The sequence below is a fragment of the Faecalibacterium sp. DFI.5.82 genome (genome assembly GCF_029076575.1).
Taxonomy (GTDB): Bacteria; Bacillota; Clostridia; order Oscillospirales; family Ruminococcaceae; genus Faecalibacterium; species Faecalibacterium duncaniae.
The window spans coordinates 401,309-444,177 of sequence record NZ_JARFIS010000002.1; the positions used below are offsets into that span (position 1 = coordinate 401,309).

General features: G+C 56.4%; 42 protein-coding genes and 1 pseudogene (1 of these 43 cut by a window edge). 22 read left to right on the top strand and 21 right to left on the bottom strand.

The annotated features are described in order from the left end of the window. The 8 genes from P0G09_RS05435 to P0G09_RS05470 all read right to left on the bottom strand — a co-directional run. Window positions 1-557 carry the start of a YgiQ family radical SAM protein gene (locus P0G09_RS05435; RefSeq protein WP_275252149.1) on the bottom strand. 1,507 nt of this gene lie to the left of the window's left edge, so only the first 557 of its 2,064 coding nucleotides appear in the window; it begins with the start codon at window positions 555-557; its stop codon lies off the left edge, out of view. 72 nt (window positions 558-629) lie between these two features. Further along, complete coding sequence (locus tag P0G09_RS05440; protein ID WP_275252150.1) at window positions 630-3,545, bottom strand: DNA translocase FtsK; 2,916 nt, start codon at window positions 3,543-3,545, stop codon at window positions 630-632. A gap of 207 nt (window positions 3,546-3,752) precedes the next feature. Further along, window positions 3,753-5,093: a TRAP transporter large permease gene (locus P0G09_RS05445; protein ID WP_275252151.1), complete on the bottom strand. Its 1,341-nt coding sequence runs from the start codon at window positions 5,091-5,093 to the stop codon at window positions 3,753-3,755. Between the two features lies 1 nt (window position 5,094). After that, on the bottom strand, window positions 5,095-5,616 hold the full coding sequence (locus P0G09_RS05450) for a TRAP transporter small permease (protein ID WP_275252152.1): 522 nt from the start codon (window positions 5,614-5,616) through the stop codon (window positions 5,095-5,097). Window positions 5,617-5,717: 101 nt separating this feature from the next. Beyond that, entirely contained in the window at window positions 5,718-6,800 is a 1,083-nt protein-coding gene (locus P0G09_RS05455) for a TRAP transporter substrate-binding protein (RefSeq protein WP_275252153.1), read from the bottom strand. 240 nt (window positions 6,801-7,040) lie between these two features. Further along, complete coding sequence (locus P0G09_RS05460; protein WP_275252154.1) at window positions 7,041-8,051, bottom strand: TRAP transporter substrate-binding protein; 1,011 nt, start codon at window positions 8,049-8,051, stop codon at window positions 7,041-7,043. Beyond that, window positions 8,048-8,872, bottom strand: a complete 825-nt coding sequence (locus tag P0G09_RS05465) for a helix-turn-helix domain-containing protein (RefSeq protein ID WP_275252155.1) — start codon at window positions 8,870-8,872, stop codon at window positions 8,048-8,050. The genes P0G09_RS05460 and P0G09_RS05465 overlap by 4 nt, the downstream gene beginning before the upstream one ends. After that, window positions 8,869-10,380 carry a sensor histidine kinase gene (locus tag P0G09_RS05470; RefSeq protein ID WP_275252156.1) on the bottom strand — a complete coding sequence of 504 codons (1,512 nt, stop codon included), beginning with the start codon at window positions 10,378-10,380 and terminating at the stop codon, window positions 8,869-8,871. The genes P0G09_RS05465 and P0G09_RS05470 overlap by 4 nt, the downstream gene beginning before the upstream one ends. 132 nt (window positions 10,381-10,512) lie before the next feature. Here P0G09_RS05470 and P0G09_RS05475 point away from each other — a divergent pair, with 132 nt between their 5' ends. After that, a complete protein-coding gene (locus P0G09_RS05475) occupies window positions 10,513-11,040 on the top strand; it encodes a YcxB family protein (RefSeq protein WP_275252157.1) in 528 nt (175 codons plus the stop codon). A 178-nt stretch (window positions 11,041-11,218) separates the two neighbouring features. On the opposite strand, the gene P0G09_RS05480 is transcribed toward P0G09_RS05475, so the two are convergent. From P0G09_RS05480 to P0G09_RS05505, 6 genes are all read right to left on the bottom strand, one after another. Then, a complete protein-coding gene (locus P0G09_RS05480; protein WP_275252158.1) occupies window positions 11,219-11,437 on the bottom strand; it encodes a hypothetical protein in 219 nt (72 codons plus the stop codon). 131 nt (window positions 11,438-11,568) lie between these two features. Then, complete coding sequence (locus tag P0G09_RS05485; RefSeq protein WP_275252159.1) at window positions 11,569-13,080, bottom strand: carboxylesterase family protein; 1,512 nt, start codon at window positions 13,078-13,080, stop codon at window positions 11,569-11,571. A 69-nt stretch (window positions 13,081-13,149) separates the two neighbouring features. Beyond that, a complete protein-coding gene (locus tag P0G09_RS05490) occupies window positions 13,150-14,589 on the bottom strand; it encodes a 6-phospho-beta-glucosidase (protein WP_098924593.1) in 1,440 nt (479 codons plus the stop codon). Between the two features lie 32 nt (window positions 14,590-14,621). Next, window positions 14,622-15,569 carry an ROK family protein gene (locus P0G09_RS05495; RefSeq protein WP_275252160.1) on the bottom strand — a complete coding sequence of 316 codons (948 nt, stop codon included), beginning with the start codon at window positions 15,567-15,569 and terminating at the stop codon, window positions 14,622-14,624. 34 nt (window positions 15,570-15,603) lie between these two features. Then, window positions 15,604-15,786 (bottom strand): hypothetical protein, encoded by a 183-nt coding sequence (locus tag P0G09_RS05500; RefSeq protein WP_275252161.1) that lies wholly within the window; start codon window positions 15,784-15,786, stop codon window positions 15,604-15,606. 184 nt (window positions 15,787-15,970) lie between these two features. Beyond that, window positions 15,971-16,996, bottom strand: coding sequence for a beta-galactosidase domain 4-containing protein (locus P0G09_RS05505; RefSeq protein ID WP_275252162.1), 1,026 nt, complete (start codon window positions 16,994-16,996; stop codon window positions 15,971-15,973). Window positions 16,997-17,098: 102 nt separating this feature from the next. Between P0G09_RS05505 and P0G09_RS05510 the strand changes: the two genes are divergently transcribed. Next, window positions 17,099-17,800 carry a hypothetical protein gene (locus P0G09_RS05510; protein ID WP_275252163.1) on the top strand — a complete coding sequence of 234 codons (702 nt, stop codon included), beginning with the start codon at window positions 17,099-17,101 and terminating at the stop codon, window positions 17,798-17,800. A gap of 200 nt (window positions 17,801-18,000) precedes the next feature. Here P0G09_RS05510 and P0G09_RS05515 read toward each other — a convergent pair whose 3' ends face one another. The 7 genes from P0G09_RS05515 to P0G09_RS05545 all read right to left on the bottom strand — a co-directional run bounded on the left by P0G09_RS05515 (window position 18,001) and on the right by P0G09_RS05545 (window position 25,306). Continuing rightward, the gene (locus tag P0G09_RS05515; RefSeq protein WP_275252164.1) at window positions 18,001-18,987 is read right to left on the bottom strand and encodes a TRAP transporter substrate-binding protein; all 987 of its coding nucleotides are present in this window, start codon (window positions 18,985-18,987) and stop codon (window positions 18,001-18,003) included. A gap of 124 nt (window positions 18,988-19,111) precedes the next feature. Next, a complete protein-coding gene (locus P0G09_RS05520; RefSeq protein WP_005931714.1) occupies window positions 19,112-20,413 on the bottom strand; it encodes a TRAP transporter large permease in 1,302 nt (433 codons plus the stop codon). Window positions 20,414-20,416: 3 nt separating this feature from the next. Continuing rightward, a complete protein-coding gene (locus P0G09_RS05525) occupies window positions 20,417-20,971 on the bottom strand; it encodes a TRAP transporter small permease (protein ID WP_005931716.1) in 555 nt (184 codons plus the stop codon). Between the two features lie 11 nt (window positions 20,972-20,982). Continuing rightward, complete coding sequence (locus P0G09_RS05530; RefSeq protein ID WP_005931718.1) at window positions 20,983-22,017, bottom strand: TRAP transporter substrate-binding protein; 1,035 nt, start codon at window positions 22,015-22,017, stop codon at window positions 20,983-20,985. Window positions 22,018-22,233: 216 nt separating this feature from the next. Further along, window positions 22,234-23,025, bottom strand: a complete 792-nt coding sequence (locus P0G09_RS05535) for a helix-turn-helix domain-containing protein (protein ID WP_249257338.1) — start codon at window positions 23,023-23,025, stop codon at window positions 22,234-22,236. Further along, window positions 23,022-24,509, bottom strand: coding sequence for a histidine kinase (locus tag P0G09_RS05540; protein WP_275252165.1), 1,488 nt, complete (start codon window positions 24,507-24,509; stop codon window positions 23,022-23,024). Before P0G09_RS05540 ends, P0G09_RS05535 begins: the two co-directional genes overlap by 4 nt. Window positions 24,510-24,640: 131 nt before the next feature. Further along, a complete protein-coding gene (locus tag P0G09_RS05545) occupies window positions 24,641-25,306 on the bottom strand; it encodes a Crp/Fnr family transcriptional regulator (RefSeq protein WP_275252166.1) in 666 nt (221 codons plus the stop codon). Window positions 25,307-25,434: 128 nt separating this feature from the next. Here P0G09_RS05545 and P0G09_RS05550 point away from each other — a divergent pair. The 20 genes and pseudogenes from P0G09_RS05550 to P0G09_RS05645 all read left to right on the top strand — a co-directional run. Next, window positions 25,435-25,638, top strand: a pseudogene (locus P0G09_RS05550) (tyrosine-type recombinase/integrase); the annotation flags it as partial. A gap of 222 nt (window positions 25,639-25,860) precedes the next feature. Then, the gene (locus tag P0G09_RS05555) at window positions 25,861-26,223 is read left to right on the top strand and encodes a helix-turn-helix domain-containing protein (RefSeq protein ID WP_275252167.1); all 363 of its coding nucleotides are present in this window, start codon (window positions 25,861-25,863) and stop codon (window positions 26,221-26,223) included. A gap of 126 nt (window positions 26,224-26,349) precedes the next feature. Continuing rightward, entirely contained in the window at window positions 26,350-27,219 is an 870-nt protein-coding gene (locus tag P0G09_RS05560) for a DUF6017 domain-containing protein (RefSeq protein ID WP_275252168.1), read from the top strand. After that, entirely contained in the window at window positions 27,219-28,052 is an 834-nt protein-coding gene (locus P0G09_RS05565) for a ParA family protein (RefSeq protein WP_275252177.1), read from the top strand. Before P0G09_RS05560 ends, P0G09_RS05565 begins: the two co-directional genes overlap by 1 nt. Beyond that, window positions 28,009-28,944, top strand: coding sequence for a ParB/RepB/Spo0J family partition protein (locus P0G09_RS05570; RefSeq protein WP_275252169.1), 936 nt, complete (start codon window positions 28,009-28,011; stop codon window positions 28,942-28,944). The genes P0G09_RS05565 and P0G09_RS05570 overlap by 44 nt, the downstream gene beginning before the upstream one ends. 63 nt (window positions 28,945-29,007) lie before the next feature. Continuing rightward, the gene (locus P0G09_RS05575) at window positions 29,008-29,430 is read left to right on the top strand and encodes a hypothetical protein (protein WP_275252170.1); all 423 of its coding nucleotides are present in this window, start codon (window positions 29,008-29,010) and stop codon (window positions 29,428-29,430) included. Between the two features lie 126 nt (window positions 29,431-29,556). Then, window positions 29,557-30,003 (top strand): DUF3846 domain-containing protein, encoded by a 447-nt coding sequence (locus tag P0G09_RS05580; RefSeq protein WP_156070199.1) that lies wholly within the window; start codon window positions 29,557-29,559, stop codon window positions 30,001-30,003. A 29-nt stretch (window positions 30,004-30,032) separates the two neighbouring features. After that, entirely contained in the window at window positions 30,033-30,491 is a 459-nt protein-coding gene (locus P0G09_RS05585; RefSeq protein ID WP_275252171.1) for a PcfB family protein, read from the top strand. Further along, window positions 30,488-32,254, top strand: a complete 1,767-nt coding sequence (locus tag P0G09_RS05590) for a type IV secretory system conjugative DNA transfer family protein (RefSeq protein ID WP_117506354.1) — start codon at window positions 30,488-30,490, stop codon at window positions 32,252-32,254. Before P0G09_RS05585 ends, P0G09_RS05590 begins: the two co-directional genes overlap by 4 nt. Before the next feature lie 141 nt (window positions 32,255-32,395). Further along, on the top strand, window positions 32,396-32,611 hold the full coding sequence (locus tag P0G09_RS05595) for a Maff2 family protein (protein WP_055186938.1): 216 nt from the start codon (window positions 32,396-32,398) through the stop codon (window positions 32,609-32,611). A gap of 85 nt (window positions 32,612-32,696) precedes the next feature. Then, window positions 32,697-33,179 carry a DUF3990 domain-containing protein gene (locus tag P0G09_RS05600; protein WP_117477590.1) on the top strand — a complete coding sequence of 161 codons (483 nt, stop codon included), beginning with the start codon at window positions 32,697-32,699 and terminating at the stop codon, window positions 33,177-33,179. After that, on the top strand, window positions 33,157-33,600 hold the full coding sequence (locus tag P0G09_RS05605; protein WP_015565208.1) for a hypothetical protein: 444 nt from the start codon (window positions 33,157-33,159) through the stop codon (window positions 33,598-33,600). The genes P0G09_RS05600 and P0G09_RS05605 overlap by 23 nt, the downstream gene beginning before the upstream one ends. A 15-nt stretch (window positions 33,601-33,615) precedes the next feature. Continuing rightward, entirely contained in the window at window positions 33,616-33,993 is a 378-nt protein-coding gene (locus P0G09_RS05610) for a hypothetical protein (protein WP_133303651.1), read from the top strand. A gap of 327 nt (window positions 33,994-34,320) precedes the next feature. Then, entirely contained in the window at window positions 34,321-35,187 is an 867-nt protein-coding gene (locus tag P0G09_RS05615; protein ID WP_117506353.1) for a CD0415/CD1112 family protein, read from the top strand. Window positions 35,188-35,200: 13 nt separating this feature from the next. Then, window positions 35,201-35,566, top strand: a complete 366-nt coding sequence (locus tag P0G09_RS05620) for a PrgI family protein (RefSeq protein ID WP_117506352.1) — start codon at window positions 35,201-35,203, stop codon at window positions 35,564-35,566. Between the two features lie 52 nt (window positions 35,567-35,618). After that, window positions 35,619-37,931: a DUF87 domain-containing protein gene (locus P0G09_RS05625; protein ID WP_227613764.1), complete on the top strand. Its 2,313-nt coding sequence runs from the start codon at window positions 35,619-35,621 to the stop codon at window positions 37,929-37,931. Next, a complete protein-coding gene (locus tag P0G09_RS05630) occupies window positions 37,928-39,661 on the top strand; it encodes a C40 family peptidase (protein WP_117477593.1) in 1,734 nt (577 codons plus the stop codon). Before P0G09_RS05625 ends, P0G09_RS05630 begins: the two co-directional genes overlap by 4 nt. 14 nt (window positions 39,662-39,675) lie before the next feature. Next, window positions 39,676-39,939 carry a DUF4315 family protein gene (locus P0G09_RS05635; RefSeq protein ID WP_097785686.1) on the top strand — a complete coding sequence of 88 codons (264 nt, stop codon included), beginning with the start codon at window positions 39,676-39,678 and terminating at the stop codon, window positions 39,937-39,939. Further along, on the top strand, window positions 39,923-40,666 hold the full coding sequence (locus P0G09_RS05640; RefSeq protein ID WP_117477594.1) for a DUF4366 domain-containing protein: 744 nt from the start codon (window positions 39,923-39,925) through the stop codon (window positions 40,664-40,666). Before P0G09_RS05635 ends, P0G09_RS05640 begins: the two co-directional genes overlap by 17 nt. A 61-nt stretch (window positions 40,667-40,727) precedes the next feature. After that, on the top strand, window positions 40,728-42,809 hold the full coding sequence (locus P0G09_RS05645; protein ID WP_217297653.1) for a type IA DNA topoisomerase: 2,082 nt from the start codon (window positions 40,728-40,730) through the stop codon (window positions 42,807-42,809). Window positions 42,810-42,869 lie beyond the last annotated feature (60 nt).

Genomic DNA, 42,869 nt, shown 5'->3' on the forward strand with positions numbered 1-42,869 from the left:
ATCTCCACGGTCTGGTGCTCGCCCATGCCAAAGCTGATGAGATCGGCTCCGGAGTCCTCCGCAATGCTGGGCAGAACGGTGTCCAGCCAGTAATCGTAGTGGGCAAACCGGCGCAGAGATGCCTCCAGACCGCCCAGGATCACAGGCAGGTCGGGGTAGGCCTCCTTGGCCAGCCTGGTGTAAACGGTGGCGCTGCGGTCAGGCCGCGCGCCGCCGATGCCGCCGGGAGAGTATTCGTCCTCGGCACGCGGAATTTTTGCCACAGAGTAGTGGCTCACCATGCTGTCCACGTTGCCGCCGCCGATGAAAAAGCCGTACTTCGGCCTGCCAAACCGCTTGAAGTCCTCGCAGTCGGAATAGCGGGGCTGGGCCAGCACGCCGACCTTATAGCCCTCGGCCTCCAGCAGGCGGCTGATGATGGCGGTGCCAAAGCTGGGGTGGTCAACGTAGGCATCGCCGCCCACCACCACGAAGTCCAGCTGATCCCAGCCCCGGGCTTCCATGTCCGCCCGGCTGATGGGAAGAAATTCGGTGTAGATCGGGGAAGAGTTGTCCATAGTGTTCCTCACTGTTTAAACCTCTCTGTCTGCTCCCCTAACAGGGAGCCAAGAGAAGTGTTGCTTGTGTTCTTATTCCTCCGGCTGATTCATCTGCATTTCCAGCCACTGCTGGCGGCTGATGAGGACAGCGCGGGGCTTGGCACCCTCATAGGGGCCGATGATGCCCTTCTGCTCCATCTCATCCATGATGCGGGCGGCGCGGGCATAGCCCAGCTTACAGCGGCGCTGCAGCAGGCTGGTGGATGCCTGCCCGGCATCGATGACCACCTCAACGGCCTGCTTGAGCATCGGGTCGCTGCCGGTCTCCTCATCCGCATCTGCAGAGGATGCACCCTTCTTGCCATCCTGAATGGCGTGCTTTTCCATGGCTTCGATCATGGCCTCGTCGTACTGGACGGTGGCGCTCTGCTTGATGAAGTCCAGCACGCGGCTGATCTCCTCATCCCGCACAAAAGTGCCCTGGATACGCACCGGCTTGGGCGCGCCCACAGGCATAAAGAGCATATCGCCCTGGCCCAGCAGCTTCTCGGCACCGGCACCATCCAGAATGGTACGGCTGTCCACCTGGCTGGACACGGCAAAGGCAATGCGGCTGGGGATGTTGGCCTTGATCAGGCCAGTGATGACATCCACGCTGGGGCGCTGGGTGGCAACGATGAGGTGCATTCCGGCGGCACGGGCCTTCTGGGCAATCCGGCAGATGGAATCCTCCACGTCCTTGCCCACGACCATCATCAGATCGGCCAGCTCGTCAATGATGATGGCGATATAGGGCATCTTTTCCAGCATGGGGTCGGTGGCCGCCAGCTTGTTGAAGGATTTGATGTCACGGACATTGTTTTCCGCAAACAGGTGGTAGCGGCGCTCCATCTCCTGCACCGCGCTGCTCAGAGCACCCGCTGCCTTTTTCGGCTCGGTGATGACAGGCATCAGCAGGTGGGGGATGCCGTTGTATTCAGCCAGCTCCACCACCTTGGGGTCGATGAGCATGAGCTTCACGTCCTCGGGGCTGGAGCGGAACAGAATGCTGATGATGATGCTGTTCACACAGACAGATTTACCACTGCCGGTGCTGCCTGCGATGAGCAGATGGGGCATCTTGCACAGGTCGGCCACCTGGGCCACACCGGCAATGTCCTTGCCCAGCGCCACGCCCAAGGGCGAAGTCATCCGCAGGAAGGCCTGGCTTTCAAAGACACTGCGGATAAAAACGGGGGTCTTTTTGTGGTTGGGCACCTCGATGCCCACGGCAGGCTTGCCGGGGATGGGTGCTTCCATGCGGACATCGGCCACGGCAAGGTTCAGGGCGATATCATCGGCCAGCGAGGTGATGCGGCTGATCTTCACGCCCGCCATGGGCTGGACCTCATACCGGGTAACGGAGGGTCCCCGCGAAATATCCAGCACTCGGGTGCGCACGCCGAAGCTTTCCAGCGTGTCCACCAGCTTCTGGGCGTTGGCCTTCAGCTCGTCCTGGGCACCGGGGTCACCCTCCTCGGCAGATTTTTCAAACAGCTCGATGCTGGGGTACTGATACTGGAAGGTCTCCACCACCTCCGGCTCCTCGGCCGGGGCGGTGGCGGCAGCCTGCTCGCCTGCGGCGGGTTTTTCCATGGCGGCCGCCACCAGCGTGTTCAGGTCTTTTTCCTCCACCGGTTCGCTGGTAATGCTGATCCAGCCGTCCTCGTCCGGTTCACTGCGCATGGCCACCGCGTTTTCCGCGCTGACCCGCACCGGCACCACCGGCTCATCCGTAGTGGGCAGGGTGGGGGTCTGGAACATCGGCATCTCAGGCTGCTCGGGCTCTGCCGGTGCAGCCACAGGGGCTTCCGGGGCCGCAGGCGGCACGGTGGGGTTCACCACCGGGGCCGGAGCAGGCGATCCGGCGGGCGCGAAGAAATCCTCGGCGGCAGTCTCCACGGCATCCGGCACCACCGGTTTGACGATGGCCCGGGGCGGGGCCTTTTGGAGCGGGTCCTGCCCAAAGGTGCCGCCCGGCCCGATGATGATGGGCTCAATGGGCTCGCTTCCGCCCTCGGAAACAGAGGTATCCGGCCCAAGATCGATATCAAACGCCGCGCGGGGATGGTTGGAGGTCACCTTGACCGGCTCAAAGGCTGGGGCAGGCTGGGCGGGAGCCGGTTCCGGCTCCACCGGCGCAGGCGGCTCGTAGCCCAGAGAATCGTCCACGGGAACAGGTTCCGCTTCGCCCTCCATCTCCTTGGTCACCTTGTGGCCCCAGCTGAACACGCCGGACAGCCACCCGGGCACCGGAATGCCGCCGGGCACGTCTTCCTCATCGAAATTATCATCGTAATCGTCCGCAGGTTCCTCGGCGCAGTACTCCTCTTCCGCCTGCCGGGCCGCAAGGCGCTCAGCACGGCGGGCGGCGTTCTGTTCATAGACCGCCACGCCTTTTTCATGCACGCCGCCGCCCACATTGCAGAGCCACTGCCAGCACTCGGCAGGGGTGATATCAAAGATATACAGGCTGGCGCACAGGGCCAGCACCGCCATGACCAGATTGGCCGCAGGCCGCCCGCAGAGCAGGAGCAGGTTGCCGCCCAGCAGAGTGCCCAGCACGCCGCCGCCCAGCCAGGCGTTCGCGCCGTTCTGGTAGCAGGCAGCGATCATCTGGGCAGCGGTCAGGTCGGCGGGGATATCCGAAAACACGATGACCGTGCCGCTGGCAAAGATCAGCCCCAGCAGCAGCTTGAACACCTGCATCAGCAGGTCCTGCCCCCGGGTGTAGAGGATGGCCAGATAGCACACCGCCGCGCCCAGCACAAAGCTGCCGCAGCCGAACAGCCCGAATAGGATCTGGTGAGCGCTCTTCCAGACGGAGTCTCCCTCCACGAACGCCAGCACAATGAGCAGCAGCCCCACAAACAGGGTGCCCAGCCCCGCCGGCATCCGCTCCTCGGCCCGGCTTTTTCTGCGTGCAGACGCGCGCTTTGCAGTTGTTTTTCGCTTTCGTTTTGCCATTTTCTGTTCTGACCCCTGTCCTTTGTTCCCATAGTATTCGATTCTTTCATTATACCACGGGTTGGGTCAAGTGGCAATTACAGAATGCGGACCGGTTTGACCCACTCTGTAAACAAAGAACCATCCCCCGGCGCGGAGATCACGCCATGGGGATGGTTCTTTCAGGTACGTTATTGTTTCAGGAGAAGAAATCTGTTCACACGCTTATCAGTGGACGAACACCGGGCCCAGCGGGTTTGCAATGGGGCTGACGTAGCCGCCCAGCAGCTTGGGGATGGCCAGGCTGATGTCGGGAATAAAGGTCAGCAACAGCAGGGCGATGAACATGCACAGGTAGAACGGCAGGGTGGCCTTGACGACCTTTTCCATGGGGCGCTTTGCAACGGCAGAGCCGATGAACAGAACAGCGCCGACAGGAGGAGTCAGCAGGCCAATGCCGCAGTTCAGCACCACGATGATACCGAACTGGATGGGGTCGATGCCGATGGAGGTTGCAATGGGCAGCAGGATGGGGGTAGCGATCAGGATGATGGGAGCCATATCCATGATGCAGCCCAAAACCAGAATGATGACATCGATGAGCAGGGCGATGATGTAGGGGTTGTCGGTCACGCTGGTGATGGCGTTTGCGGCCAGATCAGGCACATGCAGCATGGTCAGGCAGTTGCCGAACACAGCAGAGGTGGCGATCAGGATCAGGACGATGGACAGGGTGTTCACGCACTCGTCCAGAGCGTACCATACGCCCTTCCAATCCAGGCCCTTGTAAATGAACACGGACACGAACAGGGAGTAGATAACAGCGATAGCAGCGGACTCCGTGGCGGTGAACACGCCGCCCACAACGCCAAAGACAACGATGACAACGGCAGCCAATGCCCAGATGGAAGTACCCAGCTGCTTGATGAAGCCCTTGATGCTGAAGGGCGAGCCCTTGGGGTAGTTTTCCTTGACGGAGATGATGTAGGAGCCGATCATCAGGACGATGGCCAGCAGAGCGCCGGGCAGGTAGCCGGCCAGGAACAGGCTGCCCACAGAGATGCCGCCGGCGGTGGTGGCGTAGATGACCATGTTATGGCTCGGGGGAACCAGCAGACCCTCGCAGGAGGAGGTAATGGTAACAGCAGTGGAGAAGTCGGCATCATAGCCCTGATCCACCATCATGGGGATCATAATGGAGCCGATGGAAGCAGTATCGGCGGAAGCGGAACCGGAAATGCCGCCGAAGAAGTAGGAAGCCACGATGTTGACCATGGCCATGCCGCCGCGCATCCAGCCGACGCAGGCATCGGCCAGAGCGATCAGCTTTTCAGAGATGCCGCCGGAGCCCATGAGCACGCCCATGGTGATGAAGAAAGGCACGGCCATCAGGCTGAAGGACGAGATGCCCTTGACCATCAGACGGCAGACATCCGTAAGGGCCTGGCCCTGCACCATCAGGCAGAACACACTGGAAAGGCCAACGGCGTATGCAATGGGGAACCGCAGGAAGATCATCACAAAGAAACTGACCAGAAGGACAAGGATCGCCAGTGTCTGAACTGTCATATCAATTCTCCTCCTTTACAAACAGGCTCTTGATGTGGTTGTAGATGGACTCAAACTCGAACACGATCATGGCAACACCGGCCAGCGGCACGGGGAAGTACATCCAGAAGCGGCTCAGCCAGGGCATGGAAACGTAGAAGCCGCGGCCGCCCAGGGTGGTGGCGTAGTTCCAGCCCACCACCATCATAATGATGCCCAGCACCATCACTGCAATGTCGGCCAGGATGTCCAGCGCTTTGACGACCTTCTTGGGCAGGTAGACATCAAAGGCGGTCATGCGGATGTGGGCACCGCGGCGGATGGCCAGCGCTGCGCTCAGCACGGCCATGTAGCTCATACAGGTCAGCACCACCTCTTCCGACCAGGCAGGGTCCGGGATAAAGGGGACGTAACGGCCAATGACCGACATGGTGGTGATGAGGATGTCCAAGATCAGCAAAAGCTTGCAGATGAACAGCACCACCTTATAGGTAATGTCGTACGCCGGTTTGATCTTATCCAATGTGGTAAAGATTTTCGGCATAAGGTTTCCTCCTTTACGATAAAAGCCCGGCAGGGCAGCGGGCAGATCTCCCGTTGTCCCCGCCGGGCCATTTTATTCTTGCACGGAAAAGGCGCGTTTGCTTATGCCTTCATGTCCAGCAGCTTCTGGTACAGCTCAGCCTGATCGGAGGTGTTGTCGCTGATGACCTTAGCACATGCTTCCTGCCAGGGTGCCTTATCGGGAACATCGATCACGTTGCAGCCGGAGGACTTCAGCTCGTCCAGAACCTTGTTCTCAGCGGTCTCAGACAGGTCAGCGTTGAACTTCTGGGTGTCAGCACCGGCCTCCATGATGGCAGCCTGCTGGTTCTCGGTCAGCTTTGCCCATGCGTTATCGGTGATAACAGCCTGGATAGCGCCCAGGGTGTGGCCGTCCAGGATCAGGTTGTTGGCAACCTCGGGGAAAGCGTTGGACTTGTAGTTTGCGATGGGCTGCTCAGCGCCATCGACAACGCCGGTCTGCAGTGCGCTGTACAGCTCACCGAAGGAAACGACGGTGGGGTTTGCGCCCAGGCCCTCGACCATGCCGTTCATAACGGGGTCGTTGGACACGCGGAGCTTCAGGCCCTTGAAATCCTCAATGCCGGAAACGGGATTGACGGTGAAGAAGTGGCGGAAGCCCTCCTCGCCGTAGAAGATGCCGCGAACGGGCAGGCCCAGCTCCTGGGGCTCGTTCAGGAACTCAGGTGCCAGATCGCTGTTGGCAAAGTTCCAGAAGTGTGCACGGTTCTCAAAGGTGAAGGGGATGCTCAGCAGCTTGGACTTGTTGCAGCCATAGCTGGTCAGTGCAAAAGCGGAGATACGGCTCATATCGATGGAAGTGGAGCCGCCCAGGATCGCGTCCAGAACGTCGTTCTCGGAGCCCAGAACACCGGAAGCCTGCACATCGATGACAACGGAGCCGCCGGTCAGCTCTTCGACCTTCTCCTTGAAGTGGGTAGCGGTCTGGCCGACGATGGTATCCAGCGGGTTGACCTCAGCGTAGACCAGGGTGACCTTGGGATCATTGGCAGCAGCGGTAGCATCACCGGCAGCAGAAGCGGCGGTGGAACCGGCGGCAGAGGTTGTAGTGGAACTGGAAGAGCCGCCACATGCGGTCAGGGCAGCAGCTGCGGTAGCTGCACCGGCAACGGCGAGAAAGCTGCGACGAGAGATCTTTTTCATGGTAAAATCCTCCTGAAATATGTTCTTCTGTTTCCTTCCGGCAGCACCTTCCTGCACAGGTGCGGTGCTGTCGTTCATTCACTGTTCACACTTTAGCAAAATTTCTTGGTCAGAACAAGGGGTTTCAAAAAATGTCCTGTTTTTTGAAAAAATGTGAAAACAACTTCTGTACACTCTGCACAAATAAAAATCCCAGTCATTGGGCATACCTGCCAACAACTGGGATTCTTCCTGATATTTTTAGCTTTTCTGAATTCGGGCGATCAGCTCCGCCTGTTCCGCAAACTGATCGTACAGGGGCTGGACTGCAGCGCGGAATTTCTGTTTTTCCTCGCTGGAAAGCTCCGTGACCACGATGCCGCGGGCCAGCATATCCTGTTCTGCCCCGGCTTCCTGTTCAGCCCAGAGGGTGCGCTCGATCAGCGCCGACTCCCGCGCACAGCTGCGCAGGATGCCCGGGAATGTCGGGTCCAGCGCGGCCAGCTTCTCCATTGCCGGGATGCTGGCCAGCTGGATCTCCGGCACACGGGTGTGCTCATCCCGCAGGAAGTAGGGAGCCACCTCGTAATGGCTCATGGCCTCATAGCTGGGCCAGTTGTTCTCCGCCCCATCGATCTGGCCATTGTGCAGGGCTGCGTACACCTGACTGTACACCACCTGCACCGGGTCGGCTCCCAGAGCCGAGACCATCATGCTCATGGTGTCGGATTCCTGTACACGAAGCCGCAGCCCCTGCAGCTCTGCCAGACAGGTGACCTTCCGGCGGGTGTAAAAGCTGCGCACACCGGCATCGAACCAGGAAAGCCCGGTCAGGTCGATATCATCCAGCCGGGTCAGGAACTCGTCCCCGATGTTTCCGTCCAGCACACGCCACATCTGGCCGGCATCCTGATAGAGGAACGGCAGCTGCAGCACGTTCAGGGCAGGCATGTATTCTGCCAGCTGGCTCAGGGAGACGCGGGCAAAGTCGATGCCGCCAAACTGTATCTGCTGGATGACGCTCATCTCCGCCCCCAGCTCACCCTTGCTGTACACGGCGATCTTCACCCGCCCTTCCGTGCGCTCCTTCACCTTTTCGGCAAAGGCCCGCGCTGCCACGGTGGTGGGGTAATCATCAGGCTGGTTCTCGGCGTAGCGCAGGATGAGCTCCGGCTGTTCCTCTGCAGCCTGCTGCTTTTTGCAGGCACACAGCTCCAGTGCCGTGCCCGCTGCAGCCAGCAGCAGCTGCCGCCGGGAGATGCGGGCGCTCACAGCAGCCCCTCCGGAGCGGGACCCCGTTTTTCCCGGAGAGCGTGCTTGCGGTACTGGGTGGGAGTCTCCCCTGTCCGCTTCTTGAAGGCGCGGGCAAAGTAGCTGGCATCCTCATAGCCCACCATGGAGGCCACCTCTGCCGAGGAGCGGAAGGGGTCTGTCAGCAGCTCCTTGGCCGCGTTGATGCGCAGCTCCGTCAGGCAGTCGAGGAAGTTCATCTTCTGGTACTTTTTGAACTGTGCAGAGAGGTACGCCGGGCTGATGTGGAGGATCTCGCCCACACTGTCCAGCGAGATATCGAACATATAGTTGTCCTCCAGATACCGCCGCACATGGGCCATGACCAGCGCGTTCTGGCTGTTCTCGGCATCGTCCGGTCCTGCCGCCGGGGCAGCAGGCTCCATCGGCTCCGGCTGCACCGGGGCCAGTGCCTCCAGCTTGCGCTCTGTCTCGATCTGGCGCATGGCCCGCCGGATGGAGGCTTCCAGCTCGTCCGGGTCCACGGGCTTGAGCAGATAATCACAGGCTCCCAGATGTACAGCCTCGTGAGCATACTGGAACAGGCTGTACGCCGTGACAAAGATGACCCGGCACCCGGGGCGCTGGGCCAGCACGGCGCGGGCGGCATCCAGGCCGCTCATGCCCGGCATCTCGATGTCCATCAAAATGAGGTCTGCCCCCCACAGGATGGCAGTATCGGCGGCCTTGCGGCCATTTTCGGCGGTCTCCAGCACCACCTCATGCTCAAAGCGGCGGGAGACCATTTCGGTCAGGGCTTCCCGCTCCAGGCACTCGTCGTCCGCGATCAACAGGCGTATCATTCGTCAAAGTCCTCCTCTTCCAGCTCCACAAGGGGCAGATACAGGCTCACCGCCGTGCCCCGCCCCGGGTGCGAGCGCACCTCGAACCGGCAGCGCTTGTCCAGCAGCCGCAGGCGCGCCGCCACGTTATACACACCAATGTGCTCCCACCGGTCGCCGGGGGCCGCCAGCCCCGCCTGCAGCTGGGCCAGCTGCTCCGGTTCAATGCCCAGGCCGTTGTCGCACACACTGATCCGCAGCAGCCCCTGCTCCCGCAGCGGCGTGATGCGGATGCGCACCGCACCGCCCTCTTCCTTGGGGGCAATGCCGTGCTTGAAGGCATTTTCCACGATGGGCTGCAAAATAAACGAAGGCACCATCGTCTCCGTCAGGTCAATGGAATCCGAGATGCGCCACCGCATCTTCACACGGTCCCCAAAGCGGACGTGATAGATGGAGTAGTATTCATCCACGATCCGCACCTCGCGGGCCAGCGGCACCTGCTCATCATTGCTCATCAGGCTGTACCGCAGCAGATGGCTCAGCGCCGTGATCAGCGCCTGGGTGCGGTAGGCTTTCTCCTGCCCTGCTGTCTGCAATATGACGTTCAGAGTGTTGAACAGGAAATGCGGGTCGATCTGACTGCGCAATTGCTGCATCCGGCTGCGCTCCATCCGGTTCTGCAGCTCCAGTGCGGCGGTCTTTTGCTGGTGGAGCTCTCGCTCCATCTCATTCTTCTCCCGCAGGGTGTTCATCTGCTGGGCCATGGAATGCTTCATCCGGTTGAAGGCATCGGTCAGCTGACCGATCTCATTGTGTTCCCGGGGCACCGGCACATCGGGGGTGTCGTACCCGCCCGCAATGATCTCCTGCGATGCGCCGATCATCTGCTGCACCGGCCCCAGCAGCCGCAGCACCGACCACGCCATCACGCAGCCCAGCACCAGGCAGACCACCGCCACGACCGTCTGGGCCCACTTGACCCGGCTGCTCAGGGCCGAGACCTCGGTGTAGGTGCCCTGCGCATCGGAGATGGCCGTGTTGAGCAGCTGCTGGGTATACTGGCCCAGATAGCTGCCGCAGGGCGACACCTTGTTATAGTAGAGCTGTGCTGCCCCGGCATCGTCCCCTGCCCGGACAGCTTCTTCCAGCTGCTTTACCAGCGCCGTGTAGCTCTTGTAGGTGGTACATACCGCATTGTATAAGAGATACTGCTCCTCGCTGACCATGCTCAGGTCTCCATCGATCCGCCAGAGCCAGGCATTGGTGGTGGAGAATGCCGCGTCCAGCTCCATCAGCAGCTCGTCCGCGTCCCCATATTCCCAGCGGTAATCGCTCAGGGCAGTCAGGCTCCGCTCCACCCCATCCTGAAAGCGGCTGATGGCGTTGAACCTGCCCATCTGGTCATCCAGTTCCCGCAACACCGTGCCGGACTGGTAGAAGCTGAGAAAGATCTGTGCCGCCAGCGCCAGCAGAAAGGCCGCCAGCCCCAGCGTGATCCGCTGTTTCAGCGTCATTGAACGGTGCAAAGCCACCCCTCCCGGCAAAGAATTTTTTCTCGATCAATGCCTTATTCTACCATGTTTTGCGGCAATTTTGCAAGATTTACCTTGCTTGTTTGAAAAGAATATGGTACGATGCCTAAAAAGGAGTGATTTTCCATGCCCCAAGTCTTGAGCATTTCCGTGGAGATGGATGCAGGTTCCTTCCACAAATTTGCAGCCTTTGACCTTTTGCGCCACAAAAAAGCCTGGCACCGGCCTCTGCTTTTTACGGCCATCCTGCTGGTATTTGCCGGCATCTGCCTCTCGCAGGTCGGCCAGCGGGAGGGTGCCCCCCTGCTGACGGTCGTTCTTGCGGTGGTGGCGCTGGGCCTGCCCGCCGTGTGGTTCTGGACCTTCTTCCATAACCTCAAGAACCAGATCCGCAAGCTGGGCCTCCCCCGCCCCTTCTACCGGCTGGAGCTGAGCAATGCCGGGCTGGATGTCTGGATGGCCGGTGAGCAGGACAAGTCCGAGCCCAGCCGCCACTACAACTGGCAGAGCATCCATCTGGCCTACCGCACACCGGATGCCATTTATCTCTATGTCCAGCAGAATCAGGCCTACCTGCTCAACACCGAGCTCGATGCCGCCTGGACCTTCCTGCAGGCCCAGCTTTCGCAGGAGCGGCTGCGGGATTTCAGGTAATGCCGCGTGCAGCATCCATTCCGCACAGATAAGGCAGCAGGCAAAAATGCAGTACCTTCCATGCGAAAAAGCGCAGAGAAGGTACTGCATTTTTTATTTCAGCCCCATTCAGGGTGCAAAAACATCCATAACATCGGTACACCACTTCAGCTGCCGGGCAAACTTTTCCCGCAGGACATCAGCAGGTGATCCGGCCATTGGGTGCAAACTGCACCTCCTGAAACACGGCATCCAGCACCACGGGAACGATGCGGCGGTCCACATCCTGCCGTGCGGCTTCCTTCCGGCTGCTGTGCAGCCACCCCAGAGGAAGCCGTGCTGACGGCAGCCGGCGCACTGCTGGCCGGGGCAGCACCGCCCGCGACTTTGGCGTGCCCCTGAACGAAAAGTTCCTCAACTGAGCCATTCTCCCCCCATTCTTCTTCATCATAGCAGAACAGGCATCCTGCCCGATACCGCCAAGCGGTAACGCAGGATGCCTGTTCTGCTTTATGTTTCCCGGAATTCCCGCGTATTGAACAGCGCTTTTTAATGCTGGATCTGTCCGCCTGCCCGGGTCGCTTTTTTCATCCGTAAATCTGTGAAGGGTGCCAATGCTTCGATCAGTGCGTGATCGTGATTCTGCACCAGACGGCTTTGGGGGCCGAAAAGCATGGTCTGTTCCACATCCTCCGTACTGGCAGCCCAGCCCGGCGCACCGGTACGGGCAAACTGCATCACAGCGCCAAAAATTTCCGTTTCCAGCTGCTTTGCTCCCTCAAAGGCACACACCGGCACAAGCTCTGTGTTGTGGAACACAAATGGGATATCCGCACAGTGCCACGGGGTACTTTTCCCCATCAGAGGGAAGTCCTGATCAAACAGATAACTGTACACCTTTCCGCCCGCCTTGGCACGCTCCCGGACATATTTGATCGTGGGGGCGCGGAAGCTGGTATCTGCCAGCAGCAGGTCTTCCTCCGGGCGGTGCGGGTAGGCAGTGCGGAACTGCTCCCGCAGGGTCTCTGCGGCAGACAGGCCCACTGCTTCCTCCGGGCCGACTCCTTTCAGACCATCAAAGAAACCGTAGAACTCCGAATAAACCGTACCGATCAGCACCGGAACGTTTGCAGTCTCGGGCCGAAACCCACTGCCGTTTTGGAGCGGATCTCCAAGATAGAAGCGGTTCGGGTGGGGACTTTGGCCCACGTTCGCGCCTTTTGCTTTCAGAGCCGGGCTGACGTTCCGGTAAGCCTGCGCCAGTTGGTGGTAGGGCACAGTTTCCAGCTGCTGTGCTGTCTGCACGTCAAGCTCCTGCATCAGCGCCTGCACACAGTCCCTGCCGCTGCCGACACTGTCGTTCAGCAAACCTTCCAGCACACCACTCATTATCATCGCCCTGTGGTACAGGCCATCTGCTGCCGGGGTCTGTAGCAGCGTTGTCACTTTGGCACCGCCGCCGGACTGGCCGAATACCGTCACGCAGCCGGGATCGCCGCCAAACGCTGCAATATTGTCCCGCACCCACCGCAGTGCCAGGATGATATCATCCCCACCCGCATTGCCGGAGTTTGCGTACTCCTCCCCAAAATCGGAGAGATCCAAGTAGCCCAGGATGTTCAGCCGGTGGTTCAGTGACACCACCACGCAGTCCCCTTCCCGCGCCATGTTTCCGCCCTCGTAGGCCACCTGCTCAATGGACGAGCCGGCAAAAAATCCGCCGCCATGGAGCCAGACCATCACCGGCCGCTTTTGGGCATCGCAGGCCGGGGTCCAGATATTCAGGTTCAGGCAGTCCTCATCCTGCACCCAGTAGCGGTGGGGCACACGCAGTTCGCCGCTGGGCTTATCGATGCTCAGCAGAGGGCAGACGCAGCCGTAACTGGAAGCGTCCAGCGGCTCTGCCCAAGGCTGGGGCGGCTGGGGTGCATGGAAGCGCACCGCCCGCCCATACGGGATGCCCTTGAAGCTGCTGATCTCCCGGAAGCGATATCCCCGCACCGGACCATAATTTGTCTGAACCACCGGAAAATCCGGCGCACAGCAAAATGCCTTTTCCATAAATGACCTCCTTCTTTCAAAAAGACAGACCCCCGGTACTGCAAACATGGCACCCGGAGGTCTATTTTGTTATCCTAAATCTTCGCCGTTGGTGGCAATGACCTTCTGATACCAGTAGAAGCTGTCCTTCTTTTCGCGGCTCAGGTCGCCGGTGCCGTCGTCAAACTTGTTGACGTAGATGAAGCCGTAGCGCTTTGCCATCTCACCGGTGGAGGCACTCACCAGATCGATGCAGCCCCAGGGGGTGTAGCCCATCAGATCCACGCCGTCCTTTACAGCCTCGGCCATCTGCTCGATGTGGGCACGCAGGTAGTCGATGCGGTAGCTGTCGTGGATCTTTCCGTCGGCATCCTTCTTGTCGTAAGCGCCCAGGCCGTTTTCCACCACCATCAGGGGAATGCGGTAGCGGTCGTAGATCTCATTGAGGGTGTAGCGCAGACCAACGGGATCGATCTGCCAGCCCCAGTCGGAGGCTTTCAGGTAAGGATTCTTCTTACCAGCAATGATGTTGCCGCCCACATCATCGGCATCCTTGTGGGTGGTGATGCAGTTGGACATATAGTAGCTGAAGGTGTAGAAATCGACAGTACCGGCCTTCAGGATGGCAGCATCCTCCGGCTCTTGCCGGATGGTGATGTTATTCTCGGCAAAATAGCGCTTCATGTAAGAAGGATACTCGCCGCGGACATGCATATCAGAGCAGAACCAGTTGCTGATCTGCATGGCCTTCTGGTTAGCGATCTCGTCGGCCGGGTCGCAGGTCAGTGCGTAGCTGGTGATAAAGCAGATCATGCAGCCCATCTTGAACTGAGGGTAGTGGTCGTGGGCATACCGGACAGCCTCTGCACTGGCCACAAACTGGTGATGCAGCGCCTGAAAGCGCTCCTGCTTGTTGTCCGGCACCTTGTCGGTAGGGCCTTCAAAGCCCCGGATGGTGCCTGTTTCCAGGATTGCGCCCATGGGCATGGTGCCGCAGTTGATCTCGTTGAAGGTCAGCCAGTACTTGACCTTATCCTTGTACCGCTCAAAAATAGCCTTGCAGTAGTTCATATAGAACTCGATGAGTTCCCGGCTGGCCCAGCCGTTGTATTTTTCCACCAGCGCATAGGGCAGCTCGTAGTGACTGATGGTGACCAGCGGTTCGATGCCGTGCTTCTTGCAGCAGTCAAAGACCTTGTCATAGAATTCAAGGCCCTTCTCGTTCGGCTCGGTCTCCATGCCGGTGGGGAAAATGCGGGTCCAGTTGATGGAGGTGCGGAAGGTCTTGAAGCCCATCTCGGCGAAGAGAGCAATGTCCTCCTCGTAGTGGTGGTAGAAGTCGATGGCCTCATGGCTGGGATACAGCCGGTCGGAGCGGACAGCAGTTGTCACCCATTTCGGGCTGGTGTGAGAGCCATTGGTGCACAGGTCAGGGATACTGGGGCCTTTGCCATCCACGTCCCATGCGCCCTCGAACTGGTTGGCTGCACAGGCACCGCCCCACAGGAAATCATCACGGAAAACGCTCATAAGTTTCTACTCCTATCCTATTTTGTTCTGGTTCAGGCGGGGTTCTGTTCAAAGAACAGCTTCAGGGCACCGAGCAGGTTGGCATCGTTGCCATAGCGGCAGCGCACCAGCTCCGGCTTGACCGTCGGCATGACTGTGCAGCGCTCAAACAGCCAATCCAACTCGGCCTGAATCGCAGGCAGCAGAGCCTCCGCTGCGCTGATACCGCCGCCGATGGCCACCTTTTCCACATCCAGCACATTCTGCAGGCTCAGGATGCCAACGGCCACCCGCCGGGCAAAGATCTTGAGAGCCTTCTGCGCTTCCGGCTCCCCGGCATTGTAAGCCGCAAAGATTTCTTCCCCGGTGGGCATGGGGCTGCCCGTCGGCAGATGCTTCTGCCGGGCATACTCGAAGATCAGGCCACTTGCCGAGGCCATTCCCGCCCAGAGGGGTGCTTCGGAATACCGCTCTACCGAGGTCAGTTTGAAATCATCGTCGGCCATCTTTGAAATATCCGAGACAAGGCCGCTAACCTCGCCTGCGGCAGCGTGAGCGCCCATCAGCACCTTCCCGTTCAGGATGATGCCGCCGCCGATGCCGGTGCCCAGCACCAGCACAAGGCCATTCTCCACACCGGCCAGCGCACCGGTCCAACCCTCCGCTGCTGCGGCACACTTGCCATCGTTGGCGATGGTCACCGGCACGCCCAGCCGTGCCTCTACCTGCGCAGCAAAGGGATGCTCCCACATAAAGGCACTGAGCATTCCACCAGTATGGGCGATGCCGTTTCTGGTATCGATGCGGCCCGGCATAGAGATGGCGCAGCCCACGAACTGTCCCTGAAGGGGAGCGGCAAAGCCCTCGATGACCGCCAGAAGGTCATCCATATTCGTCAGCGGTGTCGGAACCTTACCGCCGGAGATTTTCCGGGCCTGTTCATCGGCCAGGCTGTACTTGATGAAGGTTCCGCCGATGTCGATCAAAAGATACTGTTTCATCTTATCTCCTGCTTTCTGTTGGTTGTTTTCAGACTCATGCAAAGCCCAACGCGGCAGCCAGCTCCACAGCTCCCTTTTCCGAATACTCAATACAAAATGATTTTAGCACAACACAGGGCAGCACGCAATAGAGCAGCAGCGGCAGCAGAGCATCTATAACAGGGCGGTAGCCGTTGGCATACAGGTGCATTCCTGCCGCGGCAGGCATCTGTTGCATAGGGGCAGCACTGTTCGATCATAGAACAGGAGGAACGGGATCGCCAGCAGAACAAAAACAGCGCCCATCACCAGCAAGATCTGATACGGCGCAAAGTACACTCCAAAATGCTGGCAGGGAACCAGATACAATACCGTCAGCGCTTTGACCTGTTTGCGCACCACCAGTCGGCTGTCCTTTTATTTCACACCTTCTGCTGCTTGCAGGCATCCCCGCGCAGGAGGTCACCGGTCTGACCGAAGCAAAGACCACCAACACCTTCAACGAACTGGCCCGCTCCGGCCAGGACCTGGGCGACCACCAGAAGCACACTCTCCCCTACGCATGGGTTGCATCTGCCATTATGGTCGCTGTGGGCTGCGTAGCCTGTGGGCTGCTGTTCTGAGGTCTCACCAAAAGAACCCCCTTCCTCCTTTTTCACCCATTCCTTCATTCTGATTCCGAAACGTCTGCCGGGCGGAGTACCCACAGCGCGCCACGGAATGCGTGCAAACCAGCAGACTTCCACCCGGTGCTCCGGGTGGTGTCGGCTGGTTTTGCCGTTGTTAGTGGGCGCACGCCAGAAGTTAGGGCGCACGGTATCGTCCAGCAGCTGCACGCCGTTATAGCGGATGGACACAAGCCCCTTGCCGCGGCCGAAAATATACTCGAAGCCCTCGCCCTTTACGCCGATGTTGCAGTCCATCTCTACCAGCTGCGGAGCGGGCAGGGTCAGCCGGGCGGCGACGTGGTTGTGCCATACCTGCCCAAAAGCGGCTTCATAGCCCGCTGGGATGCCGGGCAGCACAGCCCGCTGCACAGCGGTAACGGTCATGCAGGCAAGCCCTGCTTCCGGCAGAGCGAACGGGAACGCGATGTGCACGGTTTTACCGGGTGCACAGTCTGCCCGGAGCACCGCGCGGCGCTCCTGCTTGCCGTTGACCGAAGATGCAAACACCAAGTCGTAGGCGCTCAGGTCGGTAAAGAGGTTCCGGTTTTCAACGATTGCTTCCGTGTCGGTCAGGGTGATTTTCAAGGGGGCGTATGCCGCCTTGACCGCATCCATCTTGGGGGTGTTACGGCGGTCGGGCAGCACAAGGCCGTCCACACAGAATTCCCGGTCGGTGGGGCGGTCACCAAAGTCGCCGCCGTAGGCAAAGCCGGGCACAACCTGCGGAATAACAGGGCTTGAGAGGTCGAGGCTTTTTTCTTTTTTTGGAAAATATTTCAAACCAGTGCAATTCCGGGGGCGGCTCATTCGTATCCAGAATGAAGCGACAAAACCGGGTGTACACCCCGGCAGCAACACACAATAAAAAGAGGGGATATCATTATGAAAAAGACGGTTTCTGTTTGCATGACGGCTGTGATGGCCCTTTCCCTGCTGGCAGGCGGTGCGGTACAGGCATACGCACTTTCGGCAGAGACGGCGGAGCCGGTTTTTGCCGTGGCTGAGGAAAGCTGCATTTCCGGCAGCTGGAAGCGTGCTTCCGACCCGGCACTGACCGAGAAAGTCCGCAAAGTGTTCGACAAGGCCTTTGATGGTCTGGAGGGCGTTTCCTATACGCCTGTAGCCCTGCTGGCAAGCCGCACCACCGGCTTCGGTACCCAGCACCGCATTCTGTGCAAGGCGACTGTCGTCGTACCGGGCGCACAGGAAGAGTATGTGGTGGTCACGCTGCAGTGCGGCTGGCTGGGCAAGGCAGAAATTCTGGACATCGGCGATCCACTGTGCCTGACAAATCTGGACTATGAGGAAGGCGCTGTGGGCACCTGGCAGGAAGCGGAGTCCCCCGCCATGACGGAGGAAGCCACGGCAGCGTTCAACAAGGCCACCGAGGGCCTTGTAGGTGTGGATTATGTGCCAGTGACCTTGCTGAGCACCCAGACCGTGGCAGGCACGAACTACCGCATCCTGTGCGAAGCAACCACGGTTTATCCGGGTGCTGAGATGCACTATGCCGTCGTGAACGTGTATGAAAGTCTGGAAGGCAATGCCAACATCATCAGCGTGACCGATGGATATGTGAGCTGAGGGAGAGTTTTTGATTCAGAAGGTCCTCCGCTGCACCTTGGGTATATTCAGCGGAAACATTTATTTTGATATTGCAAACAAGCCAGACCCGCCGGTCTGGCTTGTTTGCTGTTCCACGGAGTGGGCGTGGAGAAAAAGTGCTCCGCAGCATAACCTCAAAGCTGTGAGCTTTTTTATTTGACTCGTCCCTTTCTCTGCTGTCACTCTGCCTGTATCTCTTCCACCAGCGGCAGATAGTCGGCACAGTATTTCCGGTACAGCGGCTGCACCAGTTGCCGGAAACTCTGCATTTCTTCTTCGGGCAGCGGCAGTTCGATGCAGCCGCCTGCAAGGGCTGCTTTGCGGGCGGCGGTTTCCTCCTGTGCCCAGAGCTGGCGCTCATACTGCGCCGATGCCCGGGCGCACGCTTGCAGGGTCTGCCGGTATTCCTCCGGCAGTGCATCCCATGTGCGACCGGAAGCCAGCTGCACCTCCGGTACGCGGCTGTGCTCATCGGCCATGTAGTACCGTGCCACCTTGTAGTGCTCCATGGAATAGTAGGCCGGCCAGTTGTTTTCGGCGGCATCGATCTGCCCAGTCTCAAGCGCCGAGTAGACGTCGCTGTACGCCGTGGTCTCCGGCACTGCACCCAGCAGGCGGATCATGTCGATCACGATCTGCGAATCCTGCACGCGGATGGTCTTGCCCTGCAGATCGTTCAGGCTGCGCACCGGCTGACGGGCATAGAACGAGCGGGCACCCGCGTCGTACCAGCTCAGGCCCACCCTTCCCTGCGCAGCAAAGTCCTGCAAAAACTCAGCCCCGATGCTGCCGTCCAGCACGCGCCACATGTGGTCGGCATCCCGGTAGAGATACGGCAGCAGCAGTACGTTGAGCCGGGGCAGATCGTCCGTGGCCACCGAGAGTGACACACGGGCAAAATCTATGCCGCCAATGGCAAGCTGCTCCCACACTTGCTGCTCTGAGCCGTACTCGCCGTTCGCTTTGACCTGAATGACCACCTTGCCCCCGGTCTGCTGCTGCACAAGGTCCGCAAAATACTGCGCGCCCTGCGTGGTGGGGTATCCGGCGGGCTGGTTGTCGGCATAGGTCAGCACATAGTCCGGTGTGGTCTGCAGCTTTGCGGCACAGCCTGCCAGCTGCAAGGCTGCAAAGCCCAGTCCGGCTAAAAAAGTCCGTCTGCGCATGGTGTCTCCCTCCCTTTGCAGATAGTATAGCGCACAAGGCTGCCTTTGTGCAAGAGACAGGAAAAGGCAGTGCCCGCCGCAAAGCAGGTACCGCCTTTTTTAGAAGAAGAAGGGGATGTCTCAGTTACATCAGGCCCATTGCCTGCGGCAGTGCGGTAGACACTGCCGGGATAAAGGTGACCAGCAGCAGGCCGCCGATGATGGCCACATAGTACATAAGCATGTACGGCATGACCTTGGAAAGCGAGGTGCGGCCCACCTTGATGCCCACGAACAGTGCGTTGCCCACAGGCGGGGTGATGTTGCCGATGCACAGGTTATACACGAGGATCAGACCGAACTGGATGGTGCTCATGCCAAAGCTCTGGCAGATGGGCAGGAACAGCGGGGTGAAGATGAGGATGGCCGGGGTCACATCCATAAAGGTGCCGGACACCAGCAGGATCACGTTCATGATGAGCAGGATGATGTACTTGTTGCTGGTCAGGCTCAGCAGGGCTGCCGCCACAGCATCCGGGATCTGCAAAAAGGCCATGACCCAGCCCAGAATGTTGGAAACACCTACAAGGAACACCACCATGCCGGACATCTTGGCAGAGTCCACGATGATCTTCCACAGGCTCTTCAGGTTGATGGAGCGGTAGCAGAAAGCCAGTACCAGCGCATAGACGACCGCGATGGCAGAGCCTTCGGTGGCAGAGAACACACCGCCGATGATGCCGCCGATGACCACGATGATCAGGGACAGGGAAGGCAGAGCGCGCAGGGTGCAGACACCGAGATTTTTCCAGTCAAACTTGCCGGGGGTGCCTTTATAGCCCAGCTTGACCGCCAGCAGCACGCCCACCACGCAGCAGCACAGCGCCCAGATGATGCCGGGAATGTAACCGGCCATGAACAGCGCAGCCACAGAGGTACCGCCGGATGCCAGCGAGTAGGTGATCAAGGCGTTGGACGGCGGGATCAGCAGGCCGGAGCAGGAGGAAGCGGCGTTGGTGGCAGCGGTCACGGCGGGGTCGTAGCCCTGCTCGTCGGCACCGTCGCGGATCATGGAGCCAACAGCAGCAGCCGCAGCAGATGCAGAGCCGGAGATGGCACCGAACAGGGCGTTGGTGCCGATGTTGGTCACCAGCAGTGCGCCAGGCATCTTGCCCAGAATAGCCATGACGAAATCCACCAGACGCTTGGCGATGCCGCCCTGATTCATGATGTTGCCGGCCAGAATAAAGAACGGGATGGCGGTCAGGCTGAACTTGCTCATGCCCACAAAGGTGCGCTGGGCAGCGGTCAGCACGGCAACATTCAGATCAATGGAAGAAAGGATGGCAGTCAGGGAAGAGACTGCAATGGCGTACGAGATGGGCACGCCGAGGAACAGCAGCACCAGCAGCACTGCCAGAATTACGAGTAACGCTTGAATTGCCACAGCTTAGTCCTCCTTATTTTCCTTGTCGGCATCGGCAGCCATTTCGGCTTCCACCTTTGCAAAGTCTGCATCCTCCGGGGTATCCAGACAGATGGAGCCGTTGGCGATGCCGATAATGTTCAGTACGGAATACACCAGAATGATCACGCCGCAGATGGGCATGACCCAGTAGAACACGCCCACGGCAACGCCCAACGAGGAGGTCTGCTGTCCCATAGCCAGCTGGGACACCTGAAAACCGCCGAACACCAGAATGGTAGCAGAGAAGAGGAAGGCGATGACCTCGGCAAAGATGTGGAACGCCTTGCGCATGGTGGGGTTGAACCGGTCCACCAGCACGGGAATGTTCATGTGGCCGCGCTCGCCGGAGACGATGGTGGCACCCAGCATGGTGCTCCAGCCGAACAGATAACCCACCAGTTCCTCCGACCATGTGGAGGGAGAGTTGAAGATATAACGTACGATGACCTGATAGGTGGTCAGCACCACCATGACCGTCATGCTCAGACCTGCCAGCAGGTTGAGCACCTTGTTCAGGGTATTTCTCAGTTTTTCCATGATGCTCCTCCTCAGTCCGCAGTATGGGCAGCGTTGTGCTGCTGGATCAGGTCATAAATGGGCTGCAGTTCCGGGTTTGCTGCCAGCACGGAATCGTGCAGGGGGGCCATAGCCTCCTGAAACGGTGCAGTGTCCGGGTAAATAAAGTTGACGTGCTGCTCATTCTCGGCCTTATCTTTCGCCTCAGCCACAGCATCCTCCCAAGCATCCTGCTCGGTGCGCTTCACGATCTGGAAGCCCTCTTCAAAGATTGCGCGTTCCTCGTCGCTGAGTTCGTTCAGGAAGGCGTAGTTTGCCACCAGCAGATCCGGCACCATCTGGTGCATATCGTAGGAGTAATACTTGCAGATATCGCCGTGACCGTTATCGGTCAGAGCCAGCTCGTTGTTTTCGGCACCGTCCAGAATACCGGCCTGCAAGGCGGTGTACACATCGCCGAAGCCCATGGGCGTAGCGGTGCCGCCCAGCAGACGCATCATTTCCACGTTGGTGGGCGACTGCTGCACGCGGATCTTCAGACCCTTCAGGTCGGAGGGCTGGTTGATGGGGGTCTTGATGGTGTAGAAGTTGCGGGTGCCGGCATCCAGCCATGCCACCGTTTCCAGACCAGCCTTGGAAGTGGTCTTGAAAATGGGGTCCGTCACCTCGGGGTCGTCCATCGCCTCGTGGTAGGCTTCTACGCTGGAGAACAGGTAAGGCAGGTTGAAGATTTGGTATTTGGCACTGAAGGTCTCCATGATGGCAGTGGATGCCACCACAAAGTCGATGGCACCGGTCTGGGTCAGCTGCACCATTTCGGTCTGGGAGCCCAGCAACTCGCTGGGGTACACCTCCACGCGGTACTTGTCGCCCAGCTTCTCGTTGATGTAGTTGGCAAAGGCTTCCAGTCCCAGATGATCCGGGTGGGTCTGGGACTGCACATGGCCGATGCGCACGATCTTGCGGTCGTCACCAGAGCCGGCGCCGCAGCCGGTAAGCATCATGCTGCTGGTCAGTGCCGCCGCGCCCATCAGCGACAGAAACGTTCTTCTCTTCATGAATGGCATCCTCTCTTTTCGCGTTTTTTCTATGATTTTATTTTAACAACTCGTTCATTTTTGTGAAACCGGATTATTTTGTGAAACGCAGCACGATTTTGTCTTTGTTGTATCCAAGTACAATTTTTGTGTTTTTTGGACGAAAGAAACTGGCAAAAATAAAAAAGCACTCGTTCCTCTCCTGCTGACAGGCAGGAAAGAACGAGTGCTTCTTTTGGATTCGATTTATCCTTGTGCCGCTTTTTCCGCTGCGGCTACGCGGTATTCCGAAGGGGTCTGGCCGGTCAGGCGCTTGAACACCCTTGTAAAATAGTTGGCGTCGCTGTAACCCACAGCAGCACCGATATCCTTCAGGCTCAGGCGCGGGTCCAAAATCAGCTGGCGCGCCTTGTTCACCCGGTATTCGTTCAGGTAGGCCGAAAAGTTTACCTTGAAGCACTGCTTGAACAGCTTGCAGAAGTAGGCGTCCGAGTAGCGCAGCGCAGCGGCGGCATCCTGCATGGAGATATCCTCCCTATAGTGGGCGTTGATGAAGCGGCTGATCTCGGCACGGATGATGGCGGTACGCATATCCTCGTCCTCTTCCCGGCGGACAGGCTGTTCAGGCGCAGGGGGCTGTGCCGGGTGGGCAGGCAGCGGCACCGACACCTGCCGGATGGCATCCTCCACCGCGAATACCAGTTCTTGCTCGTTGTAAGGCTTGAGCAGATAGTCCATCGCCCGTACAGAGATCGCCTGCCGTGCATAGTCGAACTTATCAAAGCCGGTCAGGAACAGGATGGCGCAATTTCTGTCTGTTTCTCGGATCTTGCGCGCCACCTCCAGCCCGGTGAGACCCGGCATTTCAATGTCCAGCACAGCCACCTGCGGCGCTTCGCGGGCAAAAATTTCCAGAGCCTCTCTGCCGTTTTTGGCTTCATACAGGCAGATCAGGTCTCCCAGATACTTCTGCAAAGTCCGGCACAGCACCTTGCGCTCGATCAATTCATCCTCTGCCACCAGCAATTTGCACTTCACGAGAGCGTCTCCTCCTTTTCTTCCGGCTGCTGCGTCTGCGGGAGCTCAAACCGCACCACAGTACCGTGACCTGCGCGGCTGTATATCTGCATTTTTCCGCCCGGATACAGCATCCCGATGCGGCGGGAAATATTGCCAAGGCCAATGCTGCGTCCGGTCTGCTCGCTCTGCGCAATTTTAGTTTGCACAGCGTCCAGTTCCTCTGAGGTCATTCCCTTGCCGTTGTCCGCGACTGTGAGCACCAGCACCTTGCCCTGCATCCATGCTCGCAGCAGGATGCGTCCGCCTTCCTCGCAGGACTTGAGCCCATGCGAGTAAGCGTTTTCCACCACCGGCTGCAGCATAAAGGACGGCACCAAAACCGCAGCAGGCTGCACCCGGATGCTTTTTTCAACGGTAATGCGTCCGTCGAACCGCATCTGCTGCAAATAAATGTAATCCTCCAGCCCGTCCAGTTCCTCCTCCAGCGTGATCTGCTGACGCTTGGTGCGCAGATTGTGCCGGAACAAACTGCCCAGATGCACGATCATCTGGTCGGTGGTGGAAGCATCCTCCAGCCGCGCCATGCAGGAGATCATGTTCAGGGTGTTGAACAGAAAATGCGGATTCACCTGACTTTTAAGCACCTCCAGCCGGGTGTGTTCCAGATCCTTTTCCAGCGCAAGGTTCCGCATCTCTTCCCGGTGCAAGGCCTGCTGGGTGGTCAGCTGCTGCGCCATGGCGTGCTTCATCTGGTTGAAGGTTCCCGTCAGCCGCCCCACTTCGTCGCTGCTTTTCACCGGAAGATCCGGACTTGAAAGATCCCCCTCGGCAATGCTGCGGGAGGCCTGTGCCAACCGCAGCAGCGGACGCACCACCGCACGACTCAGCACCCGGATAAGCAGCAGCATCAGCGCGGCTGCCGTCAGGAACAGCCCCAGATACAGCCACGGCAGATGCCGGATGTGAGCCGCCGTGCTGCTGTAAAGGGCGTTTTCCTGTTCCAGCGTGGCCTGTGTCAGCCGTAGCGCATACTCGGCAAGGTAGTCCTGCAGCGCCATCACATGGTACATCCGTTCAATATAGGTATCTGCCGAGGGGGAAAGCTGCAAAAAGGCATCCCGCTCCTGCCGATAGCCCGCATACCCTTGCAAAAGGTTCCATGTACGGGCATAGCGTTCTTCACCGATGCGGGCATAATCGAAGGGCAGGGCCGCAAGGCTCTGTTCGGAAGCGGTGCAGGCAGCGGCATAGGCCTGCTCCGTTTCAGAAGTAGGCTGACGCACATAGCGTGCAAAGGCTTGTGCTTCGTCCTTGAGGGCGTTCTGCACCGTGTAGCAGACGGCGTTGTCGGCCAGCAGCGTATCAAAGGAGCGCACCGTCCACTGACCTGCCATGGTAGCAATGCCAGTGGAAAGCATGGTGACCAGCAAAATCGCGGCAAGCCATGCCGTGACCTTGCGGCGCAGGGATATACCGCCCTGCGCGGTTTTGTTCCGTGCCATACGCTTTCCCTCCTGCCCTTGCAGCACCCGGCCTTTTCTATAAGTATAATAATCTCCCGGGGAAAGTGCAACTGCAAAAAAGCACCGGTTTTCGCAAGGGAACCGGTGCTTGCAGGCAATGTGCCAGGCTGTCAGCGGGTCAACAACTGAAAATGATTCCGTTTGGTGACCAGCAGCCCTTCCTTTTGCAGCTTGGAAAGCTCCACCGACATGGCGGCACGCTCCACGCAGAGAAAATCCGCCAACTGTTGACGGTCAAAGGGAATGTCAAAGGAAAGGGAGGACTGCCGGATGGATTCGGCAGACAGGTAGGACAGCAGTTTTTCCCGGGTGGTGCGCTTGCTGACATGGGTGATCTTATCGTTAAAAAGCAGTATTTTGTTTGCCAGAACGCTGACCAGATTGCGGATGAGTTTCTGGTGATGGTCGCAGGCGGTGGGGCAGGAGGTGAGCAACCGCTTGACGTTCAGCAGCAGGATTTCGCAATCCTCCTCTGCCACCACGCTGATGTTCAGGATGGCACCGGGAGTGGCGGCGTAAGGCTCGCCGAAAAAGTCTCCGTTATCGCACTTGGACAGGATGTTGCGGTGTCCCCAAAGATCCTCCTGAATCACAAGGGTGGAGCCGGACAACATAAGCCCCATGACCTCCGTGGAATCTCCGGCACGGAAAATGTAGGAGCCCCGGGGCCGGGTGATTTTCGCTGCACTGACACAGTGCAGGATGGACAGGATCTCATCGTCGGTAAGCCCGGTAAAAAAGGGGCAGTTCCGCAGAACAGGCAGATATTTTTGCATAAAAGCCCTCCTTGTTGGAATTCAAACATACAAGTTGCCTTTAGTATACTATAATAAGGATGCAAATGCAAAAAACACCCACAACAGGAGAGTATAGATATGATTCGGAAGATCATCCATATTGACGAAGAAAAATCCGTTTCCACGACCTGCGCCATAGCTGCGCCAGTCTGCTCTATGCCAATGGCGTGAGCCTGAAGGAAATTCAGGAGTGGCTCGGTCACAGTGACATCAGCACAACAAGCAACATTTATACACATCTGGATTTCTCCAGTAAGGTATCTTCTGCCAATGCCATCGTCTGGATCTTCCCGGAGGAGACAAAAGTGTGAAAATGAGCCGGATGCGGGGGATAAAAAAGAAAAGCAGCCTAAAATCTTACGATTCTAAGCTGCTTTTCAATGCCGGTGGTGGGGGTCGAACCCACACGTGTTATTAGCACAAGGGATTTTGAGTTTTTGTCCTCATCTTCCATCTGGTGTCATCCAGTGATATCTAGTGATATCTGGTTCCCACTGTGCAAATGCAAAATTCACGCCTCAACGAACAATAATTTGGAATATCCACGATTTTTCGATGCGTTTTCCCCCTACTCTGTTTTTTCGGTTTGGACCGCCCAAATGGAAATTGGAGGGATGTTCAGGAGGGATGCAGGGCAAAACGCTCCTCTGCTTAGGCACAAAACGAAAGGAAAGTCAAGGATAATGAATCAAATTCAAGCAAAAGAGTATTATAAAAAATTATTTGTGAACTATCCTGATGTGCTGTCTGTCGAAGAAGCAACAACTTTACTCGGTTTCAAAAGCCAGACTGCCATCATCAGAAGAATCCATCAACATAGAATTCGCTGCCTGAAAGTCGGACGATCTTTCATGATTCCGAAAGAATATCTCATCGACTATCTTTTGGATAGCTAAATTATACAGCCATTATATTACATAGCGCACCACTTTTCAATAAGAAAAGAGTGCGCTTTTTATTTTCAAACGAAAGGCGGTCGATTTTTTGAACACAAGCTGGAGCGAAAACGTTGAAAAAGCCACATGACACTTGACTACTTCTACGGACAAGCCGGAGAGCTGTTCTCCTTCTACCGCATTCCAAAGGCTCTTTTTCAGGAGCAGCGGTTTCAAGATCTGTCAACCGATGCCAAAACCCTGTACGGCATCCTGCTGGACCGCATGAGCCTGTCCGTGAAAAACGGCTGGCTGGACGAGCAGAACCGGGTGTTCATCATCTTCACGATAGAGGATGTCAAGAGGACTTTGTGTTGCGCAGACAACAAAGCGACCAAGCTGCTCCGGGAACTCGAAAAGTTTGGTTTGATTGAACGAAAACGAAGAGGTCTGGGAAAGCCAAGTTTGGTGTATGTGAAGAACTTTTCGGCAGAATCGTCAAAATCAATATTCCAGAATCGTGATTTTCACGATTCTGGAGGCTTCAAAAACGCAAGTCAAGACCCTTCAAAATCACGATGTAATAAGACTAAAGAGAATGATACTGAAATGAGTGAGACTGATCCCTTCTATTCTGAAGAATCGGATGAGATGAGCAAACGCACCCAACTGGAAGAATTTTTTTCTCAGTCTTTAGAGGTGGAACTTCTGCTCCGGCTCTGCCCGGACGATGAGGACACCATCTATCAAATCGTGGATTTACTGGTAGACACCTGTGCCACCAAACGCAAGATGCTGCACATCGCCGGGGACGATAAGCCCGCCGAGGTGGTACGCAGCCGGTTTATGAATCTGAACGCCGACCATATCTGCTTTGTGCTGAAGCGCCTTGCAGAGAACAGCAGCCCGATTCGTAACATGAAACAATACCTGCTCGCTTCTCTGTACAACGCACCCACCACGATGCAGCTTTCCTACCAGAACCAAACCAACCACGACCTAGCGATGCGGGGGTGATAAAAATTTCAAAGAAAGCAACCACAATTGCCATCGTCAACCAGAAAGGCGGCACCGGGAAGACCACGACCTGTGAAAATCTAGGCATCGGTCTGGCGATGGAGGGCAAGAAGGTCCTGTTGGTGGACGCTGACCCGCAGGGCAGCTTGACCATCAGCATGGGCTGGCAGCAGCCCGATGAACTGCCCACCACCCTTTCCACTCTGATGGCAAAAGCCATGAACGATCAGAGTATTCCGCCCGGTGAAGGCATCCTGCACCATGCGGAGGGCGTTGACCTGATTCCGGCAAACATCGAGCTAGCAGGGCTGGAAGTTTCCCTCGTCAACTGCATAAACCGGGAAAAAATGCTGAAACAGGTGCTGGAAGAGGCAAAGCATGAATACGATTTCATTCTGCTGGACTGCGCTCCTTCCCTTGGGATGCTGACCATCAATGCCTTGGCAGCGGCGGACACCACCCTGATTCCGGTGCAGGTGCAGTACCTGTCTGCGAAGGGCTTGGAACAGCTTTTGCAGACCGTCCAAAAAGTCCGGCGGCAGATCAACCCGAAATTGAAAATCGAGGGCATCCTGCTGACTATGACCGACAGCCGCACCAACTACGGACAGCAGATCGACAATTTGATTCGGGGTGCCTACGGCAGCAAGATCAAGGTGTTCGACCAGACCATTCCCCGGTCTGTCCGTGCTGCGGAGATCAGTGCCGTGGGTAAGAGCATTTTCCAGCACGATCCCAAAGGCAAGGTGGCCGAAGCCTACCGCTCTCTGACGAAGGAGGTGATGGCGAATGCCGAAAAACAGCTTAAACGTGTCGCTGAAAGGGGCAGATGACATCTTCTCCACCGAGGAGTCCCGGCAGGAGCAGCAGCGGGAACAGGTGCAGCAGATTCCCATCGGAGAGCTGTTCCCTTTCAAAAACCACCCCTTTAAGGTCTTGGATGATGAGTCCATGCAGCGCACGGTGGAAAGCGTAGAACAGTACGGCGTGCTTTCTCCGCTGATTGCACGCCCACGCCCGGAAGGTGGCTACGAGATCATCTCCGGGCATCGCCGTCAGCACGCTGCACAGCTTGCCGGACTGGACACCCTGCCGGTCATTGTCCGCAATATGGATGATGATGCCGCTGTTTTGCTCATGGTAGACAGCAATCTTCAACGCGAAACCATCTTGCCAAGCGAGAGGGCTTTCGCTTACAAGATGAAGCTGGAAGCCATGAAGCATCAGGCAGGACGTCCTACGCAAGATAATTATTCCCAAGTTGGGAATAATTTCGGTACACTATCTAGTAAGGAGATGGCTGAAGAACTCGGAACTAGTAAGAATCAAATTTTCCGCTATATCCGCCTGACCAACCTTGTCCCCGAACTTCTGGACATGGTGGACGAAAAGAAAATCGCCTTCAATCCCGCTGTGGAATTGTCCTATCTGGACGAAAGCCAACAGCGGGATTTTTTAGAAGCAATGAACGACACCCAGAATGCACCGTCCCTTTCCCAAGCGCAGCGGCTTAAAAAGCTGGCACAGGAAGGGCACTTTTCGTATGATGTTGCCTTTGCGGTCATGGGAGAAGAGAAAAAGGACGAGCTGGACAAGGTGGTCATCAAAAACGACACCCTGCGGAAGTATTTCCCGCGCAGCTACACCCCGAAACAGATGGAAGACACTATCATCAAGCTGCTGGAACAGTGGCAACGTAAACAGCAGCGGCAGAACGAACGCTGACTTATACCGTAACGCAAGACCCGATGGGGTCTTTTTCTTTTGCAACTAAAAGGAGAAAAGCCTATGAAAAACAACGCTACCCGTACCATCCGCTCCGAGGAGGTCACCATTGACGTGCGTATCTGCGCTGCACTGGCGGCAAACCGGGGCGGCGAGGTCTACCTCGCAGCCATTGCCCCGGATATGGAGCTGACCGTCATCACGCTGGATGAGGCTCCCGGCATCCTGCCCTGCTTTGAGGAGGATGATGCCTGCCTGAACCTCCCTGATACCTCACTGCTGCTCTGCTACAATCCGGCGCAAGTGCTGAAGATGGGCGGCAAGCACTACCTGACCGGTCCGGTGATTCTGGTCCACACCAACATGGACGGCGAGGTCATCTCCCTAACCATCGATGAGGTCTACCTGTTCCAGAAGTATCTGGCAAGCCACAGCATCACCCTGATGGCAGACGACCAGAAGTTGCCCTGCATCTGCATCGACTGAGGTGTGTCATGCTGAACTTTTTTATTGGTTTCGCATTTTTTGAAGCTGGTGCCTTTTTCGGTTTCTTCTTGGCGGCTTTGATGTAGGCGGCACGGAGCGGTGAGATCGGACTGAACGGAAAGGAGGATTCGCATGGCTGAAAACACCTTGTCGGTGCTGAAAATTGCGCCGGGACAGTATCCGCAGCAGGTCGAGATCGATAACGACCTGAAAGCCTTGCAGCAGGCGGTGGGCGGCTCCATCGGCGCAAGCTATCCTTTTGAAGATCCGGTTGCCATCGTCTACAACGATGACGGCAAGCTCATGGGTCTGCCGCTGAACCGTGCCCTGTGGGACGAGGACGGGCTGATGTACGATGTCATTGCCGGAACCTTTTTGGTGGTTGGCCTAAGCGAGGAAGATTTTGTATCGCTCTCCCCGGAGCTGGCGCAAAAGTATAAAGAAGAATTCCATCAACCCGAAGCCTTTCTCCCTCTGGGGCGTCGCCTGATGGTCATTCCGGTTCCGGATGAATCAGTTCAGAGTGATGCAGAAAAGGCTGTAAACAAGCCCCCGGTGGAACATGACCGCTAAGACGATTTTCTGCACAGGAGGTGGTAACGATGCAGGAAGAAATCGAGCATAAGACGGTCAACCTTGCCATCTCGACCACAAAGCTGTCTGCCCGGACTGTCCTGCGGGCAGTTAAAGCGGCGTTTCGGCTGTACCAGTCCAAGGCATCCCAAGGTAAGCAGAGCGTCCGCACTCTTCTGCGGCAGAACCGGGGCGTGTCCAGCGTGGAGATCAGCAAGACCGGCATCCGTGGGCTGGAACGCTATGCCAAAAAGTACGGCATCGACTATGCTATCCGCAAGGACAATTCCGAGGTGCCGCCCCGGTATCTGGTCTTTTTCAAAGCCCCGGACGCAGAAGCCTTCCATTCGGCGTTCAAGGAATATTCGGCATCCCTGCTCAACAAGGACAAACGCCCCTCGGTGCTGGCAAAACTGCATAAACTGGTGCAGGCGGCGGCAGAACTCCCCGGCAAAGTCCGGCATAAGGAACAGGAGCGTGGACTGTGACCACGAAAAAGCTGACAAAGCTGCTGGCACTGTATCTGCCCTATATTTTGCTGGGGCTGGTGGCAACCAACATTGGCGAAGCGTGGCGGCTTGCCGAGGGCAAAGAGCTGGGGGATAAGATCATGGCGATGATGGGCACCGTTCCGGTGGCGTTTGCGAACCCGCTGCCCAGCTTGCATCCGCTCGATTTGCTGGTGGGCTTGTGCTGCGGTGCAGGGTTACGGCTGGCGGTCTATTTGCGTGGAAAAAACGCCAAGAAGTACCGCCACGGCATGGAGTACGGCTCTGCCCGGTGGGGCACCGCCAAGGATATTGAGCCGTTCATGGCACCCAAGTTTGCAGACAACATCATCCTGACCAAAACGGAACGGCTGATGATGTCCAACCGCCCACCGGACCCCAAAAACGCCCGGAACAAAAATGTGCTGGTGGTGGGAGGCTCCGGCAGCGGCAAGACGAGATTTTGGCTTAAACCCAACCTTTTACAATGTCATAGTTCCTATGTGGTCACTGACCCGAAAGGTAGTATCGTGGTCGAGTGCGGGAACGCACTTCTGAAAAACGGTTACAAGCTGAAAATCCTGAACACCATCAACTTCAAAAAGTCCATGCACTATAACCCCTTCGCCTATGTCCACAGCGAAAAGGACATTCTCAAACTGGTCACAACCCTGATGACCAACACCAAAGGCGAAGGGTCCGGTGGGGACCCATTTTGGGAGAAAAGCGAACGTCTTTTGCTCACTGCCCTGATCGCCTATCTGCATTATGAAGCCCCGGTGGAGGAGCAAAATTTCGCCACCCTGCTGGAAATGCTCAACACCATGCAGGTGCTGGAGGATGACGAGGAATATCAGAACCCGGTGGATCTGCTGTTTGAAGAACTGGCGAAAAAGAAGCCCAATTCCTTTGCCGGGCGGCAGTACAAACTTTACAAGCTGGCTGCCGGCAAGACCGCAAAATCCATCCTCATTTCCTGTGGTGCCAGATTAGCCCCCTTCGACATCCAAGAGCTGCGTGACCTCACTATGTACGATGAGCTGCAACTGGACACGCTGGGCGATAAGAAAACGGCATTGTTCCTCATCATGAGCGATACGGACAGCACCTTCAACTTCCTCATCAGCATGGTCTACACCCAGCTTTTCAATCTGCTGTGCGACAAGGCAGATGATGTATACGGCGGCAAGCTGCCCGTTCATGTACGGTGTCTCATCGACGAGTGCGCCAACATCGGGCAGATTCCCAATCTGGAAAAGCTGGTGGCCACCATCCGCAGCCGTGAGATCTCCGCCTGCCTTGTTTTGCAGGCGAGAAGCCAGTTGAAAGCCATTTACAAGGATAACGCGGATACCATTGTGGGCAACATGGACAGCCAGATTTTCCTCGGCGGCAGTGAGCCGACCACCCTGAAAGACTTGTCCGAGATGCTGGGCAAGGAGACCATCGACGCCTTCAACACCTCAGACACCCGTGGCAATAGCCCCAGTTACGGCACTACGTTCCAAAAGATGGGCCACGAATTGTTGAGCCGGGACGAGCTGGCGGTGCTGGACGGCGGCAAGTGTATTTTGCAGTTGCGTGGCGTCAGACCGTTTTTGAGCGACAAGTACGACCTGACCCAGCACCCTAACTACAAGCTGACCTCGGACTACGACCCCAAAAACACCTTCGATATTGAAAAATATCTGAACCGCAAAGAAAAAATCCAACCCGGAGATGAGTTCATCGTGGTGGATGCTGATTCGCTCCCGTCTGCCTGACCCGGTAGGCGGTTTTATTTTTATCCCGGTCAGAAAGGTGCACCAGAAAATCAGCCTTGCTGCGGTTATGCAACGTAAAACTACAAGATTTCGGGTGTGTACAAACGACCGGAAACGCTTTATAATAAAGGAGAAAAGACTATGGAATTCTTCAACTCTGCTATCGAAGTTCTTCAGACTCTGGTTGTCGCTCTGGGTGCCGGTCTCGGCGTTTGGGGTGCCATCAACCTGCTGGAAGGTTATGGTAACGACAACCCCGGCAGCAAGAGTCAGGGCATGAAGCAGCTCATGGCTGGCGGCGGCGTTGCTCTGGTGGGCATTACCCTGATTCCCCTGCTGAGCGGTCTGTTCGGTTAAGAACAGCGGGCGGCGATTGCCGCCCGGTACATATTTATAATAAGGAAAGCCATAGTAACGATCTCACATACAGAAGGTGAATCAGATGAGCGAGATTTTATTGTATCATGGCAGTAAAGAAGAAGTTGTCTATCCCGAAATCCGCATCACACGGTATACAAAGGACTTTTCTTGGGGATTCTACTGCACGAACAGCTATCAACAAGCCTACCGCTGGGCAGACCGCCGTTCTGCCGATGGTATTGTGAACGTCTATCGCTATGTAGAGAATCCTGACCTGAAAATCCTGCGTTTCCCTGAAATGTCGGACGAATGGCTGGATTTCATTGCAAAATGTCGTGCAGGCGAAACCCATCCCTATGATATTGTGGAGGGTCCCATGGCAGATGACACCATCTGGGACTATGTCAATGGATTTACGTCCGGGCAGATCAGCCGTGAAGCATTTTGGGCATTGGCGAAGTTCAAGCATCCAACACACCAGATCAGCTTTCATACCGTAAACGCTTTGCACTGCCTGACCTTTGAGAGGAGTGAATCCATCCATGACCGAAAAGCAGAAAAATGATGTTCTCTACGTTTGCAGCCTGATCGAGACCATCGCCCGTAAGACCAAAAATCATCGGCAGGATGTGATTCGTCACTTCACAAAAGCCGGCATCGAACGGCAGCTCCGGCTGGCAGAAGTAAACCACTGTCTGTCCTTTGAGCAGGTTTCAGATGAGCTGATTGAAGATCTCAACATCCCGGATGGGGATTTTGATACTGCTGCGGAGTGCCGCTATACGGTCCCTTCTGCAACCTCCATCGGAATGCTGTATCAGGGGCTGGTGCTGTCCACCATGAAAGATGAAGATGCTGCACAGGCAATTCTGGATGTTTTTTCGTCGTTTATCACGGATGAGATCTCCGATTTCAATTCCAACGTATACTACACCAATCCTGATTATCTCCGCTGCTCCTATCTGGAGGGCAAAATGCTTGCTTGAGAAAGGATTGTTATAATGGCAAAAAATCAACATAATGCAGGGCTTCATTATAGACCTCTCAATCAACTTGGATTATCAAACTTCAATGATTATATAGAAAATCCCATTGATAGTCGTTTTAAGTTTAATCCGCCCCCTCTAAAATGTGGTAAGCTTTTTGGACTTTGCAAAGCTGATCGTCAAAAAGAAAAGCTTCAGAAACATTGCCCGTGGCATCCGCTTCTAAAAATGAAGGCATTCACATTAGAGATCAACGGAGAAGCTGAATACATTTGGTATTGTAAAGAATGCGATTGTTATTATATGAACCCCTTTTGGCGAAATGGAGAAAAACGCATCCTTGATGTTTATCATAAGGTTCCTGTTCGCCGACTTATAAAAACAGCTATATAGCTTTGATTATGATTTGCCGATTGCCGAAAAGCAGTCGGCTTTTTTGTTTCCGTCGAACACTTTTTGTGTTTGCTCATATCATTTCATCTATCATTCATCAATCAAAAATGATAGATGAAATGAGGGCATTGTTCCATACGGCGGCTTGAGCAGCAGCGGAAAGCCCTCTGCAGCTTGCAGTTTTATTAAATGTCCGTGCTCCAAGCCGCGTTTTTATCCACCCATCCATGAAAGGCGGTGCTATTATGCAGTTTTTGACCCACATTATTTTTCTCCTGAATCTCCTCAAGACCCTTATCAACCATTTCAGCTAAGGACGGTGACTGAATGGAAACCGTTCTCAAAGCCATTGCCGACTGGATCAAAGGCATCCTGACGGCAGGCATTATGTCCAATCTCTCCGGCTTGTTTGATGATGTGAACACCCAAGTGGGCAACATCGCACAGCAGGTGGGCACCAAGCCCTCCAGCTTTGAGCCACGGGTGTTCGCCATGATCGAATCGCTGTCCCGGAACGTGGTGCTGCCCATTGCAGGCATCATCCTGACCTTTATCGCCTGTTACGAACTGATCGAGATGATTACCCAGCACAACAATATGGCACAGTTTGAGCCTGCCCTCATCATGCGCTGGATTTTTAAGACTGCTATTTCGGTGTGGCTCATCAGCAATACTTTTGACATCGTGATGGCGGTGTTCGATGTCACCCAAAAGGTGGTATCCGATTCCAGCAGCATCATTGCCGGAAATACCCGTGTCAACGACATTGGCTTGTCCATGCTGCAATCCAGCCTGATGCAGATGGATGTCGGCCCCCTGTTCGGGCTGTTTTTGCAGTCCTTCTTCATCGGCATTACCATGCGCATCCTGTCCATCGTGATTTTCGTCATCGTCTACGGAAGAATGATTGAAATTTACTGCATGGTGAGCCTTGCGCCCATCCCCATGGCGACCTTCGGCAACCACGAGCAGAGCCACATGGGGCAGAACTATCTGAAATGCCTGTTTGCACTGGGTTTTCAGGGCTTTCTCATCCTCATCTGCGTGGCGATTTACGCCGTGCTGATACAGTCGGTAGCGATTTCCGGGGATGCCATCAACTCCATTTGGAGCATTGTGGGCTACACCGTTCTGCTCTGTTTCAGCCTGTTCAAGACCAGCTCGGTGACGAAATCCGTCCTCGGAGCGCACTAAAGGAGGTGTTTGATTGGCTGCGTATATTTCCGTTCCCCGCGATTTGACCAAGGTCAAATCCAAAGTGGCGTTCAACCTGACCAAACGGCAGCTTGTCTGCTTTGGCACAGCGGCTCTCATTGGAGTGCCGCTGTTTTTTGTTCTCCGGGATTCCGGCGGCAACACTGCTGCCACCCTCGGTATGATGGCGGTGATGCTGCCGGCGTTCTTCCTTGGGATGTACGAAAAGAACGGCCAGCCTTTGGAAAAGCTGCTGTCGTACTATGTGCAGTCCCGGTTTGTCCGCCCGAAGATCCGCCCCTACAAGACTAACAATTACTATGCGATTTTGATGAAGGGAGGCATGACCCATGATCCCGTTTTGGAAAAAGACCGGTAAGCACAGCAAGCCGCAGTCTGCGCAGAAGCGCAGGCAGAACGCAAAGCCTGCTATGCCCCGAACCGCCCAGCAGTCCATCCCCATGCAGCGGATGTTTGAGGATGGCACCTGCAGGGTGAAGCCCAACTATTACACTCGTACCATCCAGTATCAGGACATCAACTACCAGCTTGCCCAGCAGGAGGACAAGACCGCCATTTTCGAGGAATGGTGCAGTTTTCTGAATTTTTTCGATTCCAGCATCAAATTTGAGCTGTCCTTTGTGAACATGGCAACCGACAGCACCGAGTTTGAAAAGAGCATCCGCATCCCGTTCCAGAAGGACGGCTTTGACGATGTGCGTGCGGAGTACAGCCAGATGCTGCGCCAGCAGCTTGCCAAGGGCAATAATGGTCTGACCAAGACCAAATTCATCACCTTTGGTGTGGAGGGCGAAAGCATGGCGCAGGTCAAGCCCCGGCTCGACCACATCCAGAATGACCTGCTGAATAATTTTCATCGGCTGGGTGTGCAGGCAAAGCCCCTGAACGGTGCCCAGCGGCTGAAACTCATGCACGATATGTTCAACATGGACGGTGCAAGCAAGTTTCACTTTGACTGGAAAGACCTTGTGAAAAGCGGGCTTTCCGTGAAGGATGCCATTGCGCCTACCGCCTTTGCGTTCAAGAACAGCCGCTCCTTCCAGATGGGAGGTATCTTTTGCGCCGCCAGCTTTCTGAGCATCACGGCATCCGACATCAGCGACCAGCTTTTGAAGGATTTTCTGGATATGGATTCTTCCCAGATCGTTACGATGCACATCCAGTCTGTTGACCAGAACAAAGCCATCAAGACGGTGAAGCGCACCATCACGGAACTGGACCGCAGCAAGATTGAGGAGCAGAAAAAAGCAATCCGTGCCGGGTATGATATTGACATCATCCCGTCCGATTTGGCAACTTACGGACGGGATGCGAAAGCCCTGCTCAAAGAGTTGCAGAGCCAGAACGAGCGGATGTTCCTCGTCACTTTTCTGGTGTTGAACACCGGGCGCACGGAGCAGGAGCTGGAAAACAACGTCTTTCAGGCTAGCTCCATCGCCCAGAAGCACAACTGCAACCTGTGCCGCCTTGATTTCCAGCAGGAGCAGGGCTTGATGAGCAGTCTGCCGCTGGCGGATAACCAGATTGAGATTCAGCGGGGACTGACCACCAGCAGCACTGCCATCTTCATCCCCTTTACCACACAGGAATTGTACCAGTCTGGCAAAGAAAGCCTGTATTACGGCCTGAACGCCCTGTCCAACAACCTTATCATGGTGGACCGGAAGAAGTTGAAGAACCCCAATGGCCTGATTTTGGGTACTCCCGGCTCCGGCAAAAGTTTCTCAGCAAAGCGTGAAATTGCAAACGCCTTTCTGGTGACGGATGATGATATTATTGTGAACGATCCCGAAGGCGAATACTCCCCGCTGGTGAATCGGCTGAAAGGTCAGGTCATCAAAATCTCGCCCAACAGCACCCAGTTCATCAATCCGATGGACATCAATGCCAACTACTCCGAGGAAGATAATCCCCTGTCCCTGAAAGCAGACTTTATCCTTTCCCTGTGCGAACTGGTGGTGGGCGGCAAGGAAGGGCTGCTGCCGGTGGAGAAAACCGTCATTGACCGCTGTGTGCATCTGATTTACCGCAAATATTTTGCGGACCCCTGCCCGGAGAATATGCCCATCCTTGAGGACTTGTACAATGCCCTGCTCCAACAGGACGAAAAAGAAGCCCACCATGTTGCCACGGCTCTGGAGATCTACGTCAAGGGCAGTCTGAACCTGTTCAACCACCGCACGAATGTGAACGTCAATAACCGCATCGTCTGCTACGACATCAAGGAGCTGGGCAAGCAGATGAAGAAGCTCGGTATGCTCATTGTGCAGGATCAGGTGTGGGGGCGTGTCACGGCAAACCGCAGCAGCGGCAAGTCCACCCGGTATTATATGGACGAGATGCACCTCCTCTTAAAAGAGGAGCAGACCGCCGCTTATTCCGTGGAAATCTGGAAGCGTTTCCGCAAGTGGGGCGGTATTCCCACAGGGCTGACCCAGAACGTGAAAGACCTGCTTTCTTCCCGTGAAGTCGAGAATATTTTCGAGAACAGCGACATGATCATCATGCTGAATCAGGCGGCAGGAGACCGGCAAATCCTCGCAAAGCAGCTCAATATTTCGCCCCATCAGCTTTCCTACGTGACCCACTCCGGCGAGGGCGAGGGGCTGCTGTTTTTCGGCAATGTCATTCTGCCGTTTGTGGACCGTTTCCCCACCGATCTGGAACTCTACCGCATTATGACCACCAAGTTGGGTGAAGTCTCGGAGGGCGCGCAGAAATGAGTGAACCGAAACTGAACATCAAAGAGGAATCGTCTACCAAAAAGACCCGTTCTCCCCCGAAAAAAGCCAAGGTAGAGCAGACGGTGCCCAAAAAGAAAAAGCTGAAAACCGATGCAGATAAAGCTGCGGAAAAGGCACAGCATCTGCGGTTTGGCAAGGCGGAACTGACCCCGGACGAACTGAGCCGGTTGAGTAAGGCGCAGAAGCGAGAGATGTACGCTGCCCATGCCGCCCGGTCTGCGGCGCATCACGAAGTTGACCAGTACGAGGATGACAATGTGGGCACGCAGGCGCTGAGCGAGGGCGAAAAGGCGGCAGGAAATGTCCGGGATATTTCCAAGAGCCGCTATGCCCGGAAGCTCAAGAGGAAAGCCAAGATGCAGGGCAAGAAGGGTGCCAGAAACGCAAAATCTTCCGTGCAGAAGCCAACTGCGGCACAAGATACAGGCGCATCCGGCACCGGCGAGGGCGGTTCCAACTGGCTTTCCCGATGGCGGCAGAAGCAAGACATCCGGCAGAGCTACTATGCTGCCGCCCGGTCGGGTACGGCGGCGCAGACCGCAGGTGGCAAAGCGGCATCCAACGGTGCATCTGCTGCCCGGTCCGGCGTGGAACAGGCGGTAGAAAAGGGCAAAACTGCCGTCAGCACCGCCGTAAAGGGGCTGGTGAATGCCGCAAAAGGCAACGCACACGTTCTGGTGATTGTGGGCGTTTTTCTTTTGCTCGTCCTCATGGTGATGTCGGGCTTTTCCTCCTGCGGTATCCTCTTTTCGGGCGGCACACAGGTGTCCGGGCAGACCATATACTCTGCCGAGGATCGGGACATCTGGGGTGCAGAGCAGGACTACAAAAAGCTGGAAAAGGAACTGGATAAAAAGATCAAGCGCACCCCCACCGACCACCCCGGCTACAACGAGTACCAGTACCACCTTGACCCCATTGAACACGACCCGTGGCAGCTCACTTCATTCCTGACCACTCTGTATGATGATTACACCCGGTCGGAAGTGCAGGGCAAGCTGAAGGAGACCTTCAAAAAGCAGTACAAGCTGACCACATGGGTGGAGGTGCAGATTCGGTATAAGACGGTCTGGGTCATCAGTCCGGCAGGTATCCCTGTTCCTACCCAAGTGCCGTATGAGTACAAGATTTTCCACACCAAGTTGGTGAACCGTGGCTTGGAGGTGGTCATCCGGGAGGAACTGGACAACGACCAATGGAAACGCTACGAGATCTTTCAGGACACCTTGGGCGGCAGACCGTATCTGTTCAACGGCGGACTGCCGCCCGGTGGCTCCGATGGCTCCGGCACACCCGGTATTGATTATCAGGTTCCGGCAGAAGCCCTGACGGACAGCGAATTTGCCGCCATCTACAAGGAGGCGCAAAAGTATGTGGGTACGCCCTACGTCTGGGGCGGCTCTACCCCGGAAACCGGTTTTGATTGCAGCGGCTATGTCTGCTGGGTGTACAACCAGAACGGCTACGATGTAGGGCGCACTACCGCCAACGGTCTGTGGAACAAGAGCCAGCACATCTCCGAAGCCGATGCAAAGCCCGGTGATCTGGTTTTCTTCAAAGGCACCTATGACACCCCCGGCATGAGCCATACTGGAATCTATCTCGGCAACGGCATGATGGTCAGTGCCGGAGACCCCATCAAGTACGCAAACATTCACTCGTCCTACTGGGAGAAGCATCTCGCCGGGTTCGGACGGCTTTCAAAATGATTGGAGAAGTTACTATGAGCGAAAAATCGGATAAACTGCGGGCGATGCTGGCAAAAGAGAAAGAACGCCGCATCAAGCTGAACAATCGCATCGAGATCCTGGAGCGGCGCATTCAGGAGGAAGATTCTGCCGAGGTCAACGAGATGGTGCGGACGGCAAAGGTCACGCCGGAACAGCTCGCCGCCCTGCTGCGGCAGTCTGCCACCACCACCCCGAACCCTGCTGCGCTGTCTGCCGTGGGTGCAACTTTCGAGAAGGAGGATGCAGATGAAGATTAAGAAACTGGGCGCACTGCTGGTATCGGTGGCACTGTGCGCTGGCATGGCGGCTCCCGCTTTTGCCTATGGCGGTGAGCCTGTGGAGGAAGTGGAACAGCCCGTCCTGACTTCTACCACCGATGAAGAAGATGTAGTCACCGTGACCGATGAGGAGACCGGTGCCCTGACCCCGGAGGGCAACTTGACGCTGGTGGACGATTACCACACCGACTATTCCGATGGCAGCGGTCAGCAGTTCATTACGCTGGTGTCGAAGTCGGGTGCGACTTTCTATCTGGTGATTGACCGCAACGCCAAGGGGCAGCAGACCGTTCACTTTATGAACCTTGTGGACGAAGCCGACCTTCTTTCCCTGATGGAGGAGGAAGAAGCGAACGCTTATACCGCTGAAAAAGAAGCAGCGGCGCAGGCGGAACAGGACAGGCTGAAAGCCGAGGAAGAAGCGAAAAAAGCCGCCGAAGAAGCGGCAGCATCCGGCACGGAACAGCCCAAGGAAAACAAGGTCACAAAGATCGCATCCGGCTTTTTGGGTGTGGTGGTGCTGATTGCACTGGCAGCAGGTGGCGGCTTCTATTTCTATCACCAGCAGATGCAGAAGAAAAAAGCCGAAAAAGAAGCCCTCGACCCCGATGCAAACTACACCGAGGACAAGGGCGATTTTGAGATCCCTACCGATGTGCCGGACGAGGACGAAACCCCGGACGAGCAGGACACTGAACCCATCTGATTTCAAGGCGGCATTTTGCCGCCGTACATATCCAAATGAAAACAGATTGGAGGGAACGCTTATTTCAATTCTAGTTGTAGCAGAAAAGCCCTCGGTTGCCATGTCCTACGCCAAAGTCCTCGGTGCCACCAACCGTCAGGACGGCTACCTTGAGGGCAACGGTTATCTGGTAAGCTGGTGCGTGGGTCATCTGGTGGAGCTTGCTCCGCCCAATATCTACGATGCCAAATACGTCAAGTGGAGCATCGCAGATCTGCCCATCCTGCCGGAAAGGTGGCAGTATCTGGTGTCTGCGTCCACCAAAAAGCAGTTTGGTATCCTGCAAAAGCTGATGGACCGCCCAGATGTGGATAGCATTGTCTGTGCAACGGATGCAGGGCGTGAGGGCGAACTAATCTTCCGCCTTGTCTACCAGCAAGCGGGCTGCAAAAAGCCCTTTTCCCGCCTGTGGCTGTCCAGCATGGAGGAAAACGCCATCCGAGAGGGGTTCGCCCAACTCAAACCGTCAACTGAATACGATGCGCTGTACAACGCAGCACTTTGCCGGGAACGTGCCGACTGGATGGTCGGCATCAATGCGTCCCGGCTTTTTTCATGTCTGTACGGTCAACCTTTAGCGGTCGGTCGGGTCATGACTCCGGTGCTTGCCATGACGGTGGTGCGGGAGGCTGCGATAGCCGCTTTTGTGCCGGAAAAGTTCTACACGGTGGATCTGGAACTGACCAGCGGATGCACGGCATCCAGCCGCCGCATTCCTGAAAAATCCGTTGCAGAAAACCTGCTGGAAGCCTGTCGAAGGGAGATGGTGGCAACGATCCAGCGCATCACCCGCAAGGAAAAATCCGAGAATCCGCCGCCGCTGTACGACCTGACCACCCTTCAGCGGGACGCCAACCGCCTGCTGGGGTACAGCGCACAGCAGACGCTGGACTATGTGCAGAGCCTGTATGAGAAGAAACTTACCACTTATCCCCGGACTGATAGCTGCTATATCACCGACGATGACGAGGAAATGCTGGAGGTGCTGACCGAGGAACTGGAAGGCTTTTTTGACATTACCCCAGAAGATGTGGACGAGGCTGTACCCCGGACACGGCGCACCGTCAACCGGGAAAAAGTCACCGACCACCACGCCATCCTGCCCACCCGCAGTATGCTGCAAGCCGATCTGGAAGCGCTGCCTAAAGGCGAGCAGAACGTTCTGAAGCTCATCATCGCCCGGACGCTGATGGCAGTCAGCAAGCCCTTCCGGTATCTGGAAACCCTGCTGACCACCGAATGTGCCGGGGAGGAATTTACCGCCAAGGGCAAGGAGGTTCTGGAAGAAGGCTGGAAAGCGGTGGAACGTAAGGTGCTTGCCGACATCCTGAACCGAAAACAGGAACTCACCGCCCTGCCCAATGCGGCAGAAAACGAGTGCGGCATCCTTAACGCAGAGCTGAAGGAGGGTCAAACGTCCCCGCCGAAGCACTTTACCGAGGACACCCTGCTGCACGCTATGGAGACCGCCAGTGCGGACAGTATGCCGGAGGGCGTGGAGCGTCAGGGCATCGGTACCCCGGCAACCAGAGCCGCCACCATCGAAAAACTGGTGCAGAAGGGTTTTCTGGAGCGCAAGGGCACCAAGAAAACCAAGGTACTGCTGCCTACCGACAAGGGCAAAGCCCTTATTACGGTGATGCCCGAAGAGATCCAATCCCCGGAAATGACCGCCGATTGGGAAACAAAACTGCTGCAAATCGAACGTGGCGAAATGGAGCCGAGTGAATTTATGACTGAGATCAATACGATGGTTACCGAACTGGTAAAGAAGACGGAAATGAAAAAAGGAGCGAATGCACTTATGAAAAGCAAGATTATTGGTGTCTGTCCGAACTGTGGGAAGCCTGTCGTGGAGCGTGAAAAGGGCTGGTTCTGCGAGAACCGGGAGTGCCGTTTCGTGCTGTGGAAGGACAATGCGTTCTTCAAGCGTCTGGGCAAGCGGCTGGACGCTCATGTGGCGGACAAGCTGCTGCGGGATGGGCGTGTCCGTCTGAAGGACTGCAAGAGTGCCAAGGGCAAGACCTACAACGCCACCGTGCTGCTGTCCTGTGAAGCCGATGGCCGCAGCAAGTTTTCGCTGGAATTTGAGGGTGGGTGCTGATGGAGCAGATAAAAGAAGCGGTCTACCTTATCAATGATGAACGCTATCTGCATCTCCGGG

What these genes read in the sequence shown, in the direction of transcription:
- P0G09_RS05440 (WP_275252150.1), bottom strand. Translation starts at nt 3,545, where the DNA reads ATGGCAAAACGAAAGCGAAAAACAACTGCAAAGCGCGCGTCTGCACGC.
- P0G09_RS05445 (WP_275252151.1), bottom strand. Translation starts at nt 5,093, where the DNA reads ATGACAGTTCAGACACTGGCGATCCTTGTCCTTCTGGTCAGTTTCTTT.
- P0G09_RS05450 (WP_275252152.1), bottom strand. Translation starts at nt 5,616, where the DNA reads ATGCCGAAAATCTTTACCACATTGGATAAGATCAAACCGGCGTACGAC.
- P0G09_RS05455 (WP_275252153.1), bottom strand. Translation starts at nt 6,800, where the DNA reads ATGAAAAAGATCTCTCGTCGCAGCTTTCTCGCCGTTGCCGGTGCAGCT.
- P0G09_RS05465 (WP_275252155.1), bottom strand. Translation starts at nt 8,872, where the DNA reads ATGATACGCCTGTTGATCGCGGACGACGAGTGCCTGGAGCGGGAAGCC.
- P0G09_RS05475 (WP_275252157.1), top strand. Translation starts at nt 10,513, where the DNA reads ATGCCCCAAGTCTTGAGCATTTCCGTGGAGATGGATGCAGGTTCCTTC.
- P0G09_RS05485 (WP_275252159.1), bottom strand. Translation starts at nt 13,080, where the DNA reads ATGGAAAAGGCATTTTGCTGTGCGCCGGATTTTCCGGTGGTTCAGACA.
- P0G09_RS05490 (WP_098924593.1), bottom strand. Translation starts at nt 14,589, where the DNA reads ATGAGCGTTTTCCGTGATGATTTCCTGTGGGGCGGTGCCTGTGCAGCC.
- P0G09_RS05495 (WP_275252160.1), bottom strand. Translation starts at nt 15,569, where the DNA reads ATGAAACAGTATCTTTTGATCGACATCGGCGGAACCTTCATCAAGTAC.
- P0G09_RS05500 (WP_275252161.1), bottom strand. Translation starts at nt 15,786, where the DNA reads ATGCAACAGATGCCTGCCGCGGCAGGAATGCACCTGTATGCCAACGGC.
- P0G09_RS05510 (WP_275252163.1), top strand. Translation starts at nt 17,099, where the DNA reads ATGAAAAAGACGGTTTCTGTTTGCATGACGGCTGTGATGGCCCTTTCC.
- P0G09_RS05515 (WP_275252164.1), bottom strand. Translation starts at nt 18,987, where the DNA reads ATGCGCAGACGGACTTTTTTAGCCGGACTGGGCTTTGCAGCCTTGCAG.
- P0G09_RS05525 (WP_005931716.1), bottom strand. Translation starts at nt 20,971, where the DNA reads ATGGAAAAACTGAGAAATACCCTGAACAAGGTGCTCAACCTGCTGGCA.
- P0G09_RS05530 (WP_005931718.1), bottom strand. Translation starts at nt 22,017, where the DNA reads ATGCCATTCATGAAGAGAAGAACGTTTCTGTCGCTGATGGGCGCGGCG.
- P0G09_RS05540 (WP_275252165.1), bottom strand. Translation starts at nt 24,509, where the DNA reads ATGGCACGGAACAAAACCGCGCAGGGCGGTATATCCCTGCGCCGCAAG.
- P0G09_RS05545 (WP_275252166.1), bottom strand. Translation starts at nt 25,306, where the DNA reads ATGCAAAAATATCTGCCTGTTCTGCGGAACTGCCCCTTTTTTACCGGG.
- P0G09_RS05560 (WP_275252168.1), top strand. Translation starts at nt 26,350, where the DNA reads ATGACACTTGACTACTTCTACGGACAAGCCGGAGAGCTGTTCTCCTTC.
- P0G09_RS05570 (WP_275252169.1), top strand. Translation starts at nt 28,009, where the DNA reads ATGCCGAAAAACAGCTTAAACGTGTCGCTGAAAGGGGCAGATGACATC.
- P0G09_RS05575 (WP_275252170.1), top strand. Translation starts at nt 29,008, where the DNA reads ATGAAAAACAACGCTACCCGTACCATCCGCTCCGAGGAGGTCACCATT.
- P0G09_RS05585 (WP_275252171.1), top strand. Translation starts at nt 30,033, where the DNA reads ATGCAGGAAGAAATCGAGCATAAGACGGTCAACCTTGCCATCTCGACC.
- P0G09_RS05595 (WP_055186938.1), top strand. Translation starts at nt 32,396, where the DNA reads ATGGAATTCTTCAACTCTGCTATCGAAGTTCTTCAGACTCTGGTTGTC.
- P0G09_RS05600 (WP_117477590.1), top strand. Translation starts at nt 32,697, where the DNA reads ATGAGCGAGATTTTATTGTATCATGGCAGTAAAGAAGAAGTTGTCTAT.
- P0G09_RS05605 (WP_015565208.1), top strand. Translation starts at nt 33,157, where the DNA reads ATGACCGAAAAGCAGAAAAATGATGTTCTCTACGTTTGCAGCCTGATC.
- P0G09_RS05610 (WP_133303651.1), top strand. Translation starts at nt 33,616, where the DNA reads ATGGCAAAAAATCAACATAATGCAGGGCTTCATTATAGACCTCTCAAT.
- P0G09_RS05615 (WP_117506353.1), top strand. Translation starts at nt 34,321, where the DNA reads ATGGAAACCGTTCTCAAAGCCATTGCCGACTGGATCAAAGGCATCCTG.
- P0G09_RS05625 (WP_227613764.1), top strand. Translation starts at nt 35,619, where the DNA reads ATGCCCCGAACCGCCCAGCAGTCCATCCCCATGCAGCGGATGTTTGAG.
- P0G09_RS05630 (WP_117477593.1), top strand. Translation starts at nt 37,928, where the DNA reads ATGAGTGAACCGAAACTGAACATCAAAGAGGAATCGTCTACCAAAAAG.
- P0G09_RS05635 (WP_097785686.1), top strand. Translation starts at nt 39,676, where the DNA reads ATGAGCGAAAAATCGGATAAACTGCGGGCGATGCTGGCAAAAGAGAAA.
- P0G09_RS05640 (WP_117477594.1), top strand. Translation starts at nt 39,923, where the DNA reads ATGCAGATGAAGATTAAGAAACTGGGCGCACTGCTGGTATCGGTGGCA.